Annotated in this window: 42 protein-coding genes (2 of these 42 only partly in view); 25 read left to right on the top strand and 17 right to left on the bottom strand. The window is 69.8% G+C overall.

What is annotated here, in order from left to right; genetic code table 11:
- On the top strand, positions 1–616 hold the final stretch of the coding sequence (locus RYH80_RS02155; protein WP_370902209.1) for an ABC transporter ATP-binding protein. 719 nt of this gene lie to the left of the window's left edge; 616 of the gene's 1,335 nt are visible here — the last part of the coding sequence; the start codon falls outside the window, past its left edge; the stop codon is at positions 614–616.
- Between the two features lie 126 nt (positions 617–742).
- Entirely contained in the window at positions 743–1,144 is a 402-nt protein-coding gene (locus RYH80_RS02150) for a hypothetical protein (RefSeq protein ID WP_370902208.1), read from the top strand.
- A gap of 71 nt (positions 1,145–1,215) precedes the next feature.
- On the opposite strand, the gene RYH80_RS02145 is transcribed toward RYH80_RS02150, so the two are convergent.
- The 3 genes from RYH80_RS02145 to RYH80_RS02135 all read right to left on the bottom strand — a co-directional run bounded on the left by RYH80_RS02145 (position 1,216) and on the right by RYH80_RS02135 (position 4,298).
- Entirely contained in the window at positions 1,216–2,181 is a 966-nt protein-coding gene (locus tag RYH80_RS02145; RefSeq protein WP_370904632.1) for a metal ABC transporter permease, read from the bottom strand.
- A gap of 107 nt (positions 2,182–2,288) precedes the next feature.
- Positions 2,289–3,059 (bottom strand): metal ABC transporter ATP-binding protein, encoded by a 771-nt coding sequence (locus tag RYH80_RS02140; protein WP_370904631.1) that lies wholly within the window; start codon positions 3,057–3,059, stop codon positions 2,289–2,291.
- Between the two features lie 168 nt (positions 3,060–3,227).
- On the bottom strand, positions 3,228–4,298 hold the full coding sequence (locus RYH80_RS02135; RefSeq protein WP_370902207.1) for a metal ABC transporter substrate-binding protein: 1,071 nt from the start codon (positions 4,296–4,298) through the stop codon (positions 3,228–3,230).
- Positions 4,299–5,347: 1,049 nt separating this feature from the next.
- Here RYH80_RS02135 and RYH80_RS02130 point away from each other — a divergent pair.
- From RYH80_RS02130 to RYH80_RS02115, 4 genes are all read left to right on the top strand, one after another.
- Positions 5,348–5,905 carry a DUF5805 domain-containing protein gene (locus RYH80_RS02130; RefSeq protein ID WP_370902206.1) on the top strand — a complete coding sequence of 186 codons (558 nt, stop codon included), beginning with the start codon at positions 5,348–5,350 and terminating at the stop codon, positions 5,903–5,905.
- On the top strand, positions 5,898–6,935 hold the full coding sequence (locus RYH80_RS02125) for a tyrosine-type recombinase/integrase (RefSeq protein WP_370902204.1): 1,038 nt from the start codon (positions 5,898–5,900) through the stop codon (positions 6,933–6,935). The genes RYH80_RS02130 and RYH80_RS02125 overlap by 8 nt, the downstream gene beginning before the upstream one ends.
- Positions 6,936–7,229: 294 nt before the next feature.
- Positions 7,230–7,709 carry a PH domain-containing protein gene (locus RYH80_RS02120; protein WP_370902203.1) on the top strand — a complete coding sequence of 160 codons (480 nt, stop codon included), beginning with the start codon at positions 7,230–7,232 and terminating at the stop codon, positions 7,707–7,709.
- A 2-nt stretch (positions 7,710–7,711) separates the two neighbouring features.
- Entirely contained in the window at positions 7,712–9,826 is a 2,115-nt protein-coding gene (locus tag RYH80_RS02115; RefSeq protein ID WP_370904630.1) for a PH domain-containing protein, read from the top strand.
- A 99-nt stretch (positions 9,827–9,925) separates the two neighbouring features.
- On the opposite strand, the gene RYH80_RS02110 is transcribed toward RYH80_RS02115, so the two are convergent.
- Positions 9,926–11,152, bottom strand: a complete 1,227-nt coding sequence (locus RYH80_RS02110; RefSeq protein WP_370904629.1) for a lactate racemase domain-containing protein — start codon at positions 11,150–11,152, stop codon at positions 9,926–9,928.
- A gap of 275 nt (positions 11,153–11,427) precedes the next feature.
- Here RYH80_RS02110 and RYH80_RS02105 point away from each other — a divergent pair, with 275 nt between their 5' ends.
- A complete protein-coding gene (locus RYH80_RS02105; RefSeq protein ID WP_370902202.1) occupies positions 11,428–12,861 on the top strand; it encodes a methyl-accepting chemotaxis protein in 1,434 nt (477 codons plus the stop codon).
- A gap of 147 nt (positions 12,862–13,008) precedes the next feature.
- Here the strand turns inward: RYH80_RS02105 and RYH80_RS02100 are convergent, their stop codons facing one another.
- Positions 13,009–14,001 (bottom strand): PhzF family phenazine biosynthesis protein, encoded by a 993-nt coding sequence (locus tag RYH80_RS02100; RefSeq protein WP_370902201.1) that lies wholly within the window; start codon positions 13,999–14,001, stop codon positions 13,009–13,011.
- 161 nt (positions 14,002–14,162) lie between these two features.
- Here RYH80_RS02100 and dph2 point away from each other — a divergent pair, with 161 nt between their 5' ends.
- Positions 14,163–15,218: a diphthamide biosynthesis enzyme Dph2 gene (gene dph2, locus RYH80_RS02095; RefSeq protein WP_370902200.1), complete on the top strand. Its 1,056-nt coding sequence runs from the start codon at positions 14,163–14,165 to the stop codon at positions 15,216–15,218.
- 39 nt (positions 15,219–15,257) lie between these two features.
- On the opposite strand, the gene RYH80_RS02090 is transcribed toward dph2, so the two are convergent.
- Complete coding sequence (locus RYH80_RS02090) at positions 15,258–15,926, bottom strand: DUF8114 family protein (protein ID WP_370902199.1); 669 nt, start codon at positions 15,924–15,926, stop codon at positions 15,258–15,260.
- Between the two features lie 232 nt (positions 15,927–16,158).
- Here RYH80_RS02090 and RYH80_RS02085 point away from each other — a divergent pair, with 232 nt between their 5' ends.
- On the top strand, positions 16,159–16,758 hold the full coding sequence (locus RYH80_RS02085; protein ID WP_370902197.1) for a class I SAM-dependent methyltransferase: 600 nt from the start codon (positions 16,159–16,161) through the stop codon (positions 16,756–16,758).
- A 52-nt stretch (positions 16,759–16,810) separates the two neighbouring features.
- Here the strand turns inward: RYH80_RS02085 and RYH80_RS02080 are convergent, their stop codons facing one another.
- A complete protein-coding gene (locus RYH80_RS02080; protein ID WP_370902196.1) occupies positions 16,811–18,808 on the bottom strand; it encodes a PAS domain-containing sensor histidine kinase in 1,998 nt (665 codons plus the stop codon).
- Between the two features lie 609 nt (positions 18,809–19,417).
- Between RYH80_RS02080 and hflX the strand changes: the two genes are divergently transcribed.
- The 4 genes from hflX to RYH80_RS02060 are packed head-to-tail and all read left to right on the top strand — an operon-like array spanning position 19,418 to position 22,252.
- Positions 19,418–20,710, top strand: coding sequence for a GTPase HflX (hflX, locus tag RYH80_RS02075; RefSeq protein ID WP_370902195.1), 1,293 nt, complete (start codon positions 19,418–19,420; stop codon positions 20,708–20,710).
- Positions 20,711–21,154, top strand: a complete 444-nt coding sequence (locus RYH80_RS02070; RefSeq protein WP_370902194.1) for a 2Fe-2S iron-sulfur cluster-binding protein — start codon at positions 20,711–20,713, stop codon at positions 21,152–21,154.
- Positions 21,144–21,767, top strand: a complete 624-nt coding sequence (locus RYH80_RS02065; RefSeq protein ID WP_370902193.1) for a DUF998 domain-containing protein — start codon at positions 21,144–21,146, stop codon at positions 21,765–21,767. The genes RYH80_RS02070 and RYH80_RS02065 overlap by 11 nt, the downstream gene beginning before the upstream one ends.
- Positions 21,764–22,252, top strand: coding sequence for a hypothetical protein (locus RYH80_RS02060; RefSeq protein WP_370902192.1), 489 nt, complete (start codon positions 21,764–21,766; stop codon positions 22,250–22,252). Before RYH80_RS02065 ends, RYH80_RS02060 begins: the two co-directional genes overlap by 4 nt.
- A 97-nt stretch (positions 22,253–22,349) precedes the next feature.
- Here the strand turns inward: RYH80_RS02060 and RYH80_RS02055 are convergent, their stop codons facing one another.
- On the bottom strand, positions 22,350–23,210 hold the full coding sequence (locus tag RYH80_RS02055; RefSeq protein ID WP_370902191.1) for a cytochrome c oxidase subunit 3: 861 nt from the start codon (positions 23,208–23,210) through the stop codon (positions 22,350–22,352).
- 183 nt (positions 23,211–23,393) lie between these two features.
- Here RYH80_RS02055 and RYH80_RS02050 point away from each other — a divergent pair, with 183 nt between their 5' ends.
- Both RYH80_RS02050 and RYH80_RS02045 read left to right on the top strand, forming a co-directional pair.
- Entirely contained in the window at positions 23,394–24,527 is a 1,134-nt protein-coding gene (locus tag RYH80_RS02050) for a glutamate--cysteine ligase (RefSeq protein ID WP_370902190.1), read from the top strand.
- 156 nt (positions 24,528–24,683) lie between these two features.
- Positions 24,684–26,150, top strand: a complete 1,467-nt coding sequence (locus tag RYH80_RS02045; protein ID WP_370902189.1) for a methyl-accepting chemotaxis protein — start codon at positions 24,684–24,686, stop codon at positions 26,148–26,150.
- A 249-nt stretch (positions 26,151–26,399) separates the two neighbouring features.
- On the opposite strand, the gene RYH80_RS02040 is transcribed toward RYH80_RS02045, so the two are convergent.
- Both RYH80_RS02040 and RYH80_RS02035 read right to left on the bottom strand, forming a co-directional pair.
- Positions 26,400–27,605 carry an outer membrane protein assembly factor BamB family protein gene (locus RYH80_RS02040; protein WP_370902188.1) on the bottom strand — a complete coding sequence of 402 codons (1,206 nt, stop codon included), beginning with the start codon at positions 27,603–27,605 and terminating at the stop codon, positions 26,400–26,402.
- 159 nt (positions 27,606–27,764) lie between these two features.
- Positions 27,765–30,002, bottom strand: a complete 2,238-nt coding sequence (locus RYH80_RS02035; protein WP_370902187.1) for a S9 family peptidase — start codon at positions 30,000–30,002, stop codon at positions 27,765–27,767.
- A 105-nt stretch (positions 30,003–30,107) separates the two neighbouring features.
- Here RYH80_RS02035 and RYH80_RS02030 point away from each other — a divergent pair, with 105 nt between their 5' ends.
- Positions 30,108–30,977, top strand: a complete 870-nt coding sequence (locus RYH80_RS02030; RefSeq protein ID WP_370902186.1) for an inositol monophosphatase family protein — start codon at positions 30,108–30,110, stop codon at positions 30,975–30,977.
- Positions 30,978–31,223: 246 nt separating this feature from the next.
- Here RYH80_RS02030 and RYH80_RS02025 read toward each other — a convergent pair whose 3' ends face one another.
- Complete coding sequence (locus RYH80_RS02025) at positions 31,224–32,318, bottom strand: DUF4349 domain-containing protein (RefSeq protein WP_370902185.1); 1,095 nt, start codon at positions 32,316–32,318, stop codon at positions 31,224–31,226.
- Positions 32,319–32,472: 154 nt separating this feature from the next.
- Between RYH80_RS02025 and radB the strand changes: the two genes are divergently transcribed.
- Positions 32,473–33,165 (top strand): DNA repair and recombination protein RadB, encoded by a 693-nt coding sequence (gene radB, locus RYH80_RS02020; RefSeq protein WP_370902184.1) that lies wholly within the window; start codon positions 32,473–32,475, stop codon positions 33,163–33,165.
- Between the two features lie 38 nt (positions 33,166–33,203).
- Here the strand turns inward: radB and RYH80_RS02015 are convergent, their stop codons facing one another.
- Positions 33,204–33,926 (bottom strand): alpha/beta hydrolase, encoded by a 723-nt coding sequence (locus RYH80_RS02015; protein WP_370902183.1) that lies wholly within the window; start codon positions 33,924–33,926, stop codon positions 33,204–33,206.
- Between the two features lie 174 nt (positions 33,927–34,100).
- Between RYH80_RS02015 and RYH80_RS02010 the strand changes: the two genes are divergently transcribed.
- Positions 34,101–35,837 (top strand): sensor histidine kinase, encoded by a 1,737-nt coding sequence (locus tag RYH80_RS02010; protein ID WP_370902182.1) that lies wholly within the window; start codon positions 34,101–34,103, stop codon positions 35,835–35,837.
- Positions 35,838–36,012: 175 nt separating this feature from the next.
- Here the strand turns inward: RYH80_RS02010 and RYH80_RS02005 are convergent, their stop codons facing one another.
- Positions 36,013–45,801, bottom strand: a complete 9,789-nt coding sequence (locus RYH80_RS02005) for a choice-of-anchor D domain-containing protein (protein WP_370902181.1) — start codon at positions 45,799–45,801, stop codon at positions 36,013–36,015.
- A 524-nt stretch (positions 45,802–46,325) separates the two neighbouring features.
- Between RYH80_RS02005 and RYH80_RS02000 the strand changes: the two genes are divergently transcribed.
- From RYH80_RS02000 to RYH80_RS01980, 5 genes are all read left to right on the top strand, one after another.
- Positions 46,326–46,892: a HalX domain-containing protein gene (locus RYH80_RS02000; protein ID WP_370902180.1), complete on the top strand. Its 567-nt coding sequence runs from the start codon at positions 46,326–46,328 to the stop codon at positions 46,890–46,892.
- Positions 46,893–47,044: 152 nt separating this feature from the next.
- Positions 47,045–47,392 carry a glutaredoxin family protein gene (locus tag RYH80_RS01995; RefSeq protein WP_370902179.1) on the top strand — a complete coding sequence of 116 codons (348 nt, stop codon included), beginning with the start codon at positions 47,045–47,047 and terminating at the stop codon, positions 47,390–47,392.
- 260 nt (positions 47,393–47,652) lie between these two features.
- Positions 47,653–48,222 carry a DUF7110 family protein gene (locus RYH80_RS01990; RefSeq protein ID WP_370902178.1) on the top strand — a complete coding sequence of 190 codons (570 nt, stop codon included), beginning with the start codon at positions 47,653–47,655 and terminating at the stop codon, positions 48,220–48,222.
- 126 nt (positions 48,223–48,348) lie between these two features.
- Positions 48,349–49,326, top strand: coding sequence for a phosphoadenosine phosphosulfate reductase family protein (locus RYH80_RS01985; RefSeq protein WP_370902177.1), 978 nt, complete (start codon positions 48,349–48,351; stop codon positions 49,324–49,326).
- A 122-nt stretch (positions 49,327–49,448) separates the two neighbouring features.
- Entirely contained in the window at positions 49,449–50,801 is a 1,353-nt protein-coding gene (locus tag RYH80_RS01980; RefSeq protein ID WP_370902176.1) for a sulfatase, read from the top strand.
- A gap of 82 nt (positions 50,802–50,883) precedes the next feature.
- Here the strand turns inward: RYH80_RS01980 and RYH80_RS01975 are convergent, their stop codons facing one another.
- From RYH80_RS01975 to RYH80_RS01965, 3 genes are all read right to left on the bottom strand, one after another.
- Entirely contained in the window at positions 50,884–51,378 is a 495-nt protein-coding gene (locus RYH80_RS01975; RefSeq protein ID WP_370902175.1) for a dihydrofolate reductase, read from the bottom strand.
- 96 nt (positions 51,379–51,474) lie between these two features.
- Positions 51,475–52,872, bottom strand: a complete 1,398-nt coding sequence (locus RYH80_RS01970) for a sulfatase-like hydrolase/transferase (RefSeq protein WP_370902174.1) — start codon at positions 52,870–52,872, stop codon at positions 51,475–51,477.
- Between the two features lie 91 nt (positions 52,873–52,963).
- Positions 52,964–55,846 (bottom strand): glycoside hydrolase family 31 protein, encoded by a 2,883-nt coding sequence (locus tag RYH80_RS01965; protein WP_370902173.1) that lies wholly within the window; start codon positions 55,844–55,846, stop codon positions 52,964–52,966.
- A 138-nt stretch (positions 55,847–55,984) separates the two neighbouring features.
- On the opposite strand from RYH80_RS01965, the gene RYH80_RS01960 reads away from it, so the two are divergent.
- On the top strand, positions 55,985–56,248 hold the full coding sequence (locus RYH80_RS01960) for a hypothetical protein (RefSeq protein ID WP_370902171.1): 264 nt from the start codon (positions 55,985–55,987) through the stop codon (positions 56,246–56,248).
- A gap of 86 nt (positions 56,249–56,334) precedes the next feature.
- Here RYH80_RS01960 and RYH80_RS01955 read toward each other — a convergent pair whose 3' ends face one another.
- The gene (locus RYH80_RS01955) at positions 56,335–56,760 is read right to left on the bottom strand and encodes a DUF1648 domain-containing protein (RefSeq protein WP_370902170.1); all 426 of its coding nucleotides are present in this window, start codon (positions 56,758–56,760) and stop codon (positions 56,335–56,337) included.
- 130 nt (positions 56,761–56,890) lie between these two features.
- Here RYH80_RS01955 and RYH80_RS01950 point away from each other — a divergent pair, with 130 nt between their 5' ends.
- On the top strand, positions 56,891–57,671 hold the 5' portion of the coding sequence (locus RYH80_RS01950) for an alpha/beta fold hydrolase (protein WP_370902169.1). It continues 158 nt past the right edge of the window; 781 of the gene's 939 nt are visible here — the first part of the coding sequence; it begins with the start codon at positions 56,891–56,893; the stop codon falls past the right edge of the window.

Below are 57,671 nucleotides of genomic sequence, written 5' to 3'. Positions count from 1 at the left end.
GATGTACCTCGGGAACGTGGTGGAACTCGGCCCGACGGAGTCCGTCTACACGGACCCCTCACACCCGTACACGATCTCGTTGCTGTCGGCGATCCCCGGGAGTGCGGGGCCGGACCGCCAGCGAGTCACCCTGCGCGGCACACCGCCGTCGCCGCGTGACCCGCCACAGGGGTGTCGGTTCGTCACGCGCTGTCCGGCGAAGGTCCGCCCCGACGAGTACGAGACCCTCTCGGAGGAGGCGTGGGCCGGGATCGAGTCGTTAGTGACGGTGTTCCGGGCGCGGGCGCAGGCCGACGAGGGACTGATCGAGCGTGTGAAGACGCTGCTCGGCCGGTCACCGCGCGACGACGTCGACGAGATCTACGAGGACCTCTTCGGCGACGTTGCGCTGCCGGACCAGGCACAGTCGGAGATCGACCGCGCGCTGGAGGCGTCACGCAGTGGCGACGACGAGGTGGCGACCGCGGTGATCCGCGAGGCGTTCGGCTCCGTCTGTAACGAGCAACGCCCGGAGGCACACGTCGTCGACGAGGACGGCCGCTTCAGCAAGTGCGTCCGCCACGAGGAGGGGTACGAGGACCCCGAGTCCGTGATCGAACGCCGCGTGAGTCGCTGACTCGACGACCACTTGCCGTCCCCCGCGACGACTCACTTCTCGCGAGATCTCAGTCGGTCGAAAACTGTCGACTCCGTGGTGACACGTCCGTTACTCTCTTGTCGGGGTGGTCGTACCGTGTTAACGATGTCCAAGCACGGTTCGACCGGGGGGAGCGGTCTCGAGACGGAGCCGAACGTGGACCGGAGAGAGGGAGTCGTCGTGTGCCGCCCCCGACGGCTCGACGGGTCGGTACGAGCGGCCGAGCGGTTGGCGAACACGGTGGCTTACGAGGCGCGTGCGCCGGGCGTGCGTGGCGTGCTGGTCGACCTCACGGCGAGTGGGGTCTGGGAGCGGGGCGTGGCTGACGTGTGGGCGGACCTGCTGACGGAGCTGTTCGACAGGGCGTGTTCGGCCGCCGTCGTCTGTCCGGAGCCCGGCGACGCGAGACGGGTCGCGCGGGCGGCACCGACTCCAGACGCGGAGGGGGTGACCCGGTCCGTCGGCACCGACTCACGGGTGGCGAGGGAGGCGCTCGGACTCTCGTGAGCCGGCGCAGTGGACCGACCTGGAGCCGGTGAGACCGAGAGCGGACGCACCGACCGGCGGCGACCGAACCCTCAGTCGGCGCGGTCGGACTGTCCGGCGTCGACGTCGATCCCACCGGTCTCTGCCGCCTGTTCGTCGGACAGCATCGTCTGGAGTTTCCCGGCGATCACGGCGAGGACGTACACGCCGACGGCGACGAGGACGATCACGCCGCCCGCCGTCGCCTCGCCGTAGTAGGCGACGGCGATCCCGAGCGTGACGGCGATCTCCGCGAGTGCGATGGAGACGAAGATCGACTCGCCGAAGCTCCGGGACACCTGTGTCGCACCCGCGACCGGGACCACCAGCATCGCGGCGACGAGGATCACGCCCATGATCTGCATCGCGCCGACGACCACCATCGCGGTCAACATCACCACGACGCGGTTGTACCACCGCACCGGGATGCCGGAGACGGCCGCCGCGCGCTCGTCGAAGGTGACGTACAGCAACTGGTTGCGAGTCAGGCCGACCGTCCCGACGATCACCGCGAACAACACGAGGAGGATCGCCGCGCTCTCCTTCGACACCGTCGAGAGGTTCCCGAAGAGGAACTGGTTGACGCCGACGGCCAACCCACCCGCGTTCAGCGAGATCAGTGTCGTCCCGAGGGCGAACCCCGTCGAGAGCACGATCGCCATCGACACGTCGTTGTAGGCGTCCGTCACCTCCGAGATCAACTCGATACACAGCGCGGCGATCATCGCGACGATCACCGCCGTCAGGTACGGCGACACCCCGAGGTCGATCACCGCGTTGAGGAACAACCCGACGGCGACGCCCGCGAACCCGGTGTGTGCGAGTGCGTCCCCGATCAGTGCGAGCTGTCGGTGGACGAGGAACGTCCCGATCAGCGGGGCCATCACCCCGATACACAGCCCGACGAGGATCGCACGGTGCATGAACCCGTACTGGATCAACTCCAGCCCGGTCAGCTTCGCGGCCTCCGAGAGCAGCGCCGACCACAGGTCCAACAGTCCGTACAGCGGCTCGAACAGGGTCGTGTCGGGCTCCGTCTGGAGCGGGCCGATCCCACTACGAGACGCCCCTCGCGGCGGCGCGACGAGCGACCCGAGCCACGCCACCACCCCGGCGACGAGCGGCGTCACGCCCCGTCACCTCCGAGTAGCCCGGCCGCACCGCCGAAGGCGCGCGCCAGTGCCTCGCTGTCGACGAACTCGTCGGCCGGGCCGTCGAAGTACACCGCACGGTTGAGACAGACGACGCGGTCGGCGTGGTCGACGACCGCCGCGAGGTCGTGTTCGATCAACAACACCGTGATCCCGCGGTCGTTGAGCGTCTGCAGCAGATCGTAGAACGCCTCGACGGACTCGGCGTCGACGCCCACCGTCGGCTCGTCCAACACGAGCAGGTCCGCCTCGCTGGCGAGCGCACGAGCGATGAACGCTCGCTGGCGCTGTCCCCCGGACAACTGCGTGACGCGCCGGTTCGCGAACGCGTCCATCCCGACCGTCTCGATGGCGGCGTCCACGATCGCCTCGTCGTCGGCGTCCAGTCGGCCGAACCCGACGTGTGGGAACCGGCCCATCCGGACCACCTCGCGGACGGTGATCGGCATCTCCTTGGACGCGCTGGCGTGTTGGGCGACGTAGCCGAGCCGTTCGCCGTCGTCGAACCGGTGTGCCGGCTCGCCGAACAGCCGTGCGCGTCCCTCGTCGGGCCGTCGGAGGCCGACCATCAGCTCCATCAGCGTGGACTTCCCGGAGCCGTTGGGGCCGACGACGGCGACGAACTCCCCGGGCTCGATCCCGAGTGTCACGTCCTCGATCACTGGTGTCGCGGTGTAGCCGAACGTGACGTTCGTCAACTCGATCACCCGCTCGGCGTCCACCTCCGTGGCTGGTCCGTCCGTCACGGGGGTACCGCCGTCCGCCGCGAGGTTCGTCCCGCCCGTCACGGGGGTACCGCCGTCCGTCGCGAGGTTCGTCCCGTCCGTCGCGAGGTAGGCGGCGTCTCCCCGAGCAGCCCGACTCCCACGGTCCCCATCCCGCTCCGTTCCGTCGGTATCAGTACGCACTGTAGATCACTCGAAGTTCCGCCACTTGTCGGTCCACCCGTCGATCTCGATCTCCTCGGGGGCGACGTTACCGAGGACGATCTCGAACGTGGGCATGTTGATGTTGTACGCGATCTCTTCGTACCCCCAGTTCTCCTCGACCCACTCCTCGCGGACGCCGGCGTACGGCGTGACGGGGAAGTACGCCTCCACCGCCGTCTCCGCGACGAGCTGTTTCGCGGGGCGGCGGGACTCGAAGACGCCGTTCGCGATGTACCGGATGTCGTTCTCCGAGATCACCCGCTTCGCGTCGACGATGTCCGAGGGCTTCACGTCGCCGCTGGCGGCCAAGTTGACGACGAGCGGCCGCATCTCGACGCCGTACCGCAGTCCGATGTACTGGAAGGCGTTGTGGGCGGCGAGTTGCACCACGTCGCGCTCGGCCGCGTCGAAGATGGCCCGGTAGTCCGCGTCGATCTGCTCGAGCGTCTCCGTCTTGTACCGCTCCGCGTTCTCTCGGAGCCGATCCTCGGCGTCTGGGGCCAACGCGACGAACCCCTCGGTGATGTTGTCGACACTCTGCTTCGCGCGCTGCGGGTCGAGCCAGAAGTGCGGGTCCTTCCCACGGTTCTCGCCGACACCCTCCTCGTCGCTGTCGAGCGTGGCGGCGAGACTCGCCAACTCGATCCCCTCGCGGGCGTCGATCAACATCGTGTCGACCCCGTCGTCTTCGATCGTCCGGATCGCTCTGTCGGCCCACGGCTGGAAGTCCGGGCCGACGTGGAGGAACGCGTCCGCCTCGACGATCCGCTTGGTGACGCTCGTGTTGGGTTCCCACCCGTGGCCGTGCAGGCCCGTCGGAACGAGGTTCTCGACGGTGATCGGCGTGTCGCGGGCGATCTCGCGGCCGAAGTCGTAGAAACTGAAGAAGGACGCCACGACCGTCGGCCCGTCGTCCGCCGCCGAGTCGCCCGTCGATCCACTCGTCTGTCCACCGCCCGAGAGACAGCCACTCAACCCGGCGACTGCCGCCCCTGCGCCGGCGGCCAGTGCCTCGCGACGACTCACGCGTCGCGGTTCGAACGTGTGCTCGGTCATACTCGTCCGGAGTGAAGACGACTGACACACGTAATGGCTTCGGTCTAACTAGATCGTTAGACGAGTCTAAACCGACGGGCGGTAGCGTCGTCTGGTCGTCTCGCCGTGTTTCGGGCTCGGCTCCCGGTAACTCGGAACCCGACGGTGTGGTCCTCGTCGAGCAGGAACGCCGCGCCCCCCGAGGGGCGAGTTCGCGAGGTCACTCCCGGGCGAGCCGTCTGTATAGCGACATACAATTTGTGTACCGTGGACCGAACGCCACGCGGCGAAACGACCGAGTCGCACCACTGCCGCGCGCTGTCGACTCGCCACAGGCAGTCCGTTCTGGCCACGTTCTCGATCTCCCACGTGGACCGACCGGCCACAGTCGATCGAGAAACACCACTCGGGTACCCTGGCGACGGACCTGGAGTCGCCGGTCCTCGCGGCTGGCATCCGCGGGGCCCGCGGACCTGTCGGACCACACCCCTCGTCGCTCGTCTCTCCCGCCTCGGGTGTCGGCGGTCTCTCTGCTCCGGCTTTCCGACTCGCGCCGTCGTCCACTGGGGCCCGGTCGCGCCGTCCGTGGTGGTCGTCGCTGCCCGGGTCACTCCCGTCGCCGATCCTCGTTCGGACCCGGCGGCGTGCCGGACGACCCGGCGACACCTCCCGCTCTCCGTCGACCGGGAACACGGCACTGGTAGTGGTCGCCTGCGGGTGGTGTCGAGGTAGTCCCGGGGGCGCAACGGCTCCGACTCGACGGACCCGCGAACGTCGTCGGGTCTGGACCGACCGGGTGGGCTGTCGTCTGGTCGGACCTCAACTCCCGTCGGCACGGACCGCAACCGGACCGTGGAGTGGTCGGTTCGTCCACTCGGTCGGGGGGACCGGGGTCGTGCAGTAAGACAGAGAAATGAGTACACGGTCCTCGCCGGACTCGACCGTCGAGACGCCCAGAACCCGCCGTACACGGCCGATTGGAGTGGCACCCGTGATTCGAAGGCCTGTCTTAGGGCTTTAGGGCACGCACGTGCATCAGACACTTGTGGGTGGGGGCCCAGCGGTGAGACGTGTCCACCGACGAGCAGACGCCCGTCACCACGCGGGTGCCGGCCTACCAGAAGGAGGCGTGGCGCGCAGACGCCGAAGAACTGGGGATGAGCCAGAGCGAGTTCGTCCGGACGATGGTCCAGGCGGGCCGTCGGGAACTCGGACTCGCCGACGACTCGCACGGCACGGACGACCCCGACACCGGCGACGATACCGACACTGGTGACGAGTTTAACGAGACCGACGAGCGAGACACTGCTGTGGCCGACGGAACGAGCGGTGAGGAGTCCCACACGGTCGACAGCGGCGCCGAGACGACCGATCCGGGCAGTTCGGCACCCGTCGACGACGTGAGTGCCGTCGAACCCGGGACTGGCGACGCTACCCCTGGGGTTGGCGGCCTGGAAGACCGGGTTCTCGGCGTGCTCTCGGAGCGGGGAGTGTGTTCGTGGGACGACCTGCTCGACGCGGTGATGGGTGACTTCGAGGAGCGACTCGACGAGACGATGTCCTCGCTGATCGAGTCCGGTCCGGTGACCTACAGCGGTCGCGAAGGGGGGTACGTGCTCGATGAGTAGCGCGCGGACGGAGGCGGTCGACGACCCGGTCGACTTCTTCCTCACGGACATGGAGCTCCACGGGAAGAGCGAGCGGACGCGGACGGAGTACGAGCGAGTGCTCTCGCGGTTCCGGGCGTTCCTCGCCGCCGAACGCGACGGTCTCGCTCCCGAGGAGGCGGTCCACCGGGACTGTACCGCGTTCGTCCACGACCTCCGGACGGACCCGGAGTTGGCCGACTCGACGGTCGCCACGTACGCGGCGTACCTCCACCGCTTCTACGCGTACATGACACAGGTCGGCGCGTTCGACGCCAACCCGATGGCGCTCGTCGTCGAGGAGTTGGACGAGCGGATCGACCCCGATCCGACGCGCCGCGAGATCTCCGTCCCCGAGATGCGGTCGTTCGTCGGCCAGATCCGTCACCCGCTGGAGCGGGCCCTGATCGTGACCCTGTTGAAGACCGGGATGCGTGTCGGCGAGCTGTGTAACCTCGATCTCCGGGACCTCACGCTGGACGGTGACGTGGGGGAGTACGAGTTGGGTGGGCGCGTCCAGTTGGAGGGCCGGCCGAACTCGCTGTTCGTCGCCAGCGAGCCCGCCGTCGGGGAGTCGTACAACGGCGCCGAGCGGACGGCCTCGAACAAGCGGAAACGCGACACCGTGATCCCGGTCGACGACGAGTTGGCGACGACGCTCCGCCGGTGGCTCGCGATCCGTCCGGACACCACCTCCCCCGCGGAGCCGCTGTTCGTCGGCACCGCGTCGGGCTGGGGTGAGCGACTGACGCCGGAACAAGTCCAGCGGATCGTCCGCGACCACGCCCGCCGGGAGGGGTGGTACCGCGACGGTGCCGGGGCCACCGAGAACGTGACGCCCCACTACTTCCGGCACTTCTTCACGACCCACCTCCGCGAGCGAACCGGCGACCGCGGCGTCGTGAAGTACCTCCGCGGTGACGTGGCCGACGACATCATCGACACCTACACGCACAACTGGGGTGAGGGGGTCCGCGAGACGTACGAGGAACACGTCTACTCGTTGTGGTGACGGCTCGGGGGCTCGTGGTTCGACGAACGCCCGTCCGAGCGGTCGCGGTGCCACCGAGGGTTCGCACGGGGCCTCGGTGTGAGTCGGCCGGGCCGGCCGGAGTGTGTCTCGTTCCGTGCTAGTAAATCCTATAGCGCTATATCCAACTGGCGGGGTGTCGCTCACCGAACGAGAGGGAGGCACACTCGACGGGACACCCCAGCAGTACGCGTCGGTGAGAGGACGACCCAGGCGGCTCGGTCGTCCGCCGTACCCATCGAACCGCCTAATGGCGAGGCGGCACAACGGTGGTACGTGCAGTTACAGACACTCCACCCGCGCGTGCGACTCGTGTGGGTGGCGAGTACGTTGGTCTCCGCGGGTGTCGTCGCCGCGTTCGGACTCCTCGGGACGTGGCTCGGCGTCGTGTTGCCGGTCGGACCCGAACCGGCGACACTGTTCGGCGCACTCGCGGCAGTGATCGCCGCTCTGGGCGTCGTCTTCGCGGTGTTCAGGTACCGAGTGTGGGGGTACGAGGTGCGCGAGGACTCGCTGTACCTCGTCCGTGGTGTGTTGACACGTCGCGTGTCGTCGGTGCCGTTCGTTCGCGTCCAGCACGTCGACACGCGTCGCGGGCCGCTAGAACGGGCCGTCGGACTCGCGAGCGTCGTCGTCTACACCGCGGGGTCTCGTGGGGCGGACATCACAGTCCCCGGGTTGACGCCAGACCGAGCGACGGAGCTGCGGGAACGGCTCCGCGAGTTGGCAACCGAGAGCGAGTACGACGCGGTGTGACGATGCGACGACTCCACCGCTACTCCGCCGTCCTCGACGCGCTCCAGGGTGGCGTCCAGGTCGGCTCGGCCGGGCTGTTCGGCGGGTTCTTCCTGGCGAACCGAGCCGACGTGCTGCCCGGTTCGACGGCGGCCGTGCTGTTGGGAATCGCCGGGTTCGTCGTCGGTGCCGCGTACCAGGTCGCCTACTACTACCGGTTCAGCTACGAGTTGACCGAGGAGGAGTTGATCGTCGCCAGCGGCGTCGTCGGGCGACAGGAACGCGAGATCCCGTTGGAACGGATCCAGAACGTCGACGTGCGACGGCCGGCGGTGAAACGTGCACTCGGGCTGGCGGTCGTCGCCTTCGAGACCGCGGGTGGCTCCGGGACGGAGGCGACACTCGACGCCGTCGACTCGGCGGAGGCGGACCGGCTCCAGCGCGAGGTCGGTCCGCGCGCCCGCCGACTCCGAGAGGCGAAGGGGACGGCGGCCGGCGAGCGGGAGCGAGCGGCTAGTGCCGAATGGAGGGTTGCGGGCTCGGGTGGAGTCGGTCCGGCCGGTGCCGGTGGATCCGGATCGAGTGCGACCGGATCGGGACCGGATAGCGCTCGGACGGCCGACGCCGAGACGGACGGCGTCGACGGGGTGGTCGGTGCGGCCGACTCGGCGTTCGCGGGCGACGACGGGGAGTTGTTGTACGAGATCTCGGATCGCGAACTCTGGGTGTTGAGCGCGGTGTCGTTCCGGCCGGGGGCGTTCGCGATCCCGTTCGTGGGTGTCCCGTTCGGTGGCCCAGACGTGACGAGTGAGTTCCTCGACGTGGTCGGGATCGACGTCGGCGAGGGTGTCCAGAGTCTCGCGGCGACCGATCTGGTGACACTCGCACTCGGGGGCGTGGGTGCCGTCCTCTCGTACCTGCTGGCGGTGTGGGTGGTGAGTGCCGGACTGACGTACCTCCAGTACTACGGGTTCCGGCTGGAGCGGGCGGGCGACGAACTCCGGTACGAGCGGGGGCTACTCGGGCGCTACTCCGGGACGATCCCACTCGGGAAGGTTCAGACCGTCACGGTGGGCGAGAACGTCGCGATGCGACGGCTCGGGTACGCGTCGCTCGCCGTCGAGACCGCGGGGTACGCACCCGGCGGTGACGGGGGCGGGTCGGAGACGACCGTCCCGCTGGGCGGTCGCGACAGGGTCCTCTCGCTGGCCCGCGAAGTGTTGGCGGCCGGCGACGACACCGGTCGGTTCGACGACGCCGCGTTCTCGCGAGACGGAGTCGACACCGAGTCCGAGTCTCCGCGAGACGGAGTCGACGACGAAGACGTGTCGAGTGAGGTGGCTACGTCCGCCGGACCGGTCGTCGATCCGACGTTCACGCGACCGGCAGAACGTGCCCGCTCGCGGTACACGCGCCGGTACCTGATCGCGGTGGGTCTCCTCGCGGCGGTGGCCGGTGGCGTCGGAGCGACTACGTCGCTCCCGACGTGGGTCGGACTCCTACCGCTCCCGTTGGGACTGTTCGCGCCGGCGGCGGCGCGTCGCAAGTGGGTCAATCGCGGTTACCACGAGACGGAGTGGGCGTTGACGACGCGGGACGGCTACTGGCGACGACACACGCGGATCGTCCCGTCGTTCAGGCTCCAGACGGTGGTCGTCACCCGGACGCTGTTCCAGCGCCGGTGGGACCTCGCGAGCGTCACCGCCGACACGGCGAGTTCGGCGAGCGTCCTCGGCGGCGACGCCGTCGTCCACGACGTACCCCCGGAGCGTGCCGAGGAGATACGGGTCGCACTGTTGGAGAGACTCGACGACTCACTCGCACAGCGGCGTCGGCGTGCCGGTCGTCGCGGTCGTCGTGGCGAGCGGACGAGGGCGGCCGAGACGAGTGAGACCGATCCCGAAGAGACCGAGCGGGAGACGAGTGAGACCGATCCCGAAGAGACCGAGCGGGAGACGAGTGAGACCGATCCCGAAGAGACCGAGCGGGAGACGAGTGAGACCGATCCCGAAGAGACCGAGCGGGAGACGAGTGAGACCGACCCCGAGGTGACGGGGGAGGACGGTCGGTCGAGTGGTGTCGAGAGAGTGCGAGCGAACGAGTCGAACGAGGCTGGGACGGGCGAGGACGGAGAGTGACGACTGGGCGCGGGCGAGGACGGAGAGTGACGACTGGGCGCAGGCGACTCGGCGACGACGGCCCGAGGACGGGGACGGTCGCCGCCCTCGACCAGTCGATCACCCGCCGTCGTCCGGTTCGACGAGGAGCGTGTTCAGTGCGTCTGGGACGACGAGCACGTCGCTCCCGGGGTCGACGGCGTCGGCCACTCCGTCCGCGGCGTGGAGCAGACACTCCTCGACGAGCGTCGGTGTCTCGCTGTCCGTGATCCACACGTCGTGGTCGCGGAGTGCACGTGCCAACACGAAGGCACGCTGCGCACCCGGCTCGTACCCCTCTCGCATCCGCTCGTACAGCGCCGCCGCGGAGTCCGCAGTCGAGAGTCGCTCGTAGAACCGCCGCTCGCCGGTCCCGCTGCCCGCACCCTCGTCGAGTCGTGCCGGGACGACGACACGTCCGCCAGACCGGACCGGGTTGCGTGCACCCAACAGGACGTACGTCGCGGCGCGGCTCGCCTGGTAGAGGGTCGCGTCTTTCGGCGCGCCGACACCCGCGACGACGGCGTCGTACGTCTCCGGCACCGCGACGGACAGCGCCTCGCGACCGCGCGCCGCGAGTGCGCGGACGACTGCACGCGGCTCTCCGGCGGCGGCACCCAGGATCCCGGCCGGGCCGTGTGTGACGTTGAGTGCGAAGTCGGGTCCAGCGAGGTCCCCCGCCCGGTCGAGCAGTTCTCGGAAGGGGTTGTCCGCGACGCGACCGAGTCGGACGCCCGGCTCGGCGAGCAGGTCTGGCCCGTGGGTGTACCGGATCAGTGGCTCCCCGCCCGCCCCGATCACGACCGTCTTCGCACCCCCGGAGAAGCCGGCGTACTGGTGTGGCTCGACCATCCCGGTCGCCAACACGGTGTCCGCCTCGGCGACCGCCTCGTGGACGCGCACCGGTACGTCGTGGACACGGCCCACCTCGACCGTCGCCTCGGGGTCGTGGTTGATCGCCAGATCGGCGGCGTCACCGAGCCCCGAGGCGATCTCGTCGTCCGTCATCGGACGGTGTAACCCGAGTCCGAGGACGACCGTCACCGCCGCCCGCTCGACCGGGATACGGTCGAGCAGCGCGTCGAGCAACACGTCGTCCGGGGTCGCCCGCGTCACGTCGGTGACGACCACCGCCACCTCGTCGTCGGGGTCGACCACCTCCGCGAGCCTCGACCCGTGTGGCTCCGCGAGTGCCTGCCGTGCCGCTCGTGCCGGGTCGACCGCCTCGCCGCCGGACGGGCGAGCGACGCGGACGGAACAGTCTGGCAGAGCCACGTCGATCTCTCCGTTCCCGAGAGGGAGTGTCACACTGCCGTCGGCGACCGCCGTCTCTCCGTGCACACCTGCCCACACACGCGCCGGTCGGTTCAGACTTCGGGCGGGCCCGGTCGTGAACTCGTCGTCGCCAGGACGGACGCTCGGGCGCCCACCGACGAGCGTTCGAGACGGCGACGGACCCCCACACCCACGTGAGGCTCGTCGCGGCTGTGGCACTCGTCATTCAAGTCGCGCGTCCACAGAGCTATCGAAAGTGAGAATCTAATCAACCATCTTTAGTACCACAGCCGAGAGTGACAGCACGTATGTCCGACAGCGAGGGTTCGCCAGCAGGTACAGGAGCGAGTCCAGTGACGTCGTCGTTCCCGCGTGCAGCCTACGCCGAGTCGTTGTCGAGCCTCGAGCGCGCCGCGAACCGAGCCGAAACCGAACGGCTCCAGTCCGTCCTCTCGCGGTTGTCGGGGGCACCCGAGGGACCGGAGACCGACGACAGAGCGGTCGCCAGTGCCGTCGTCTCGCCGTACACGACGGCCGAGCCGGACTACGACGCGGCGTGGGAGCGAGTGCGCGCGTCCGGTGGCGGGATCGACGACTACGTCGCGTTACAGACGGCGACACTCGAGGCGGTCGTCGCAGAGACACTGGCCGCGGCCGACGTCGACGAGGAGACCGCGAGTGCAGTCGAGGCCGACGTGCGAGCGGCAATCCGGACGGCACGCGACAGTCTCCACCACGCCGTGGTCGCACAGGGGCGGACGGACGGGGCGGCGGAAGATGCGCCGGGTGTCCGAGAGTCGGACGGCGACGAGCCGAGTGACACGGCCGCAGACGACGAGGCGGAGGGCGCGGAGGCCGACGCCGAGACCGACGACGAGGCCGGCGCGACAGACCAGTTCGACTTCGAGGCGTTGGGTGACTCCATCGAAGACCTGCAACTGTCGGCTTCGGACATGTCCGACCGGATCGGGACGGTCAACGACATCCTCGCGGACCAGTCGGACGCGGTCGGGACGGTGCGCAACGAGGTCGACAGTCTCTCGGCGACGACCGAAGAGATCGCCTCCTCGACGAGTCGTGTCAACGAGCAGGCCGACCGCGCGGAACGGCTCGCCGTCGAGGGCGTGGAGGTGGCCGAGGACACGGTCGACCGGATCGAGACCGTCGAGACGAAACACGAGACTGTCGTCGACGACGTGGACGAACTCGAGGCGCAGGTCGACGAGATCGACGACGTGGTCGACGTGATCAACGACATCGCGGACCAGACGAACATCATCGCGCTGAACGCCTCCATCGAGGCGGCCCGTGCGGGTGAGGCGGGCGACGGGTTCGCGGTCGTCGCCGACGAGGTCAAGGAGTTGGCCGAGAGCACGAAGGCACAGACGGACGACATCGAGGAGACCGTCGGCTCGATCAAGTCCGACACCCAGACCACCGTCGAGAACCTCCGGCAGGCGAGCGAAGAGATCCGTGACGCGACCGACCGCGTCGACGAGATGATCGGGACCTTAGAGGAGATCGCCGAGGCGACACAGGAGGCGTCCGACGGCGTCGAGGAGGTGTCGCGTGCCACGGACGAACAGGCGGCCTCCGCCGAGGAGGTCGCCTCGATGGTCGCGGAGTCTGCCGACAACATCGCGGAGATCTCCGACGAGATGGACACGATCAGCGCCTCCAACGAGATGTTCGAGATGGTGATCGACGACGCCCTGGAGACCGTCCGCGAGGCACAGAACTGAACGCGGCCGGCCCGTCTGCCTCACCCCTCGTCGCGTCGCCCTCGGCACGTCGCGTCGCCCTCGGCACGTCGCGTCGACCCTGGCGACGATCCGATCACTCCTCGCGTCCGGACACACGTTCGCTCACTCTCCGAGACACACGTTCGCTCACAGCAGTCGCCCCGCGGCGACGGGCACCACACGGCCACCGACCTCGACGGTGACGTTCGCCGCCTCGACGCCCGCGTCCGTGCCGCGCCGCTCGTCACCGGGCGTGCCGTGCGCCTCGTAGTAGCCGGTGTCGCTCGACGGATCGGGGTCCACGATCGTCTCTCCGCTCGCGTCGACACGCAGGTGGAGCCGCGACGGGCGATCGAGTTCGTACCCCTGCTCGACGACGGCTCGCGGGCACTCGTCGCCCAACACCTCGTGGACCGCGAGGTACGCCGCCAGACAGCCGTTCGAGGAGCCGGTGGCTGGGTCTTCGGGCACGCCGGCCCAGTCGGCGAACACGCGAGCGTGGAGGTCACCACCGTCGACGCCACCCGCGGCGACACAGAGCACGTTGTGGCCGCCGTACTCGTCGACGAACGACCCGTACGCCGGTTCCGTCGTCTCGGCCCGCCGGACGGCGTCGACGGAGGCCAGCGGGACGACGAGCGTCGGCAGCCCGGTCGTCACGCGCTCGACCGGGAGGTCGTCGTGGAGCGCCGCGGTGTCGAGACCCAACAGGTCGGCCGCGGTCGCGTCCGGAACCGTCCCGAGGAACGTCGGCGGCACCTGTCGCATCCAGTACCGCTCGCCGCCGTCGGCGGTCGACTCGACGTGGACCGGCACGTCACCGACGCCGAGGTGGAGGGTGACCTCGTCCGGCGTCTCCTCGCCCACGAGCTCGCGGAGGACCGCCGCGGTCCCCAGTGTCGGGTGGCCGGCGAACGGGAGCTCCTCCGCGGGGTCGAAGATGCGGACTTCGTACCCCGTCTCTGTCTCTGTCCCCGTCTCGCCGACGACGAAGGTACACTCCGAGAAGTTCGTCTCCCTGGTGATCGCCTGCATCTGTTCGGTGTCGAGAGCCGCGGCGTCGTGGACGACGGCCAACTGGTTGCCGGCGTACCGCTCGCGAGCGAACACGTCCACCACGTGGAAGGCGTTGTCGGGCACGGTCGCGTCTCTCCCGGCAGTCGCATAAGCGCTCGGTAGGCGTGCGACGACGACGCGAGGCGGTGCGATGTCCACCGACCCGGATCGTCGTCGGGGTCGCGAACCCCCGAACGGTTCCGTGGAACGGGTCGCTTAACCGGCTGCGGTAGCAACGACGCGCAATGAGCGAACGGACCGCTGCGGAGGGACGGACGGACGGCGACCTGCGGAACACGGGGCTGTCGCTGAAACACGATCGGGAGTGGGACTACGAACTCGAACGGATCGTCGAGGAACTCGAAGAGCGCGACGCGGACACCGTCGGGCTCCAGTTCCCCGAGGGACTGAAGCGACGCGGGCCGGCGGTCGCAGACGACCTGCGAGAGTTGACCGACGACGTGACGTTCCTGCTGTCGGGCCAGCCCTGTTACGGCGCCTGTGACCTCGACACGTACCTCATGCGGCGGACGGACCTGTTCGTCCACTTCGGCCACTCCCCGATGAAGGAGTCGGACAAGATTCTCTACGTCCCGCTGTTCTCGAACGTCGACCCGTTCGGCATCATGGAGGAGTCGCTGGCGGAGCTCGAAGACCCCGACGACGACCCGGACGTGGGGCTGGTGACGACGGCCCAGCACATGAACCTCTTCGACGACATGTACGACTGGCTCGCCGAGCGTGGATACGAGGTCCACACCCGGCGTGGCGACGAACGACTCACCCACGAGGGGCAGGTGTTGGGGTGTAACTACGCCTCCGCGGAGGTCGACGCCGACCAGATCCTCTACGTCGGCGGGGGGAAGTTCCACCCGCTCGGGCTGGCGATGGAACACCCCGAGAAGACGGTCGTCATCGCGGACCCGGTCAACAACGTCGTCGAGGTGGCGGACACGGAACAGTTCATGAAACAGCGCTACGCCGCCGTCCACAAGGCGATGGACGCCCAGAAGTGGGGGGTCATCTTCTGTACCAAGATCGGCCAGGGCCGGTGGGAGCAGGCCCAGGAGATCGTCGAGGCCAACGACGACGCCTACCTGATCACGATGGACGAGGTGACGCCGGACCGCCTGCGGAACTTCGACATGGACGCGTTCGTCAACACCGGCTGTCCGCGGATCACCACCGACGACGGCCCGCAGTTCCACAAGCCGATGCTCACGCCCGGCGAGTACGAGATCGCCGTCGGCAACGAGCCGCTGGAGAATCTCGAGTTCGACACCTTCCACGGCACCTGGTGAGCGGCGGCGTTCGTCCACACCGGGTGGGTCGACGCTCCCTCAGTTCGAGCCGGGGTACTCCCGGTTCAGGTCGAGGTCGTCCGTCGAGAGACCGTCGTCGTCTCCGGTCTCGTCGGACCCGCCGTCACCGGCGGCGTCGGACTCCACACTCGCTGCGCCACTCGCAGCCGCCTCCTCTCCGTCCGCCTCGTCGTCCTCGATCACTCTGACACCCTCCTGCTCGAAGTCGGGGCGTTCGTCCGCGAGCAGTTCCGCCTCGCGGTCGTACACCTCCTGAGGGTCCGGCAGGTCCGGCAGGTCGTCGGGGTTCGACTCGACGTGTTCGATGCCGCCGTACCCCTCGGGCGCGCGGCCGCCGTCGTCGAACCACTCGTGGAAGGCGTCGCGGAACGTCTCCTCGCCCGCGAGCGACTCCCCGCCGCGCTCGCGGAACCAGAACAGGAAGTCCGCCTCGTGGTCGCCACACAGCACCAACTCGTCCATCGGCTCGCCGTAGACGACCTCGGCGACGTTACACGACGACTTCTCCGCCTCGCCGTGGATCAGGTAACAGGCGTCACACGGCTTCCCGATGACGGTCTGGAGGCGCACCAGCCGCGTCCGGGTGTCTTCGGGCATCGCAGTCACGTCGCGCCACTCCCCGTCCTCGGTGAAGATCTCCTCCTCGTCGAACCGCCAGCCGTTGAGTCCGACGCTGACTTTCCCCATCGGCCGGCCGTTGGCGACTGAGCGGCAAGAGCCCACCGACCGCGGCGGGCGTCGCTGTGTGTGACCGTGAACCGAGACACCGCGTTGGGATCGGGCACAGCGTGGAAGTCGGGACACCGCGTTGGGATCGGGCACAGCGTGGAAGTCGGGACACCGCGTCGGGATCGAGACACCGCGTGTGACCGTGTGGATCGAGAGCAAGACTCAATCTGCTCGGCTCCCTCCTCCGTGTGTGGACCACTCGGACGTACGCGCGGCGTGGGACGAGGTGTCCGCCGAGTACGCACGTGCTCGGGACCCGGACGGCTCCGACGCCGCACTGATCGACGACTTACTTGCGCGACTCCCCGCCGACCCGGTCGTGTTGGACGCCGGCTGTGGGGACGGCGCGCGGACGCTCGCGAACCTCCCGCCCGGGAGCGTCGGGCTCGACTTCTCGCGAGCGGGACTGGACCTCGCCGCGGAGACCGTCCCAGCGGCGCGACTCGTCCAGGGTGACATGCTCGCACTCCCACTGCGTGCGGACACGGTCGACGCGGTGACGGCGTACCACTCCGTCTTCCACGTCGCGCGCGAGGACCACGCGACGGTGTACGCGGAGTTCGCCCGCGTGCTCCGGCCGGGCGGTGTCCTCCTGGCGACGTTGCCCGGCGGTCGCTACGAGACCGTCCGGCGTGGCTGGATGGGTGGACGGATGTTCTTCTCGACGCCGGGGCGCGAGCGGACGCTGGAACTGCTGCGCGAGGCCGGGTTCGACGAGATCGAGACCACCACCGCGACGGACCCGCTCGGCAGCAGTACGGAGTTCGTCTTCGCGACGCTGTCCGAGTAGTCGGGCGCTCCAGAATCGCGGTGTCTCGGGTGCCCCCCGAGCGACCCCCGTCTCAGGCGTCCTCGAAGACGGTGAACGTCGGCGCCTCCACTTCGAAGCGCGCACCGCCGTCGCGGCCCTCGGTGACCGCTACCGCCCACCCGTGTGCCTCGACGATCTCCGCGACGATCCCGAGGCCGAATCCGGTGCCGCTCTCCTCCGTCGAGAAGCCGTGGTCGAAGATCTCGTCGCGCCGGTCGGCTGGGACGCCCGGGCCGTCGTCCGCGACGTAGAACCCACACCACGCGTCGGGATCGGACTCGTCCGAGCTACTCTCGCCGTCGCCTGCGCTCTCGTCGACCAGCGGCCCGACCGTGACGGTCACGTCGGGACCGCCGTGGTCGACGGCGTTGCCGAACAGCTTCTCGAACAACTGGATCACGCGATCCCGGTCGCCACGCACCGTCGGCACCGACTCGGCCACCTCCAGCGTCGCCTCGCCGGTACTGGCGCGTTCGAGCCCGCCCCACGCCGCGGTCGCGGCGTCTTCCAACTCCACCGGCTCGGCGTCGACGACCTCCTCGCCGTGGCGAGCCAACGACAGCATGTCGTCGATCAGGGCCGCCATCCGGTCGAGTGCGTCGCTCGCGTCGCCCAGGTGACTCGTGTCACCGCTGTCGGCGGCCATGTCGACGCGGGCGCTGGCGACGTTCAACGGGTTCCGGAGGTCGTGGCTCACCACGCTGGCGAACTCGTCGAGCCGGTCGTTCTTCCGTTCGATCCGCTCGATCCGCTCGTGGCGCTCCAACTCGAAACTCACCCACTGGGTCAACAACTCGACGAACGTCTGCTCGGCGTCGGTGAACGCCGTCCCGCGCGGGTCGCCGTCGGCGAAACACAGCGTGCCGTACAGCTCGCCGTCGACGACGACCTTCCCGCCGACGTACGAGCCCAACTCGAACACCTCGTACGGCTCCGTCCCGGGCCACCCGGCTTCGATGGCGTCGTACACCGCGAGCAGCCCCTCGGAGTCGATCGTCCGCTTGCAGTACGCCTGCGACAGCGGACAGGAGTTGCCCGACCGAATCGCGTGGTGGTCGCCGACCGCCTCCACGATCGTCTGGGTGTCGTCGCCGATCTGCGTGAGAAAGCCCAGTTCCAAGTCCAGCCGCTCGCGGCCGACGGCGAGAATCTCCCGGAGTTTCTCCTCGAAGTCCAACTCGGCGTCGCCGGCCACCTCGTAGAGCCGGCGCAGCGAGTCGTGGCTCTCGCGGAGGCGCGACTGGAGCCGCCGTTGATCCGTGTGGTCGTCGATCACGGCGACGAGTCGCTCCACGTTCCCGTCGGCGTCGTGGAGCGGCGCCACGCTGACGGACAGCCACACGCGAGAGCCGTCCTCGCGCTCCAGCCCGTGTTCGACGTGGTGGACCGCCTCGTCCGTCTCCAACACCTCGTCGACCGGGTACCGCTCGACCGGCTCGCCGTCCTCGCCGAACGTCTCCCAGCCGGGGTCGTCGTAAGTGAGCCCAGTCAACGTCTCGTCACACACACCCAGCAGGTCGCGCGCGCGGTCGTTGCCCCGCTGGAACGTCCCCGTGGCGTCCATCACGAGGATGCCGGTCGGCGCGGTCTCGAACACGCGCTCGCGGAGTTCGTTCTCCCGGCGCAGCCGTTCTTCGAGTTCCCGGCGGTCGCTGACGTCTCGGAAGAAGATCGACAGGCCCTCCTCGTCGGGGTAGGCTCGCGCCTCGAACCAGCCGTCCAACGGCTCGTAGTACGCCTCCGCGGTCTCCGGATCGCCGGACTCCATCGCCTCGACGTAGGCGCGACCGAACGCCGAACTCCGCAGTTCCGGGAAGGCCGCCCAGAAGTCGTCCCCGACGCCGGGCGTGTTGTCGGCACCGAGGAAGTGACTCGCGCGGTCGTTGACGTACGTGACCCGCCACTCGCTGTCGACGGCGATGAACCCGTCCGTCATCCGCTCGACCGCGGCCCGTGCTGCGACGGCCGTCTCTACCTCCGCGCCGATCTCCGTCTCTGTGTCTGTCTCGGTCTCGAACTCCTCGCTCACGGCAGGTCACCCTCGGGAGAACGTGTCGGTGGTCGCTCGCCGGTCGTGGTCGTGTCCACAGTGAGCGTCGGTCGCCACTCCGTGCCGCGGTCGTCGTGGACCCGCCGCGACCGGGTCGCTCCGCTAGTGTCGAGTGAGTGTCGCACGTCCGTCGAAGTACCTCTCGACAGCAGTTCTCGACCACGACTTATGAACCTTGGGCACCGGAAGTCGCACGTTCGGAGTCGAGAGGCTCCGGAGTGATTATTTTATCCAGACGTGCGAAGAAAACGCACGACAACTCGACTTCGCCTCCGTGTCGCGGCACCGGGGGCGTCGCTCCCGCTCTCCGGTCCGTGTGAGACGGCACCACCGTTATATCCGACCGTCCGCTACGTTCTCCCGACAAGTGACCGGACAGAACCGACAGTGCCCGGGTCGGACGGGACCGCGCTCGGCTCGGGGCTCGACCGTGGCCGGACGACCGCGACCGCGCTCGTCCGCCGAGGAGTCGCCCGTGGAGAGACGACCGCGACCGCGCTCGTCCGCCGAGGAGTCGCCCGTGGAGTCGGCCGATCGTCGGGGTGAGACGCTCGGGATCGCCCCGCTGGACCGCCGAGGTGAGTCGAGGTGAAGGCCGTCGTCGCCAAGCGGTACGACTCCGACGCGGACCTCTCGGAGATCGTCGGCCTCGCCGACGCCGCGGGGTACGACGTGGCCGCCACGCGTACCCAGAAGCGGACCGAGGACGCCGCCTTCCACTTCGGCGAGGGGAAAGTCGCGGAACTCGCGCGGCTCTGCCGTCGCGAAGACGCCGACGCCCTGATCTGCGACAACGAGATCGGCCCCTACCAGAAGTTCAACGTCGGCCAGAAGCTCCCCGAGGGTGTGGAGGTGATCGACCGGTTCACCCTCATTCTGGAGATCTTCGGCCAGCGCGCCCAGACGCGGAAGGCACAGCTCCAGGTGGAACTCGCGGAACTGCGGTACGAACTCCCGCGGGCCGAGGCGAAGACGAGCCTCGCGAAACGCGACGAACGCCCCGGGTTCATGGGGCTCGGGGAGTACGACGAGTCCCGCGAGGAGGACATCAAGGCACAGATCTCCCGAATCCGCGACGAACTCGACCGGATCGCCGAGCAGGAGGAGACGCGCCGCGACCAGCGCCGCGAGTCCGGCTTCGATCTGGTCGCGCTCGCCGGCTACACCAACGCCGGGAAGTCCACCCTGCTGCGGCGGCTCGCGGCCGACCTCGACGTCGACGAGAACGCCGACCGGCACCCGGATCTCGACGACACCGCGGAGTCGGAGGACCGGCTGTTCACCACGCTCGGCACGACGACCCGTCGGGCGGACACCGGGAAACGCGAGATCCTCCTGACGGACACCGTCGGGTTCATCTCGGATCTCCCACACTGGCTCGTGGACTCGTTCCACTCCACGTTGGCGTCCGTCTACCACGCGGACCTGGTGTTGTTGGTCGTCGACGCCTCCGAGTCCGTGGAGGCGATGCGCGAGAAGCTCGTCACCTCCCACGACACGCTGTACGAGCGCAACGAGGCACCCATCGTCACGGTGTTCAACAAGACCGACCGCGTCGACGACGAGGAGCTGCGACGCAAGCGCGACGCGCTCTCCTCGTTGGCGCCGAACCCCGTCACAGTGTCCGGGCTAGCGGGCGACAACGTCGGGCGACTCCGCGCGCGGATCGAGGACGAACTCCCGGACTGGACGAGCGAGCGGCTGCTGTTGCCGCTGGCCGACGAGACGATGAGTCTGGTGTCGTGGATCCACGACAACGGCCACGTCACGCGCGAGGAGTACGACGGCGACCACGTCGAGGTCGGCTTCGAGGCGCGTCCGGCGATCGTCGAACAGGCGCGCTCGCGGGCCGAGAAGCTCCGCCGCCAGGAGGTGGCCTGAGTGCCGACCGTCACGTTCCGTGGGGAGTCGGTCACCTGCGACCGCGGTGACGTGTTGCGCGACGTGTTACTCGCCGCCGGACTGTCACCGCACAACGGGGCCGCGGACGGGGTGAACTGTCGCGGCCGCGGCTCCTGTGGCACCTGTGCGGTCGCCGTGACGGGAGCCGTCTCGGACCCGTCGCGGCGGGAGCGCCTCCGACTGCGGGTGCCACCTCACGACGCCGAGAACGGGCTCCGACTGGCGTGTCAGACCCGAGTGCTCGGGGACGTGGCGGTGACGAAGTACCCTGGGTTCTGGGGCCAACACGTCAACGATGCCCCCGTCGGTGCGGGCGACGGGGAGCCTGTGGGGACGAGCGACCGAGACTCGGTGGGTGTGGGAGACGCGGAACCGGTCGGTGGAGACGACGAGACGACGGCTTCGGACGACGATGTCGCGTGACACCGCTCGCGGCGCGACGCCGCGTCGGCTCGCCGCGATCTCTGGGGTCACTTCGGCGGTGGGGACGCCGACGCTGATCGTCGTCGCCACGCTGGTGGCGCCGTGGTTCTCCTGGCGGACGAACGCCTTCTCGGATCTGGGTGTCACCCCGCCGACGGAGTTGCTGTTCAACGGGACCCTGATCGCCGGTGGGCTGCTGGCACTTCCCTTCGCGTGGCTGCTCTGGACGACGAGTGACGGGATCGGCGGGCGACTCCGCGGTGGACTGTTCGCGATCACCGCCGTCGCGCTCGGCGCGGTGGGTGTGTTCCCCTCGGGTGACCCGCTCCACTTCCCGGTCGCCGCGACGCACTTCCTCGGTGTGACCGCCACGCTCGCCGTCGACGGGATCTGTCGGCGCGACCGGACGACCGGTCGACTCGCCGGACTCGCGGCCGTCGGCCACGCCGTCGCGTGGATCGCGTGGGCGCAGGAGGTTCTCTTCCCGCCGGGACTGGCGCTGCCGGAGTTCGTCGGCGCACTCGTGTTGGCGACGTGGGTGACGGCGCTGTCGCCGGTGACACCGTTGCGGAGTGGGTCCGACCGGTCGCGCGCCGACGCGGTCGAGTCGTGAGTGGGTCCGGGTCCGGCCCCGATCCCGGGTCCGAGTCCGCGTCTTCCGGGGTCGCGGAGTCGAGAGAGACGACGCCGGACCTCTCTCGGCGGCGCGACGCGGGACTCGCGGCCGTCGCCGCGACCGGTCTCCTCGGGACGGCGTGGTGGCTCCGGGGGTCACTCACGGGGGCGCTCGCCGCAGTCTCGTACCCACCGGCCGTCGTGCTCGGCGTCTGTGGTGCGCTCCTGCTGGAACTCGGGTTCGCTCGCTTCCCCGATCTCGCGACACGACTGTGGGCGGATCGGCGAGTACGAGTCGTCGGGACCGGCGCGGTCGCCGTCGGGGTGCCCGCCCTCGCGGTCGAGGTGGCGGGAGAAGACGCCCGCCTCGCGACGTGGCTGCTGTCGTCGGCCGCCGGTGGCCTGCTCGGCTACGTCGCCTTGCTCGCCGCGTTCGTCGGCGGTCTCCTCCCGTCGCCGGAGACGTGGTTCGCGGACGGGTGACCCGTCCCGACGAGGGACCGACCACTCGCTGGAGGACTGGTGACTCGGGGCGAACGAACGCAGGAAGACGGGTCGAAGCGCGAGTCGTCGGGTGTCCTCAGGCGCCGACGACGCTGCCGACGTACAGGACGACGACCAACAGCACCCAGACGGCGTCGACGAAGTGCCAGTACATCGAGGCGGTGGTGACGGAGACGTGCCGGTCCGCGGAGTACTGCCCCCGCAGCGCACGGACGAACACGATCCCGATCAGGACCGCACCCAGCGAGACGTGGAGCCCGTGCAGACCCGTCAGCCCGTAGAACGCCGAGGCGAACACGCCGTCGGTGAAGGTGAATCCCTTGTGGACGATGAACTCGTAGTACTCCAACACCTGGCCGCCGATGAAGACGACGCCCAGCAGGAGCGTGACGGCGAGCCAGGCCTTGAACCGGCCCATCTTCCCCTTCCGGATCGCGCCGTGCGCGAGGTGGAGCGTCCCCGAGGAGACCAACAGCAGCGCCGTGTTGATCAACACCAGCGAGGAGAGCAGCGGCGGCAGCTCGCCAGGTGGCCACGCGCCGGGGTTCGACCGGATGAAGAAGAAGTAGGTGAACCCGGCCGAGAACGTCGCCACCTCGGAGCCGAGGAACGCGAGCATCCCCCACCGCAGTTTGTTCGCGCTGTGCTCGCTGGCGCCCCGCTCCCAGAAGTTCGCGACGAAGGCGTGGTAGAGCCAGCCGTACAGTCCGACGAGGAACGCTCCCACGGAGCCGACGACGACCGCCGGGCCGGCGACTGGCGGGACGACGTTCGTGTCGCCGCGACTCAGCAGGAACAGCGCCGCGCCGACGTACAGTCCGGCGGCGCCCAGTGCCGTGACGAACGGCCACCACGACGCCTCACCGAAGCCGCGGGGCCAGTCCTCGACGGCCGGGAGGTGGTGATCCTCCCCGTGCTCGTCCGTTTCGGTAGCCATAGGCGCCGGTTGCTGCCGGGTGGGTAAAAATCCATCCACCTGCGTCGGTTCGGCGGTGAGGCCGTCGCCGGCCGGCTGTCGGTCTCGCTCTCGTCGGCCGCAACGGCTCCCCACTCGGCGGTCGTCCGCGACGGACACCCGCCATCGGGGGGTATTTCCGACGGCGTGCCGAACGGCGTGTCGATGGACCCGCGGGAGGCGTTCGACCGACAGGGGAGTCTCGGAGTCGAAGAGGAGTTCTACGTCGTCGACGAGACCGGTCGGCCAGTCGCGGGTGTCGACGACCTGGTGTACGGCGACCGGACGCCTCCGGACAGGGTCGCCGACCGCCTCTCGCACGAACTGTTCCAGTGTACGATCGAGACGCAGACGCCGACCATCTCGTCGCCGACGAGCGAGCGCATCGAGAGCGAGGTCCGCGAGACGCGGGCGGCGCTGGTCGAGCACGCCGCGGCGGACGGCTACCGGATCGCCGGTGCCGGCCTCCACCCGGCGGCGCGGTGGCGGGAGTTGGACCACGCCGAGAAGCCGCGGTACCGGTCGCAACTCGACCGCATCCACTACCCCCAACACCGCAACACGACCGCCGGGGTCCACGTCCACGTCGGGGTCGCCGACGCCGACGCGGCGGTGTGGATCGCCAACGAGGCACGGTGGTTCCTCTCGCCACTGTTGGCACTGTGTGCCAACTCGCCGTTCTGGAACGGCTACGACACCGGGCTCGCCTCCGCGCGGGCGAAGATCTTCGAGAACCTCCCGAACACGGGCGTTCCGACGCGGTTCGACGACTTCGAGTCGTTCCGCCGGTACGAGCGCCGGATGCTGGAGTTGGACCGCGTCCGCGACCGCGGGGAGTTGTGGTTCGACGTGCGCCCACACACCGAGTTGGGCACCGTCGAGGTGCGCGTCCCGGACGGCCAGTCCGACCCGGACGTGGTGACGGCGGTCGCGGAGTACGTCCACGCACTCGTCGTCGACCTCGCGGAGCGGTACGCTGACGAGGCCGACCCGAGCGCTCCCGACCCCGCCGCCGCGCCGCCACGGGAGACGGCCGTCGACCGCGGCGGCCGTGGGCTGCGCCGCGAGTTGCTGGACGAGAACAAGTGGCGCGCGACGCGGTGGGGCCACGAGGCGAACTTCGTCGACCGCGACGGCGACAGTGTCGTCTCGTTGCCGGACCACGTCGAACGCGAACGGGACCGCCTCGGCGCGACCGGGTTGGTCGACCTGCTCGACCGCGAGTCCGGCAGTGCGCGTCAGCGTCGGCTCGTCGCGGAGGACGGGCTCGACGCGCTGTGTCGGGATCTGATTCTGTAGTACAGACGAGACGGAGCCCGTTCTCGATACTGATCGCCGACCCCGACGTGCACACGTGGGCTGTCGTGAGTCGAGCCGGTGGCGTTGGTGTGGCGACTCCACACGTCGGGGAACCGTGCGGTGGCTATTTCAGCGGTCGACAGACACCCGGTGGGTATGTCGACAGGACGAGCCGTCGACGGAACGTCGCTCACCGATCACCAGTTCGAACTCCAGTTGGTTCTCGACACCTTCGACCTCCCGTCGTTCGCCCTCGACGCCGACGGTCGAGTCGTCGCGTACGACGAGCAGATCGCGGCCCTGCTCGACGTGCCGCGTGATCGCGTGATCGGAGACGAGGCACCCGGATCGACCGTCTACGACGAGGACGACCGACTCACGCTCGCCGAGAAGGTCGTCAGAGAACCCCGCGACGCCGACCGCGTGTACGACGGCGTCGGCGTCCCGGACGACGAGTACTCCTTGTTGGCCGGCGAGTACGTCTACGAGGACACGAGCGCACTGGCCGGCTCGGAGATCTGGTTCCTCGCGACGCCGGTGTTCCGTGGCGAGGAACTCGTCGGCGTCGTCGAGATCGTCCAAGATCTCCACGACTCCGCACGCTTCCGGACGGAGTTACAGGAGTTGTTCGACGCGGTCGTCGAGACGATCGTCGCGTACGAACACGGCCGGTTCGACGCTCGCGTCGCGTTCGACGGCGACGACTCGCTGCTGGACGAGGACCTCCTCGCAATCGTCGACACCGTCGACAGTCTCGGTGCGGCGATGGTCGATCACCTCGAGGCGGTTCGGACGGACGTGGAAGCACTCTCGAGTGCAGTCGAGCAGATCTCCGACAACGCCCAGGAGATCGACGGACTGACCCGCGAGCAGGCCGAGACCACGGAGACGGTCGTGAGCGAGGTCTCGACGCTGTCGGCGACCGTCGAGGAGATCGCGTCGACGGCCGACGAGGTGGCGACGACCAGTTCGCGAGCGGAGTCACTCGCGATCGACGGGACCGAAGCCGCCGACGACGCCGCGGAGGTGATGACCGCGGTGGCCGACTCGGCGGACACCGTCGCCGACGACGTGGAGACGCTCCAGTCACACGTCGACGACATCGACGAGGTGGTGGAGGTGATCGACGACATCGCGGAGCAGACGAACATGCTCGCGTTGAACGCCTCGATCGAGGCCGCCCGGGCGGGTGAGGCGGGTGACGGGTTCGCGGTCGTCGCCGACGAGGTGAAACAACTCGCCGAGGAGTCACAGCGGCAGGCCGGACACATAGAGGAGACCGTCGGCGAGATCCAGACGGAGACGGAGACGACCGTCGAGAACCTCGTCGAGACGACCGACAGGATCGAAGCCGGGATCGAGCGAGTCGAACGCGTCACGGAGAGCTTCGAGGAGATCGTCGCGACCGTCAGCGAAGCCAACGACGGGATCGCGGAGGTCTCGCGTGCGACGGACGACCAAGCCGCGAGCACGGAGGAGATCGCGTCGATGGTCGAAGAGGCGGCGGACAAAGCAGAGACGATCTCCGAGGCCGTCACCGAGATCGCGGCCGCGACGGAACGACAGACGGAGATGGCTGCCGACCTCGATCAGTCGGTCCGCGAGTTAACCAGCGACGAGTGATCGTCCGCCGCGCCGCCACGTGACCGGCAGTCGAGTCTGACGCGGGACCGCAGCCAGCCGACCGTCGGCAGGGTGGCGAGGGTCGACCGAACTCACTGGCCTCGGTCGTCACCCGAAGACGAGGTGGTTTTCGACGTCTTCCGACGGAAGTGGCTCTTCGAGGCGCGAGTCCGGTCGGACGAGCCGAATCGGACGGAACGGGTCGGACCGGAACGTCTCGAAGCGGGGACAGCGCGTCGTAGCCGGCGCTCACCCTGCGAAGCCGACCGCGGTGATCCGTTCGCCCTCGACGAACAGGAGTGCGCGACGGCCCGCGCACAGTGCTCGCGCTTCCGTGTCCGTTCCCGCGACACGCCAGACGGGGTCACCGTCGTGGTCGAGCGCCCAGAGACGGTTCCGGGTGGAGCCGTCGTCCTGTTCGGCACCGCCGGCCACGACCACGTGGTCGTCGGTCACGACGACGGGACCGCCGGCGACGAACGACGCGGTCCGACGGCAGGCGGTCGGGTCGGGGCCTCCGAGATCGTAGGTGTACAGACGCCGCCCGTACCACTGGAACTGCGCGGTCGGGACGTAGACCTGCTGGGCCCCCACGGCCGGTCGGTCCGTCCGTCCGCCGGCCGGGTCGTGTGTCCACAGTTCGGCTCCAGTCTGCCGGTCGAGTGCCAGCACGCCGTTGTCGGTGCCGAACACGCGACCGTCGCGGACGGCGAGTCGGTGTGCGTCTGGTCCGTCGACGCGCTGCCGCCACGTCCGTCGCCCGGTGTCTCGACGGAGTGCCCGGAGTTCGCCGTCCGACCTGACGACGACCGTCCCCTCGCCGACGGCCGGACACACCGTTGTCGACGCCCGCCACACTCGCTGGCCGGTCTGGTCGAGTGCGAACAGTTCGTCCGTCGAGTCGTCGTGGAGGAATACCAACTCGCCGTCTGGTACCGGCAGCGAGAGCGACGCACCGTCGCCGGGTGGCTCGAACGTCCAGACGACGCGCCGGTCGTCCGGGTCGAACGCGACGAGGCTCCCGTCGCGTCGCAGGTACAACAGTTCCCGCCCGGCGGCGACGGGCCCGTCGACGGCGACAGTCTCGTCACGCCACAGCAGTCGCCCGTCTCGCAGCGACAGCGCGACGAGTCGTTTCGCCGCGTCGACGAGGTAGACCGTCTCGTCGACGAGGACCGGTGTCGGGCCACCGGGACGGGCGTCGACCTCGCGGCGCCACACGAAGCCGACGGGATCGCCGTAGTCCGCCTCGGGGAGAGCGCGGGTGCCGTCGGCCGGGCCGACCGGCGTCGGCCAGTGGCCGGACGTGTCCCCGATGGAAGCGTCGGCGGTGGCTCTCACACGCGGTGTCACCGCCGCGTCGTGTGACGGACAGGCGACCTCGGACGACTCTCGGAGCGAACAGCCGGCCGTCACCGTCACACCGGCGGCGGCGAGGAACGCTCGTCGATCCACGATTCGACCGCTCGTCTCCGGGTACAAGTGTCTTCTACTCGGGGTTCGATCCGCGACTACCGCTCTGCTCGGTAGTGAGCAGAGCCGGAGTACCTCGTGGAGTCGGGTTCCAGGGAGTCGGGTTCCACGGAGTCGGGTTCCAGGGAGTCGAGTCCCGCGTCAGTCTCCGTGGACGACCTCGTGTCTGTCACCCGGGTCGCCCGCCTCGTCCGTCTCCACCGCCGGGTCGAACCGCTCGTACCACGCCAGCACCTCCTCCAGGCGGTGGATCGCGCGGTCGGGGTCGCCGACGTCGTGGTGTTCCTCCTCGTAGATCACCAGTCGCGCCGGCACGTCCTGTTTCCGGGCGGCGACGTACAGCTGCTCGGACTGACTCGGCGGACACCGCCAGTCGCGGCCACCGGCGGTGACGAGCAGCGGCGTGTCGATCTCGCCCGCGTCCGTGATGGCCGAGGAGGCGTCGATCTCCTCGGGCACCTCCCACGGGAGCCCGTACTCCATCGTCGTCCAGGTGTGACTGTCGTCGGTCCCGAACGCAGAGCGGAGGTCGTAGATCCCGTGCTCCGGAGCGGCGGCGGTCAACACGTCCGTCTGCGTGACGAGGAACCCCTGTGCGATCCCGCCGTACGAGAAGCCGTAGCCGAACACCCGGTCGCCGTCGGCCCACCCGCGGGCCGTCAGGTCCCGCACACCGGCCACGATGTCGTCGACCTCGACGGTGCCCCACCGGCCGTGCAGCGCCTCACAGAAGTCGCGACCGTACGAGGAGCCGCCGCGGTAGTTCGGCCGGAAGACGACGTAGCCGCGCGAGGTGAGTGCGGCGTGCGCGAACGAGAACACCGGCTCGTCGTAGCTCACCGGGCCGCCGTGGATCGCGACCACGAGCGGGTGGTCGCCGTCGTCGAGCGCCACGTCCGGATCGCTGTAGACGATCCCCTCGATCTCGTGGCCGTCACTCTCGTAGGTGACCCGCCGCGCCTCGGGCATCCGGTGGTCACCCGTCAGGTGTTCGTTCACCGTCGACAGGCGCGTGAGCGAGTCCGGCTCTGCGGGTGAAGCCGCGGTGGCGTCCGCGGTGTCACCACCGGCGTCGAGATCCGCGGTGTCGACCGCGAACACGTCCTGGCCGTCGCTCGGGTGTGACAGGAGGAGCGTGCTCCGCTCGTCGCCGTGGTCGAACCCCTGGAGCGCGCGTCCGTCGCCCTGCGCCGCGAAGGCGCGCTCCGTCGTCCCGTCCGTCTCGACGCGGAGCAGTCGCGTCTGCCCCTCGTCGCCGATGCGGGTGAACAACGTTCGCTCATCCGCCCAGTGGAGGTCCGCACCGCGGGCGAGTGTGCGATCCAGGTCGGCGGTCAGCGACTCGGCACCCTGTGACCCGTCGTGGCGGTACACCTGTGTCGGCACACACCAGTTCTCGGGGTCGCTCGCGGCGAACGCCAACTCCTCGCCGCTCGGGGACCAGGTCGGGTTCGCGGCCGACAGCGTCGAGTCCGTCAGCTTCCGGAGGTCGCTCCCGTCCGGCGCGACGCTGTACACGTCGACGACCTGCGTGTCGTCTGGGCGCTCGGTGCGACACGAACAGAACGCGATTCGCCCGTGCGAGCCCCAGTCGGGCTGGAGTCCGGCGAGATCCTCGAACGCGCCGCCGCCGTACGCCTCGTCGAGGCGGTCCGTCTCCCCCGTCGCCACGTCGACCACGTGGAGGTACGTGTCGACGGTGTCGAGGTAGCCGACGCCGTCGAGTTTGTGCTGGAGTCGCTCGGTCTCGACGGGGCCGCCAGCCTCGCGGGCGTCGAGGTACGACCGTTCGGCCTCGGTCGGGTCCCGCGCCGCGACGACGAGTCGCTCCCCGTCGGGCCCCCAGTCGAACTCGCCGGCTCCCTCGTCGAAGTCGGTCACCTGTCGCGCGTCGCCCCCGAGCGCGAGGTCGAACAGCCACACCTGTCGCGTCGGCTCGTCGTCGGTCTCGGCCGCGTCCGGGCCGCCGTCGGGGTCGTCACTGTCGTCGGCGTCGTGGCCGTCCGACCCCGTCTCGTCGTCGGCGTCCGAGTCCGCCTCGCCGTCGTCGGTGTCGCCCGAGTCTGCGTCCGCGTCGTAGCGCTCGCGCCCGACGCGGTCGGCCGTGTCGCGGTCGCGTGCGGCGAGGAAGGCGAGTCGGTCGCCACTCGGGCTCCACTGCGGTGACCCCGCGCCCGTGACTCGTGTCAGGCGGTGTGGGTCACGACTCCCGTCCGTCGGCGCGACGAACAACGAGGTGACGGGCTCGTCGGCGTCGGGGTCGAACTCCGTGGTGACGAACGCCACCCGGTCGCCGTCCGGTGACTGCGCGACCGCCGAGATCTGTGTCAGGTCGTAGTACGCGTCCAGCGGCACCGCGTCGAGGTCCGTGTCTGGCATTCGCTCGCGAGTGGGTGGCGACCGACATGAATGGTCGCCTCGCGGTGGGACCGGCCGGCTCCCGCCGACCGAGGGTTGAAACCGGATCGCGACCCACTCTCGCGGGTGACCGACTCCGACGAAGTGCCGGCGCCGTCGGTGCTGGCCGAGACGGCCGAGACGGCGGCGCGGGCCGCGGGCGACACGCTACGGGACGGGTTCAGAGACGGCGTCGACGCGACGTACGGGGAAGACGACGTGAAGGCGGCCGCGGACCGTCGTGCCGAACGACGAGCGGTCGAGACGATCCGCGAGCGGTACCCCGGGCACGCGGTCGACAGCGAGGAGCGCGAACCGATCACGGGTGGCCCCGTCGAGTGGCTGGTCGACCCGCTCGACGGGACGAACAACTACGCCGTCGGGCACCCGGCGTTCGCCGTCGCGGTCACCGCGCGCCGTCTCGCGTCCGACGCGGACGAACCTCGTCGCCGCGCCTCAGACGCGGACGGACGGACCGGCACGGGTGCCGACGGGAGAGCCGCCGACGGCGACCTGCTCGCGGCCGCCGTGTACGAGCCACTCCCCGAGGAGTGTGCCGTCGCGGTTCGCGGGGAGGGCGCCCACGTCGGGCGGCGACGACTCGCGGCGGACCACGATCGCCCGCTGGCTCGCTCGACCGTCTCGCTGGTGTTGGGAATCGACGCAGTACGCGACGAGCGCCTGCGTCGGGCCGCCGAGACGGTCCGGGAACGACTCGCCGACCGGTCGAAGCGCGTCCTCGAGAGTTGGGCGCCGTGTCTCGACTGGACGCTGTTCGCCCGTGGGTCGCTCGCGGGAGTCGTCTGTGTTCACCCGGACGAGCGCGAGCAGGCACCCGGCGCACTGCTGGCGTCGGAGGCCGGCGCGGCGACGGCGTGGGACGGCGACTGTTTCCTCGCGGCGCCGACCGAGGAACGGCTGGCGACACTCCAGGAGACACTCCCCGAGACGCTGTAGTCGAGGGTCGTGGCCGGTTCGCGGAGACCCTCTCGGCTCGTGTGGACGGCGCCGTGTACGAACTCACGGGTCCCACGGGAACGTGCAACGTCGCGACTCGGCGGACTCGGTACGAAGCGGCCGGGGACGGTGAGCGTGTGTGTGGGTGTGGAGAGAGGCCGTCCCCGAGAGAGGCTCGGCATACCACGTTCAAATACGTTTCGCTCGGTAGAACGCTCGGAGACGGAGCGACGACGAGGGCGTCGCTCAGGACGTGTCGTCGTTCGTGGCGTCGTCCTCCCCAGTCTCGCCACCGTCGTCGGACGGCTGCTCGTCGCTATCGGGCGGGGTGTCACCGTCGATGCCATCGTCGTCACTGCCACCGTCACCGTGACCCGGTTCGTCGACGGGTTCGGCCGTCTCGACTGCTCTCTCGGTGCGCCGCCGCCGGTAACGACGGGCGGCGACGAGTCCGCCACCGAGCGGGACCGCGGCGACGAGGAGGTACGGGAGGGCGTAGGCGGCCAGCACCACCCCGGCGCGGAGCGTGACGACCACGCCGTCGACGGACTGGAGGAACGCCGCGACGACGCCCGTCTCGTACCACGCCTGCCGGTCCGGACTCGGATCGTCGGGCCGCGGCTCCTCCAGGTTCACGGTGATGGTCGTGAACGCGACTCTCCGTTCGAGTTGGCGGAGTTGTGCCTCCGTGCGCTCGATGTCCTGCTGGACGCGAGAGAGTTCTCGCTGGACCGCCAGCACCGACTCTGTGTCGTTCGCCTGCCGGTACAGTTCTCGCAGCCGGTCACGTTCGGCACGGAGGTTCTCCAGTCGCGCCTCCAAGTCGACGACCTGGTCGGTCACGTCGCGTGTCTGTTGGCTCGACGCGCGCACCTCGCCAGTCTCGTCGACGACCGCCAACGCACCGGAGTAGTTCGACGCCGGGATACGCAAGACGACGGTGCCGACGACCCACGTCTCGTTGCCGCTCCCGCGGACCTCGCGCCGCGAGTCACCGACGAACCCGCCGGTCGAGCGGGCGTACGCCGCCAGCCGCGACCGGGCGCGGTCGAAGCTCTCGACGCGGACGGTGAGTTCGGCGGTACGGATCAACTCGCGGTTCTGTATCGCCGGGGCGGTCGCACCGCCGTCTTCGGCGCCCACCTCGCCGCCGGTCGCCTCTGCGTTCGTACCGTCGTCGCCGGACGCACCCGCGCTCGCTCCGTCGCCTGCAGCACCGCTGCTCCGTTCCTTCGACGCCTCGTACGACTGGGGACCACCGGCGTCGCCGCCGCCGGCACCCGCACAGCCGGCGACGACCAACAGGAGGGCCACGACCACGGTGGACAGTGTTCGGGTCACACGCGGCCGTACACCCCCTCCCGACGAGAAGGTTCGCGAGACTCAAACGACCACTTGACACTCCGGTGTGCTCCGTGGTGCCTCCGGGCGACTCCGAGCGAGAAGCGGACTCGGGTCGCGAAGGTTCTTGTGGGGAGCCGCCTCACTCTGTGGCGTGTCCGAACCCCTCACGACGGGATGTGACGCGCTGGACGCCGTCCTCGGTGGCGGCGTGGGGCGCGGCGTGGTGACGCAGTTGTACGGCCCGCCGGCCTCGGGGAAGACGAACGTCGCGTTGACGACGGCCGTCGAGGTCGCCGCCGACGGCGGGCGCGTACTGTACGTCGACACCGAGGACCTCTCGGTCGAGCGGTTCCGCGACATCGCGGCGGCACGCACCGACGAGGCCGTCGAGTCGGTGACGGAACGGCTGATCGTCTCGGAGGCCGTCGGCTTCGAGCAACAAGAGGAGGCCGTCCGCGACGCCGAGGAGTTCGCCGAGCGCGTCGAGTTGATCGTCCTCGACTCCGCGACGGGGTTCTACCGCCTGGAACGCACCGGCGAGGGTCGGGAAGGCGAGACCCTGCGGAAGGTCGCCCGCCAGGTGACACACCTACTCTCGCTGGCGAAACGTCACGACCTCGCGGTGCTCGTCACCAACCAGGTGTACTCCGACCCGGACGCCGACCGGACGCGCCCGCTCGGCGGGAACACCCTCGAACACTGGACCGGCGTCGTCGTCGGGCTCGAACGGTTCCGCGGCGGCAAGCGCCGCGCGACCGTCGAGAAACACCGCTCGGAACCGGCCGGCGAGCGCGCGCAGTTCCAGATCACCGACAGCGGGGTCGAAGACGTGCGCGAGGTCTGAGCCGTCCGAGATGGCGGCCCGTGGGGTCGGGATCCGCTTCACTCTCCGGCCGCCCGCGCGACGATCTCGGCGGCGGCGGCCAGCTCCTCCTCGTTCACGCCGTGGCCCATCCCCGGGTAGAGGCGTTCGTCCACGTCGGCGTCCATCGCGGCGAGTGCGTCTCGGGTCTCGTGGACCCGCGAAGCGGGGATGTGCGGGTCCTCGTCCGAACAGCCGAGGAACACCGGTGTGGTGTCGGGTGACCCGTCTGTGGATCCCTCGCCCGTGCGCGCGAACGACCCCTCGTATGCGAACTCCGTCCCCGGCGGGCCGATCAAGCCACCGGAGAAGCCGACGACGCCGCCGTACCGCGTCGGGTTCCGTGCGGCCCACTCCGTCGCCAGACAGGCGCCCTGCGAGAAGCCGAGCAACACGACCCGCTCGGCCCCGACGGCGTCGACGGCCGTCGAGACGACGGTCCCGACCAGCGACAGCGCCGAGTCGAGGTGGGGCTGGTTCTCCGCCGTCGGCGCGGTGAACGGCCGCGGGTACCACGTCCGTCCGGCCGCCGCCGGTGCGAGCGCCGTCACGCCGGGCGTCTCGAACTCGGCGGTCACGCCGAGGATTCCCTGCGCCGTCGCTCCACGGCCGTGGAGACAGACCACGACCGCCCGTGCCTCCGCGAGCGGCGGCCCGCGTCGCACGACCGGCTGTCCGCCGTGTGGCCCCGCGACACCGCTCGTGTCCACCGTGTCGTCGACCGTCTCGTCGGGTCCGTTCACACCCGACCTCGGCGTCGCGAGCGGATAAGCCGTCCTCTCGCGGCATCCTGCGTGGTCGGGACCGCGTTTCGAGCGAGCTGCGGGTCGGTCCGGACGGACGCGTCCGCGAGCTCGCCGCTGGGGTACCCGCGACAGTAGAACTAACTCGGTGGACCACCGTGACCGAACAGAACGATGCGTCTTCGGACGAAACTCGCGATCGTCCTGCTGGTGGTCACGGTCGTCCTCAGCGGGGCGACGTACGGGGGGTTGGAGTACTTCAAGGGGCAACAGCGCGAGGACGTTCGCGACGACCTCACTCGGGCGACCAACCTCGCTGCCGGCGGCATCGAGGAGAACGTCCGCGAGAAGAAGAACCTCGTCGGCTACGTGACGAGTCGGGCGGACCGGGAGGACCTGGAGAACCCGGAACCGTTCGCCAACCAGTTCCTCCGTCGCAGTGCGCAGTCGAACGTGTTCGCCGTGCAGGTGGTGGACGTGGACGGGACGATCACGGCCTTCGAGAGCGACGGCGCCATCGCCGAGTCCGTGTTGCGCGAGAACGAGGGGACCAGCGCCGCCGACACGGACTACTACCGCTGTGTCGTCGAGACCGGCGCCACCTGCGTGACGGACGTCGAGGAACGCGAGGGCGCGGCCGAGAACCAGCGGTACTTCGTCGAGGTGGCATCGCCGATCATCCTCGACGGCCGGATGGAGGGGATGTTCGTCGCCGCGGTGACGCTCAACCGCCAGTCCTTCTTCAACCCGCTGACGCCGCTGGCCGGCTCGGAACGGGAAGTGCGAGTCGTCGCCGACGGGACACAGGTGTACGGTGCCGGCACCGCCACCGGGTCACAGATCACGGAACGGGCGACCGTCGAGTCGACCGGGTGGCAGGTGTACGTCGCGCGCGACGCCTCCGACCTGAACAGTCAACTCCAGTTCCTCGGGATCGCACAGGGGGTCGGGCTGTTCGTCGTCCTCTCGTCGATCGTCGGCTTCGGCTACTGGCAGTACAACACCTCGATGCGTCAGGCCGAACGACTCGTCGACGCGTTCGAGCGGCTCCAGTCGGGCGCGTACGACCACCAGATCGACCTCACCGCCGGGGAGGAGTGGGAGGAGATCTCGGAGGGGTACAACCGCATGTCCGAGGGGATCCGCGACCGCGAGGCGAAGCTCCGCGACAGACAACAGCGCCTGGAGGTGTTGTACCGCGTGATCCGACACAACCTCCGCAACGAGATGTCCGTGATCCTCAACTACGCCGACATCGCCGGGAGCATGACGGAGAACGAGCAAGTGGAGATGGCCGCCGACACCATCGCGGACACCGGCCGGAAACTCACTTCCCTCTCCGAGAAGGCCAGACAGATCCAGAACGCACTCGACTCCGCCGACGAGACGGAGCCGATCGACGTGGCGGAGGTCGCCCGTCGGACCGCCGACGAACAGTCCGCGGAGTTCCCGGACGTGACCGTCCGGACCGACGTGCCGGAGACGGCGACCGCGGAGGCCAGCCCCGCACTGGAGTTGGCCGTCGAGAACGTCGTCGAGAACGCGGCCAAACACGACGACTCCGAGGACCCGATCGTCGACGTGTCGGTCGGCGTCGGCGAGGACACGGTGTACCTCTCCGTCGCCGACGGGGGTCCGGGAATCCCGGAACAGGAACGGAACGTGCTGACGAAGGGCCGCGAGACCTCGCTGGAACACGGGAGCGGACTCGGGCTGTGGCTCGTCTACTGGGTCGTCGACCGGTCCGGTGGCGACCTGCGATTCGACGACAACGAACCCCGTGGGTCGGTCGTGACGGTGACGCTCGACCCCCCGAGCGAGCCGGTGACGGGTGCCGTGACGGACGGCGAGGCGACGGCGGCCGAGGCGACGGGCGCCGACGGAGAGACGCCGACACCCGCCGACGACTGACGCCGACGGAGAGACGCCGACACCCGCCGACGACTGACGCCGACGGAGAGACGCCGACACCCGCCGACGACTGACGCCGACGGAGAGACGCCGACACCCGCCGACGACTGACGCCGACGGAGAGACGCCGGCACCCGCAGACGACCGACGCCGGTGGCTGCGGTCGTCTGCCGTCTCAGTTCGCCCCGCGACGGCGCGCGAGCAGCGCGGCGGCGAGCAGGCCGCCGAGTGCCACGAGCGGGCCGAACCCGGGTGCGGCCGTCTCGGTGCCGGTGGTCGTGCCGGTGGGAGTGCGGTCGGCCGTCGTCGCCGTCCCCGACTCGACCGGGGTCGCCTCGGTGACGACCAGCTCTCCGACGACGGTGTTCGCGACCTGTAACTCGAAGGTGCCCGTCGTCTGGAAGCGCCGCTCGAACTCCACGCGGACACTCTCGCCGGCCGGCACCTCGACGCTCCGTGTCGCGACGGTGACGCCGTTGATCACCAGCGGCACGGTGAGTTCCCCGTCGCCGTCGCCGGTGTTCTCGACGATGGCCGTCACGTCGACCGTCTCTCCGACGGTCGCCTCCTCCGTCTCGACGAACGCCTCGACGACGGTCGGCCGCGGACCGCCCGGTGTGGCCGTCGCGTCGCCCTCGGCCGGCGTCCCCTCGCCGTCCGGCCTCGGAGTGGTCGCCGTCCCGCTCGGTGTCTCACCGCTCGGGGTCGTCGTCTCGTTCCTGCCGGGTGTCGGCGTCGGTGTCGAGTCGAGCGTCGCCGGGTCGACGACACTGACCGTCCCCACGTTCGCCTCGCCGATGGAGACGGAGTAGTTCCCCGGACGGGCGAACGACCGCGTGTACTCGACGGTGACGCGTTCGCCCGCCGGAATCGAGACCAGTCTGTCGTCGACGACGACACCCTCGATCGTCAGCGGCGCGTCGAACGTGGCCGGCGTACTGCCCGGGTTCTCTACGTCGACGGACAACGACACCGCCTCGCCGGGTGTCACCGGGACCGTCGGCAGGTCGGTCGACGGGAACGTCAGTTCGGCGTCGCCGCCACCGCCGCCGCCGACACCGCCCCCACCGCCACCGCCGGAGCCGACGCGGACGCCACCCGCCTGCACGCCGTTGACCTCGACGGAGAACAGTCCCGACTCGTCGAAGGTCCGCACGAAGCGGATCTGTCTGGTCCCACCGGCGGCGACCGTCACGTCTCGCGTCTGGACGACCTCGCCGTCCAACAGGAGCTTCGTCGTGAACGTCCCGTCGGCGGCACCCTTCTCGTTGGTGATCCGGACGAGGATGTCCACTTGGTCGCCGACTCTGATCGCCGTCACCTGCACGTCGCCCGGCGGCACGTCGGCCCGCGACACCTCGAAGTCCGGCTTCTTCGCGCCGGCCGCGAAGTCGGAGAACCCGGGCGTGACGACACTGTACACGTAGTGGGTCGTCGTCTCCTCGACCAGCGTGCCGTTCAACTCCACCCACTCGTCGTCGACGAACCGGTAGAGGCTGATCTCCTCGGGGTCCGTCCCGCTCTCGGCGACCTGCACCTTGCTCACGCGGAGTCGGAACGTGGCGTTGTCGATCTGATCGTCGGTGAGCGTCTTGTTCACCCGGACGTACTTCACCGGGTCCACGTTCGTCCCGTTCGGGCCGGAGAAGTTCGGCGCGTTCCGCGCGGGCGGGTCGTCCGCCTGCGAGAAGTTCACCGAGAAGTTCCCGCCGGTGTCGACGGAGACGTTGAGATTCTCGATCCCCACGTCGGCCCGCAGCGCCGCCGGCGAGGAGACGTTCGCGGGCACCGTCGTGTCCGCGGAGGCGTTGCGGACGGTGATCTCTGCGCCCGGTTCCCCGGCGCTCTCGCCGGTCCCCGTCGTAGTGTCGACGTCGATGATCGTCTCCGTGTTCGAGAGGAACACGTCCAGTTGTTGGGTCTTCGGGTCGTCGGTGAACACCCGCAGCCGGCCGAACTTCCGTCCACCCGACGACGGTGCCAGTGTCACGTTCAGCGTCGTCGACTCGCCGGGTGCGAGGACGATGTCTCCCCCGGTCGTCAGCGTCGTGGCGTTCGCCCCAGTCGACGAGTACGCGCCGGCGTTGGGTCCGACGACACTCGCGCCAGTCAGCGTCAGCGGCGCCGAGGCGTCGCGGTCGTTGGAGATCGTCACGTTCGCGCGCGTCGACTCGCCGACGGCGACGCTCCCGTAGGTGAGGTTCCCCGGCGTGACATCGGCGACGACCGTCTCCGCAGTCCCGCCGAGCGAGACGGTGGGTGTCCCGGTCGGATCGTCACTCGACAGCGACAGTGTCGCCGCCCGACTCGCCGCGCCGCCCTCGCTCCCCGCCGTCAGCGGGGTGAACGCGACGACGATCCGGTCGGTCGCACCCGCCGGCACACGGTCGGGCGCGGCGACGACCCGGAACGCGCTCGCGTCGCCGTCGATCGTCGTGTCGGTGAGGTTCAGCGGTGCGTTCCCGTCGTTCGAGACGAGCACCGTCCCGCGCGACTCGCCGAGCACTCGCGTGTCGGCGAACTGGACGGTGGTGGTGTTCAGCGTCGCGTTCGGCACCGCGCCGACACCGCCCAGCGACACCGTCGTCAGCGTCTCCGTCCCGTTGGCGATCTCGACGACGCCGGTCCGTTCGCCGCGGGCCGTCGGCCGGAACGCCACCTCGACGGTCGCCGACTCGCCGGCAGCCAGCGTCTCGCCGGTCGGGGCCGAGACCACCGAGAAGGCGTCCGCCGACGCCGCCGTCGTCCGCACGTCCGCGATCGAGGCCGCCACGCCGCCGTCGTTGCGGACGGTGACGTTACGGGTGACGCGCGTGTCGGTCGGCGTCGGCCCGAACGCGACCGACGCCGGGTCCGACACCACGTCGGCCGCCGCACCGATCCCGCCGAGGTCCACGCGGGTCGCTCCGTCGGGATCGTTCGTCCCGATCAGGAGCGTGGTGTTGCGTTCACCGGTCGTCGTCGGCGCGAACGCGACACTCACCGTCCGCCGCTCGTCGGGCGGGACGCGGACCCCGTCGGCAGTCACGACGGCGAACGCACCGTCGTCACCACCCGCTGCCGTCGCGTTCCGGATCACGAGTGTCTCGTCACCGTCGTTCGCGATCGGGACCGACAGGAGCGTCGAGGAGCCGACGCCGACGGTCCCGGTCGTCACCGTCGACGACACGGCCCGCGCGTCCGCGACCTGCCCGGTCCCCGAGACGGGGACGGTGAACGCCCCCTGCGGCCCGTCGGTCTCGATCCGCAGCGTCGCGGACCGAGCACCCTCGGCTTCCGGCGAGAACCGCACCGTCACCGGTCGCCGCTCGCCGGGGACCAACTCGCCCGTCAGGTTCGTCGACACCAGCGAGACGTTCGCTTCGCCGGTCAGGGTGACGTTCTCGACGGTCGCCGGCGCGCCGCCGTCGTTCGCCACGACGACGGTCTCCGTGGGTGCACTCTCGGACCCGACCGCACCGAAGGCGACCGTGGACCGCGACAGCGTCACCTCGGCCTGTCGCCCACGACCGGCCAGCGACACCTCGATCGTCTCCGCGGTCGGGTCGTCCGTCTCCACGACGAGTGTCCCCGACACGTCGCCGCTCGCGGCGGGAGTGAAGGCGACGGTCACCTCGCCGGCGTCGTCGGTCGGGATCGAGTCGGGCGACGAGCGGACGGAGAAGGCCGCTCCCCCGTCCGTGATCCGCACGTCGCTCACGTCGAGCGACTCCGTTCCGGGGTTCTCGAGCAACACCGTCTGCGTGGTCGTGGAGCCGACAGCCCGGGAGAAGAACCGGACCCGCTGGCGGTTCGCGACCGCCGCGGGACCGGTCACGCGTCCCGTCACGTTCACCGTCGCCGTCGGATCGTCCGGGTCGGTACTCTCGACACGGAGCCGCGCCTGGACCGGCCCGGCCTCCGCGCCACCGGCGGCGACGGTCACCGAGACCGTCGTCGACTCGCCCGCCGGGACGGTCACCGTCTCGCCCGCCTCGGCGTCCGCCAGCGTCGCCGAGACCACGGTTCCGGTGTCGGGGCCGCGCCCCCGACTCGCTGCCGGGGTCCCGCTCGCCCCGCTCGTGGCACCGCCGTTCACTCCGTCTGCACCGACCACCGCGACGCCGGTCACGTTCAACGGCGCCTCGCCGTCGTTCTCGACCGTCACGGTCTCCGTCGTGGTCGTCCCACGGTCGACCGTTCCGACCGCGACCGCAGACGGGAGCGCCAGGGCCGGGGTTCCGGACGCGACCGTCGTCTCGCGTGTCAGGGAACTCTGGCCGTTGGTGACGGCGAGAGTGTAGTCACCGGCCGCTCTGTCACCCGTCGCGAACCGGAGCGACACGGTCCGGTTCTGTCTCGGTGGGACGGTCACGTCCGCCGTCGCGACCGGGTCGCGGCCGTCGACCGGCTCGCCGCTCGGCGCGACCCGGAGTGCGACGCTCCCGGTCGCCGCACTGTCACCGGGGTTCCGGACCCGCACCGGCACGACAACGTCGCCATCGGCGGGGCTCGTCGGCGGCACCGTCGCGGACGCGACGACGAGTCGGCCGGGTTGGCTGATCCGGAGCCGCCTCGTCCGTCGATCCGTCGGCGTCTCGATTCGCACCAGTGGCCGCTCGGCGTCGTCGATCGACTCCGGCAGTGGGAACGTCACCGTCTGGTTCGCCTGCGGGTCGAGTACGGCCTGCTCGGCCGCGACGACCGACTCGTCGCGCAGCGAGCCGTCACCGTCCGTGTCGACGAGCAACTCGACCGTACCGGACGCGGCGGCACTGCCGGGGTTGACGACTTTCGTCGAGAGGGTCGCGTTCGCCCTCGCCGTCACGCGCCGCTGGAGACCACGTACCGCGAGTCGACCGGGCGGGACGGCGACGCGTTCCCGACGCACGCCTAGTGTCCGTCGTCCCGTCTCGGTCTCCGTCGACAGTCCGAACCGGATCGAGTACGGCCGTTCGCGAGCCTCGAGGCCCTCGGTCGAGAGGGTCAGGGCCACCGTCGTCGACTCGCCGGCCGGCACGGTCACCGTCTCGCTCGCGACGCCGCCGCTCGTCAGGTTCGCGTCGACGCGGAGCGTCCGCGAGCGCAGTTCGCCGTTCTGGATCTCCACGGTCGTGGTGAGCGTCTCGCCGGGGGTCGTCCGCTCTGGCACGTCCACCGAACCGAAGCCGGCCGCGTCCGTCGGCTCCGCCGTCGGGGCGCCGCAGGCGACGAGCCCGACACAGTCGGTCGGCCTCGCGCCGCTCGGTCGACCCCACCAGTTACGCGTCGCCGACGCGAGTCGTTCTCCCCCGACGGCGACGATCCGTGGTACGGCGCCGCCCGTCTGCGGGAGATCCGTCCGCGTCACTCGCCACTCGCCGGTCGTGTTCGGGGCGTACACCGCGACGCCACGCGGAGAGGAGACACTGTCTGCCGATCCGTCGTCGACTCCGCCACCACGGACCGGGCCGTCGACGACCGCGACGAGACGACTCCGGCGGACGGTCCAGTTGCCGCCGGACTCGTTCGCGAGCAACGGCGTGGTGGCACGGACGGTCGCGTCGGCGATCCGCCAGTCGCCGGCCGACCCGGTGGCGTAGACGCCGGCAGCCCCCGGTGTGTCGAGTCGTGCCGTCTCGATCAGCCAGTCGCCGCTCGTGTTCGCGACGAAGACGCTCGGGAGAGTGGTGGCACTCACCGACAGGTCTCTCGCGGTCCAGTCACCGGTCGCGTTCTCGGCGTACAGGCCGTTCCCCCCCAACTGTGTGGCGTCCAGACCGGACAGAGTCCAGTCGCCACGAGCGTCGACCGCCGTGACGCCGGAGCCGTCGGGGAGTTCTGTCGCGGTGACGTTCTGGAGCCGCCAGTCGCCGGTACTCCCGTCTGCGTCGACCCCGTGGATCCCGGCCGAGCGGACGGAGACGTTCGCCATCGACCAGTCACCCGTCGTCCCCTCGACGGAGACGCCGTCGAATGCAGCGCCGACGACGGTCACGTCCCGTGCGGACCAGTCGCCACCGGAGTCGTCGACCTCGAGCCCGTCGTCGTCAGCGTCGCGAACGGTGACGTTCCGAAGCCGCCAGTCACCGGACGCGTTCTCGGCGAACACACCCGGAAGTGCCGTCTCTCGGATCGACAGGTCGCTCGCGGTCCACGCCCCACTCGTGTCCTCGACGTACAATCCGTTTCCACCCAGACGTGCCGCGTCGAGCCCACTCACCGTCCAGTTGCCCGTCGTCTGGAACGCGACGACCGCAGACGCGTCGTCTACGTCACTGACGACTGCGTCCTGGAGTGTCCACGCACCGGTCGATCCGGTCGCGTCGACACCGCCCGTCTCTGCACCGTCGACGGTGAGGTTCCGGACCGTCCAGTCGCCCGTGGTTCGGTCGACCTCGACGCCGTCGTCGCCGACGCCGACCACCGTGAGGTCCGTCGCCGTCCAGTCGCCGGAGGTGTTCTCGGCGTCCACGCCGTCGTCGCTCGCGTTCCGGACGGTGAGGTCGTCGGTGGTCCACTCACCGGTGCTCCGTGCCGCGAGGAGCCCGTCGACGGCGGGTTCCAGGACGGTGGCGTTCCGGACCGTCCAGTTCCCCGTCGTCTCCGCCGCGTACACACCGAACTCACCGCCACGGACCGTGAGGTTCCGCAGCGTCCAGTCGCCAGCCGTCCCGGCGGCGGCGACACCGGTGTCGAAGTTCCGGACCGTCGCACCCGCGACGGTCGGCGCGGCGGCCGGGCCGATCAGGATTCCCGACCGGCGGTCGACCCCCGTCCCGTCCAGCACCGCGCCGTCGTCGAAGGCGAGTGTGACGTTCTCGTCGACCCCGATCGACTCCGTGTAGACACCCGGTCGGACCTCGACGCGATCACCACTCTCGGCCTCGAGCAGCGCCAGACTCACCGAGTCGTACGTCGACGTTCCGTCCGCGTCGACCACGAGCGTCGTCGGACCGTCGCCGTCGTCGCCGTCGCCGTCTCCCTCGTCGCCGTCTTCGCCTCCGTCGATCTGGTTCACCGTGACCGTCTCGGACGGACGGACCGGCGCCCAGTTGCCGATGTCGTCGCGTAGGATCAGCGTCACCACGTCCAGCGTGTCGGTCGTCTCGTTCAGCCCGCCCAGGTCGACAGTCGTCGTGTACGTCGCCCGGACGCCGTCGTCGGTCTGCGTCACGGACTCCTCGAAGTCGCCGCGACGGAGCGTCGCGAACGGCGACGAGTCGTTCTCGGAGACGTTCCGCTCGGCGACGACGACCCGCAGCGACGAGGCGCCGTTCTGGACTGGGTCCGGGAGCACCTCGTCGGTGGTCAACTCGACGGAGAGGGTCTGGTTCGCCGTCGCGTCGAACGCCGTCACTCGTGGCCGCCGCGTGTCGCGTGTGCCGGTCGCTCCCGCCAGAGGAGCGACGACGGCCGGAACCCCGACGGCGTCCGTCGTGCGCACCGTGTCGAACCGCGTGGATCGCTCCGTCCGTAGGGCGTCGGCACCGACGCGCCAACTGCCGGCTGCCGTGTCGTACGCACCGACTGCCGTCGTCGTCTCGGCGACGCCGACGAGTGCCGTCGGCGCGTACCCGAAGGCGGGCGCGAACACCGAGTCGGCGTCGGTGGGCCGCACGCGCAGGCCACCGTCCGCGGCGACGACCGTGTCCGTCGGCGGCCGCGGGAGACGCCGCTCGGCCTGCAGCGAGACGTTCCGGACGGCCGGCGACACCGTCCCGACGCCGTCGACGGTCACGTCCACGACGTGTGTCGTCTGGTCGCCGGTCGAGTTCCACACTGCGACCCCGTCACCGGTGACGCGACGGCCGTCCGCCAGTGTGCTCGCTCGACTCGCCAGTCCGACGGACGGGTTCGGGTTCACACCCAACTCCACCGCGACCGTGTCGCCGTTCCGGTCGAGCACGGAGACACCGCCCGCCGACGTGGGGTAGACGAACTCGGGCGTCGCGTCGCCCGACAGGTTCACCCCAGCGGGTGCCGTCTTCGGGAGCGAGAGACCGACTCCCGACAACTGCTCGACGGTCCCGTTCCCGTCGAACACCTGCAGTTCCGGCGAATTCCCGCCGCTCACGCGCGGCGCGACCCACTCGCCGTCGACCCGTGCGAGGCCACCGATCCCGTATTGGTTGTCGACGCCCAGACTCCCGACGTCCGCGAGCTCCGTGTCGCCGCCGGTCGCGTTCACCGCACGGAGTTCGTTGCTGTCGCTGGGTGAGAGGTAGACGATTTCGGGGACGCCATCCCCAGTCACGTCCGCCACGCCGAGCACGGACTCGACCGACGTGGTCGTCGAGATCACCTCCGCCGTCCCACGCTCGTTCCAGTCGGTGCGGTAGAGGGCGCCGTCGTCGCCCGCGAAGAACACGTCCGTCGCACCGTCGTGGTCCCAGTCGCCGACCGCGAGCTTGCTCTTGGAGGTCTCCGGCTCGGCCGGTCCCTCGCCGCTCCCCAACAGTTCCACGACGCCGCCGGTCGCGTCGACCAACTCCACGTTCCCACTCGTGTCGACGTACGGGACCTCGCGCCGCTCGTCGTCGTCGAGGAAGGCGCGTGGGCCGATCACGCCCGCGTCGCCGACGCCGTAGTCCGTCACGTCGCCGCCGCGGTCGTACGACTTCAAGTTGCCGTCGCTGTCGTCGACGTAGACGAATCCGGGCGACGGAGCGGGTGCCTCGGGCCACGAGACGGTGGTGTCGTTCACCGTGACGTTCGCGGACCGGCGGACACGGACCGCCGACTCGTTCGTGTCGCGGATCTGTCCGTCCGTGAACAGGAGTCTCTCCACACCGGTCACGTCGAGTGCGGAACCCGCGGTGCCGGTCACCGTCACGTCCGTCAGCCGTGTCTCGACGAACTGCGAGTCGCCGCTCCCGTTCACGAGGACGGCGTCGCCGTCGGCGGTCGGTGGTTGCGGGTTGCGACCGACGGTGGTCTCGCTGGTCTCGGTGACGGTGACGTTCCGGACCAGTGTCCCGTCGGCCGACAGGACGATTCCGGTTCCCGGCACACCTCGAATCGTCGTGTCGGTGACACGGGTCCCCGTGGCGTCACCGCGCACGCGGATCCCGACGCCGGCGACGGACTCGGCCGTTCGGACGTCCTCTATCTGCACGGCTCTCACCGTGGCGCGAGTGGTCGACTCCAGGTCGACTGCGGGGCCGTACGAGCGCTCTACGGCAGTCCGGAGGACGATCAGGTCCGTCACGCCCGTCGCTTCGACGCCGCCATCGGTCACACGACTGTCGACGACGAGTGCACCGTCGAGCCCGGTCGCGAAGTCGACCGCGGACGCGGAACTGTTCCGGAGACTCACCCCTGCCACAGACCCACTCGTCCGGAGTTCCCCTACGTCGCTCGCGCGAATCGACAGGTTGACGATTCCGTCACCGCTGGCGGCGACGGTCTCGGCAGTCACCCCACGCAGCGAGACGTTCACCGACCCCGACCCGACCGACACGTCGCCGACGGTCGCGTTCACGAGCGAGACGGTCTCCGCGCCGTCTACACCGACAGCGCCCGCTTGCGCGGACGCAGTCGTGGCGACGCTCGCGAGCGAGACGTTCAGTCCGTTCTGGACGTACACTGCCGTGTCGTACCCGCTCGTCGAGATGTTCCGCACGGTCACGTCGCGCGCGCCGTCGACGTAGACACCCACCCGTTCGCCGTCGACGGGCGACTGGGTCGGTGTGGCCGTCGGCGTCGCGGTCGGCGTCGACACCGCTGCCGCCGACAGGACGTTCCCACCGCCGTCGATCACCACGTCGTCTGCCGTCACCGTCACCGTCGGTGCCTCGGTGTCGTCCGTGACGTCCTGACCCAACACGTAACAGCCGGACTCGGAGACCGTGATCCCGTCGTCGTTACCGGCCGTCGTCAGTGCCGTACAGCCGTCGTTGGCCGCGGTCACTGTCCCGACCGGGACGGCGACGAACGGGACGACCGTCGCCGTCACCGTCAGCCACGCGACCACGACGACCGCGAGCCGGCGCGTGGATGTCACGAGTCGCCTCCACGCTCGCGACGTGTGATCACGGACGGGCACACCGCCGGTACCGACCTACCGCCGGGGACGTGCCCGACTCGAACACGTCCGTTCGTCACCCCCCACTCGCGAGCCCCCCGCCGTGTGGCCGCGCCCCCTGAGCGCGACCGGTGTGTGTGCGTCGGCTCTGACACCCTGACCACCACAAAGCTGTTATCAGAGACGATAGGATCACGGGGTGATAAAACCTGTCACGGTGCCCGGTGTGAGACGGCCGTATCCGTCCGTTCGGTCCCACGCTGCGTCCGGCCGCCCGAGATCCGGCGGGAGGTGTGAGCGTGTGTGGTCGACGGGGTGTGAGCGGGTGTGGTCGACGGTGTGTGAGCGTGTGTGGTCGACGAGATGTGAGCGGATGTGGTCGACGGTGTCGGTCGAGAGAGCGACCGCGCGGCGAGCCCGTCGTCTCCGTCGGCGGTCCCGAGCGGTGGAGAGAAGCACACGGAAAAATATATCTCTCCCCTGACCCGGTGTATAGACACGCAATGTCCGACCAGGGTCCCACCGTGTTGGTCGTCGACGACGAGCAACAGGTCGCGGACGCCTACGCACTCCGGCTCCAGATGGAGTACGACGACGTGCGGAAGGCGTACGGCGGCGAAGAGGCGTTGGCGACCGTCGACGAGTCGGTCGACGTGGTGTTACTCGACCGGCGGATGCCGGACTACTCCGGCGGCGAGGTGTTGGAGCAGATGCGCGAACGGGGCTTGGACTGTTCCGTCATCATGGTGACCGCGGTGGACCCGGACTTCGACATCGTCGACATGCCGTTCGACGACTACCTCTGCAAGCCGGTCGAGAAGGAGGCGCTGTTCGACGCCATCGAGCAACAGCTCGTCGGGCAGACGTACGACGACGAGATGGACGAGTACTTCGCCATCGTCTCGAAGATCGGCGTCCTGGAGGCACAGAAGCCCTCCTACGAGTTGGAGGACAACGAGCAGTACCAGGAGCTGAAGGAACGCGCCGAAGAACTCCGCGGGAACCTGGATCAGACGGTTCAGGACTTCGACGACGTGGAGTCCGCCTTCTCCGCCATCGACCGCAACTGACGACCGACGGGACCCTGTCTCACTCCGCCGTTCTCGCCGCCGCGGTTCGTTCGTTCCCCCGGGTGGGCGCCCGAGCACACGGCACCTCCCGAGCGAGCCGACACCGTCCGGACGACACAACACCTAACCCCGTCTGGAGCGAACGTACGGGTATGAGTTTCCAGCCAGACGGCGAGGCGGAGGCCGACACCGACGTGGCCCAGCGCGTCGACGAGGTCATCGCCGAGAACGACGTGGTCCTGTTCATGAAGGGGAACCGACTGATGCCGCAGTGTGGCTACTCGAAGCGCGCGCTCCAGTTGATCGCCCAGTACGTCGACGAGTTCGAGACCGTCGACGTGCTCCCCGCCCTGGACGAGTACCGCGACGCGCTGTCGGACCACTCCGACTGGGAGACGATCCCGCAGACCTTCGTCGACGGGGAGTTCGTCGGCGGCAGCGACGTACTCGCGGAACTCGACGAACGCGGCGAACTCGAGGCGACACTCACCGGCGAGTGACCGCCGAATCGGCGGCGAACGGACGACTCCGGCCGCCGAGAGCACGGTCGTTCGCCGGCCGACACCGACGGTTCGCCACCGAGACGACCGCGCGGTAGCGACACCGGTACCGTCACGAACCGCTCCCCCATACCGTGGTAGAGATTAACACGCGATAAAGTAGCTCATAAAGGTCTGGGGCACGTACCGTACCGCGAGTGCAGACGACCGAGCGGTGGTCGCACCGGGACGGCCCCGCTAGCAGTCCACCCAACCAACACATGTCAGGCCGCGTATACCGACTCCACTCGACACTCGAACTGCCCCTCGAAGACGTACACGATTATTTCGACGACGACCCGGATCTCCCGGACGGCGTCGAGGACGTGGACGTGTCGCGTCGCAACAACACGTTGATCCTGCGTGCGGTCGCGGAGAACGAGGACGACATCAGCAAGTACACGCCGACCGCCCAGCTGAAGGCCAGCGTGAGCGAGACGCGTGTCTACGAGGAGGAACCGCCGAAGCCCGGCGGCGGGTGGATGCAGGAGGAGGAAGAGGAGATCCCCTCCGAACTCGTCGAGTTCGCCTGCTTCAAGGGCGACCGCGAGACGGTGTTGCAGAACACCGCGCTCCAGTACCCGATGTTCGTCGTGTTGAAGCAGATCGCGCTGCTCTCCGAGAAGGGGACGCTGACGGCGATCACCGAGGAGGACGGCGAGTTGACCGCCACCCGGATCGTGGAGGGTGAGCCGCGTCCCGCCTCCGTCGAGGTCGTCGAGTCACCCGCCAACGGCGACGGGGACGGCAACGGCGTCGACTGGCGCGACAACGACTTCATCAGCGGCTGACTCCTCTCGGCGCGGTCTCGCGGTGTCGACGGTTCGACGGGTCTACAGCGACGCGGACGCTCCGGTGCCGAGGGGCGAACGGACTCCAAAAGACACTTTACCCTGCTAATTAGATGTCATTACCACATGACGCGAGACGACTTCCCAGACTACCTCGACGTCGACTACACGGACGGCGAGGGCGAGTCGCCCGACGAGTACCCGAGCATCGAGCACAAGATCGAGAAGGCCCTCGAAGTGGTCGAGGAGGGGCTCGAACAGTACGACAACCCCGCGGTGATGTGGACCGGCGGGAAGGACTCGACGCTGACACTGTACTTCGTCAAGGAGATCGTCGAGAACCGCGACGACCTGGAGCTGCCGACGACGGTGTTCATCGACCACTTCCAGCACTTCGACGAGCTGATGGACTTCGTCGAGCGGTGGGCCGACGAGTGGGACCTCGAGGTCAAGTACGCCCGCAACACGGACGTGGGCGACTACGTCGACGAGAACGGGCTCGACCCGGGTGACGACATCCCGGTCGACGACCTGTCGGAACACAACCAGCACCACATCCGGAACATCTTGGAGTACGAGGAGGACACGTTCCCGTTCCTGCTGGACACGTACGTCGGCAACCACCTGCTGAAGACGGTGGCGCTGAACCAGACGCTGGAAGACGAGGAGATCGACGGGATCATCTCGGGGATCCGCTGGGACGAACAGGAGGCCCGCGCGGACGAGACGTTCTTCTCACCGCGTCACGACCCGGACATCTACCCGCCGCACGACCGCATCCAGCCGATCCTCCAGTTCGAGGAGGCCGACGTGTGGGACGCCTTCTGGTACTTCGTCGTCCCGGACACGGTCGCGGAGTTCCCGGAGGACGGCTACGTCCCGCAGGACTACGACGACCTGCCGAACGGCCTCGACCACGAGGACATCCCGGTCTCGCCGAAGTACTTCGCCGGGTTCCGCTCGCTGGGCTCGGAGATCTCGACGGACAAGTCCGCCGAGGAGCCCGCCTGGCTGCAGGACATGGAGAACACGACCGAGCGCGCCGGCCGCGCCCAGGACAAGGAGGACCTGATGGAACGGCTGCGCGACCTCGGCTACATGTGATCGCGGGGCGACACTGACCACGCCACCGACACACGACTGTCGGGGGCACACTCCGTCCCCCGTCACCCCCGGTCGCGCCGCGGTGCGAGGAGCATAAGCCGCCGTCGCCCCTGTCTGGGGGTGTGACGGACACCAACGTACTGTTAGTCGTCGCGGACAGTCTCCGGGCGGCCAACACCTCGCTGTTGGGGTACCGCCGGGAGACCACCCCGTTCCTCGAAGAGTTCGCCGCCGAGGCGACGGTCTACACACAGGCGCGCTCGCCGAGCAACTGGACCGTCCCGAGTCACGTCACCATGTTCACCGGCCACGAGGCGGCGGCCCACGAGTTCGAGATCACGGACCGCCTCCAGCTCGGGCACACGATCTGGGAGACGTTGGCCGACCGGGGGTACGACACGGGGTTGTTCTCCGACAACCCGTTCCTCACGGCCCACGAGAGCGGGCTCGACCGGCCGTTCGAGCACGCCGAGGGGACGCCAGACGAGTGGGACGCGGCGTACGACACTGGAGGGAACCTCGGCGAGTGGCCCAACGGGTTCCACTACGCCGAACGACTGCTGGAGTGGACCGGCGAGCGCGACGGCCCGTGGGCCGCCTGCGTCAACCTGATGGACACCCACCGGCCGTACGAGCCGGTCGCAGAGTACGACGAGTGGAGCGACGACTCCGTGCGAGCGCTCCAGGAGGAGATGGGGTACAAGTGGCACTGGGAGTTCTTCGCGGGGAACCTCTCGTTGGGGTTCGCGCAACTGTTGGAGACGATCTACGATGGCGCGATCCGCCAGGCGGACGCGATCTTCGAGCGGATCGTCGCCGGGCTCGCCGAGCGCGACGAGCTAGACGACACGCTCGTGGTGTTCACCTCCGACCACGGGGAAGGACTCGGCGAGCCGACCGCACTCGCGGCGGAGCCGCCGGCCGTCAGCCACCGGCTCGGGACTCACGACGAACTGTTCCACATCCCGTTGGTCGTCCGCGCGCCGGGCCAGCGCGCCGGGCGACGCGTCCACGACCTCGCCACGCTGTCGCGGTTCCCCGACGTGGTGCGTGCGCTAGCACTGGACGAGCGGCCGGTCGACGGCGGCGCGTTCGTCGCCGACGAGGGCCGTGCGATCGCGAGCCAGCGGCCGATCACCGCCGCGATGCGCGAGGAGGCGGAACGGATCTGTGGCTCCGCGGCGCCGTACGCGAAGCGGACGGACGTGGTGTACGACGACCGGCCGGGCGACAGAGTGGTGAAACGGGCACGCTGGGGGGCGGACGCCTACGAGACGCTGCGCCGCGGCCGCCGCGAGGCGGAGGATCGCGGCGAGATCGACGCCGACGCGGTGCTCGCGGCACGCGACGAGGTGGTCGGCGAGGCGGTGACGCTGGGTGACCCACTCGACGAGATCACGGAGTTCGCCGACGCCTCGGACAACGAGTTCGCGGACGACCTGGAGGACAGACTCGACGCGCTCGGCTACCGGTGATCGCTGCGTGACCCTCGTGGCGCTGCGGGAGTCGCCTGGCGTCGCGAGGACACGGTGCGATCCCAGCCGGTGACGGGGGCGGCTACAACTCCGAGTGAGGTTTCGGTTCCTCGTTGACCCACTCGACGAGGGTGAAGCGGTCGTACGAGTGTCGTTCGGCGACGCGCCAGCCGGCACCGAGGTACGGGAAGTCGGCGTCACCCTCCAGGTGTTCGGGGAGTTCGGAGACGAACGCGCGGTCCGTGAACGGGAGGAACGTCCGGTATACACCGCCACCACCGATCACGGACAGCGTGTCCGCGCCGGTCGCCGCCGCGCGTTCGACCGCCTCCCGACGGGAGTTCACGAACGTCACGCGCTCGTGGTCCGCGGTGCGGGTGGTGTCGGAGGTGAGTACGAAGTTCTCGCTGTCGTCGATGGGGTCCATCATCTCGAAGGTTGATCGCCCGACGACGACCGGCGTGCCACGGACCCGTTCCTTGTACTGCCGGAAGTCCTCGGGGTACTCCCACGGGACCTGCCCGTCGCGCCCGACGGCGCCGGTCCGCGCGACCGCGACGACTGCCTGGATCTCCATACCGTTCGGAGGTGCCCGCCGACGAAAAGCCGTCCGTTCTCGCGGTGACGAGCGGGCGCGGGTCCCGCTCCCGTGACCCCGTCACGAGGCGACGACCTACTTGTAGCCGATGTTCTCGAGGTGGCGCAGCACCTCCTCGGGGAGTTCCGCCTCGTCCTGCTCGCGTGGCACCGCCAGCGACTCACCGTCACGTTCGGCGGCGATCCGGTCGGTGACGACCGCCGGGTCGGCCGCACCCGTCCGGATGCGCCCCTGGGCGTCGTGGGCGTGGACGCGGACCGCCTCGCCGCGCCAGATCGCGACCTTCTCGACGCCACTCCCGGGAAGGTCGCGGTACAGCGCCGCGGAGTCGCCGACGTACCGTTCGTGGTCGTCGCCACAGAACTCCCGCGCTGTCTCCAGTTTCGGCCCGTCGATCGGGCGTCGGTAGGTGAGGGACTCCCCGTCGGGCGCGGTGAACACCGGTTCGCCGGCCGAACCTCCCCCTCTCTGTCCCTCCTCCGCACCCTCGACACCGCCGTCCGTGTCGTCGAACCCCGCGACGGCGGGGACGTGCCGCTGGACGGCTGCCGGGAAGCGGGCCAGCGTGGCGAGGTCGTCCACCACGCGACCCCCGCCGCCACCGGGCGGACGGACGAGCAGCGGGACGTGCGTCAGGTGTTCGTGGGTGCCGAGCGTGTGTGCGATGGAGTCCGGCCCGCCGGGTACGGGTGAGGGTTCGCCCAACCCGTCGCCGTGGTCACTCGTGACGACGACGAGGGTGTCGTCCAGGGCGTCGCGCTCGGACAGTCCGGCGAGGACTCGTCGGGCGACCGCGTCGGCCTGGCGGATCGCGCCGTCGTAGAGCCGTTCGAGTGCGGCGAGGTACCAGGTCGGGTAGCGCCCGCCGTAGAACTGCCAGACGAACTGTCCGCGACCGATCTCGCGTTGGACCTGCCACGCCTCCTCGTCGCCCCACTCGTCGAACCGCTCGTGTGGGAGGTACGGGCGGTGGCCGTCCATGACGTTGACACAGGCCGCCCACGGGCCGTCGCGGTCATCGACCCACTCGTGGAACTGCTCGGCGTACCAGAACCCGTCCGGTGCCTCGTCGTCCAACTCACCCGGGAGCGCGTGCGCCTCGGGCACGTCGCCGGGTACCCCGCAGACCGTGTCGAACGGCTCCCCCAACCCGACCGGGTGGTCTGTCACGTAGACGTTCGAGGAGAACACGCCGGTGTCGTACCCGGCACCGGACAGTGCGTCCCAGACGCTGTGGCCCTGGACGGCCTCGGTGGTGATCTCGATGCCGTGGTCCGGTGCCGACCGCCCGGTCCAGACACTGGCGTGCGAGGGGAGACTCCACGTGCTCGGGGCTCGCGCCTGGCCGTAGACGGTGGCCTCGTCGGCCAGGTCTTCGAGGAACGGCGTCGTCGTCCGCCGGTGGTCGTGCAACGACGTGTTGGCCGCACGCACCGAGTCGAGGACGACCAGTAGGACGTTGGGTCGACTCACTACCGTCGCGTGGGCGGCGGTGCGCTTTGGGGTTTCGGTGTCGCGTCGAGGCGGTTCAGTTCGCGGTGTGGTGTCGGGTCGGCCGACGGAGTCACTCTACGTCGTCGGGTGGCACCGCGAACACGACGCGTGTCCCGACACTGGGGCCGAGGTCTGGATCGGCCGCATCCGTCTGTGGATCGCGGGACGACTCGACGGTCGCGTCCAGCTCCGCGGAGTCGTACGTTCGGGTCTCGCGTGGGTCCCGCGACGACAGTGGTTCCTCCGTCTCGCGCCCGCCACCGGTCGCCCCCGTGGGTGCGGACGCGACGGTCGCCGCCTCGTCGCCGTACCGCTCGACGACGACCCGATCGGGCACCGACGCGACGCCCTCCAGTGCGACGCGGTACGTCCGTGTCGCCTCGGCCGGGAGTCGGACCGTCACCGTCTCCGCGCCGTCGTCGACCGCGACCGCGAGCCACCGGAACGCGTCCCGCTCGGTGTCGAACCACCGTGTCGCCGCCGTCGTGGCGCGTGGGTCGCCGGGCGGGTGGCCGTGCGTCTCGCCCGACTCCGCGTCCGGCGCGGTATCGTCTCCGCGCGTATCCGAGGCGGTGTCGTCCCCGCTCGTCTCCGGCGCGGTGTCGTCTCCGCTCGTCTCCGAGGCGGTGTCGTCTCCGCCCGTCCCCGATTCAGAGTCGGGCCGGGTCGTCGCGACGTACGTCCGCAGCGTGAGCGGGTCCGTCTCGCAGTCTGCGACGTGACTCCCCGGCTCGCCCTCGGGGACGAGACTGCCGGCCCGCCAGAACGCCGGCAGTTCCGCGCGTGGTGCCGCGAGGTCGAGCGTCGTCGGACCCTCGACGCGCCGCCCACTCCAGTGGCCCACCCACTCGCCTGCGGGGAGGTAGACGGACAGCGGACGCTCCGGGTCCACGTCCGGCGCGACGACGAGGGCGTCGCCGACGGCGTGTTGGCCACCCAGACTCGGCGGGAGATCCGCATCCGGGAACGCCAACGGCATCGGCCGGAGGACCGGCACCCCGGTGTCGGCGGCCGCCACCCCGCGACTGTAGAGGTACGGCAACAGTCGGTAGCGGAGTCGCGCGTACCGCCGGACCGTCTCGACGGTTCCGGGCCCGTAGTGCCACGGCTCGCGCGGGGTCTTGCCGTGGAACCGCGGGTGTGACAGCGCGAGCAGCCCCCACTGTGCCCACCGCCGGTACAGGTCCGTCGACGGCGTCGGTTTGTAGCCGCCCAAGTCACAGCTCCAGTAGCCGAACCCCGAGAGCGCGAGACTCACGCCACCGCGGACGCTGGCTGCGAAGGAGTCGTCCGTCGCGTGGGCGTCTCCGCCCCAGTGGACCGGGAACCGCTGGGCGCCGGCCCACCCCGACCGCGACCAGAGGATCGGTGTCTCCCCGCCGACGACTCTGTCGGGGGACTCGTCGTCGACTCCGTCAGGTTCGTCGTCGACTCTCTCGGGTCCGTCGTCGACGTTCTCGGGGCCGTCGTCTCTCGCGAACGCCCCGGCGACGGCCCGCTGGTAGTCCAGCGGGTAGCGGTTGTGGACCGCGCGGCCGGTGGTGCCGTCGGCCAACACCGCCTCGTCCGGGAGGTACTCGCCGAAGTCCGTCTTGAACACGTCGACACCCTGGTCGAGTAGTCGCCGGTGGTGGTCGCGCCACCACGCGACGGCGTCCGGATCGGTGAAGTCGACGATCCCTGCACGGGTGTCGCTCACGCTCGGACGGCGCAACACGAGCGGGCGCCCGTGGCCGTCCTCGACGAGGTAGCCCGCCGCCCGTGCCGTCGCGAACGGCTCCGACCCCACCTTCACGTACGGGTACTCCCAGACGGAGACGTGGAACCCGTCGTCGTGCAGGTCCGACAGCAGTCGCTCCGGTTCCGGGAACGCCTCGCGATCCCACCGCAGATCCAACTCGGCGAGGTCCGTCCACTCCGGGTCGACGTGGAGGAGGTCACCGGGGAGCCCGGCGGCACGCAGCCGGCGGGCGACGGTCCGGACCTCCTCGGCGGACTCGTAGGAGTTGCGCGACCACCAGACGCCGAAGCTCCACGCCGGGAGTCGCGGCGGACGTCCCGTCACTGCGGTGTAGCGTTCGAGCACGTCGGCGGGGTCGGGCCCCCGGAACACGACCACCGAGAGCGCGCTGTCCGCGACGCGGAGACTCGTCGTCCCCGGTGCCGTGTCGCCGAAGTCGAAGGTCACGTCCGTCGTCGTGTCCACGAAGACGCCGTACCCCTCGTCAGAGAGGCAGAACGGCACCGGCAGGTACGTGTCGTCGCCGACGACGCCGTTCGGCTGTCGCACCCGCGCCTCGATCCGGTCGCCGCGGTGGTCCACCGCGCCGAACTGCTCGCCACAGCCGTAGAGGTGTTCGTCCGGTGGGAGTCGCAGCGCCAGTCCGGTGTCCGTCACCGACAGCGGCCACTCGTCGCGTCGCGTCTCGCGGAACCCGGTCGGCGGCACGACGGGCTGGTCGCGGCTGTCCGTCAGCTCACGCTGTGTCTCGAACAGCGTCCGGTCGCGTGTCGTGTCGCGGACGCGCAGGTGTGCGGTCTCGGGGTCGACCGAGACGGCCAGCCCCTCGGTCTCGACGGCGATCCGCGACGAGTTACCGTCTCCGTCTCCCGTTCCGCCCCCCGAGTCGTCTCCGTCTCCGCGTCCCGTTCCGCCCCCCGAGTCGTCTCCGTCCTCGTCGACACCGGTGACGACCGGGTCCGTCGCCTCGCGGATCGCGTCGTAGTCCAGTCCGAGCGCCGACTCGTCGGGTGGGACGACCTCTGGGTCGGGGCGGAGTCGCAGGCGGACGGCGTCGGGCGAGAGCACCTCCGCCGACAGCACAGGGGATCGACCGTCGTCGACCTCCGTCGCCGCGCCGGGTCCGTCCTCGCGTGCAGTCTCACAGCGACAGGTCAGTCGCTGCCCGTCCCACGCGGCCGTCGACACCCCGGCGAGTCCGATCTGGTACACGCCACCGCCTTCGGCCGAGTCGCCGATAAGTGCGCCGCCCGCGGCCTGTCCGTCTCTCCGTCACCCCACGCGACCGGACGGGCTTGCCTCGTCGAGTGGGGCGACAGACGCTTGTGGGTGCCCGTCGCACCCGAGAACGTGCTCGCACTCGACATCGAGAACTTCCTCGTCGAGATCGACGAGGGGACGCTCAAACACGTGGGACCGAAGACGAAGGCGGCCACCGCGAAGCTGTTCGACCCCGAGGAGGCCGGCGCCCGCGCGTTCGGCGACAGTCAGGTGAAGGTGACCGCGGCCGACGACGACGGCAACGAGGTCCAGATCGCCCTGTCGCCGGCCCAGGCCGTCGCCGTCGCCGAGGACCTCGAACGACTCCGCGAGGAGGGGACCGTGTTCGAGTGATCCCGGGACCCGACTCGGCCGAGCCGAGCGACCTCCCAGAGACGAGCGGCGGCCCGAGTTCTGTCGGGCACGAGACCGACCGACTCTCAGTCGGCCGTCGGCAACGCCCGACCGCGGTACTTGAACCACACGAGCACACCGGCGGCGACGAGCACCGGGAGCACCGCAGTCGTCGGGTCGAGACGGACACCGAGGTTCCACAGGAGGACCAGCGCCTGAACGTAGGCGATCACGACCCCGGTGAACAACATCGCGACGGCCGTCACGGCGGGGTCGCCACTTGAGTCACCCACCGCCCGCGTGAACAGGACGGCCGCGAGGCCGAGTGCCGGCGCCGCGAACACGCCCTGCCACCGCGGGACGAAGTTGTCCGGAGTCCCCCCGTTGAAGTGAATCGCCATCTCGGCCGGGAGTGCCGGCCACGCGAGGAGCCCGGCCAGTGCTGCGGCGGCCACCAGCGCCACCGACGGGAGCGTAGCCGCACGGACGGTGAGGAGACTGCGGAGGTTCACGTCTCGGCTACGTCGAACCACGTATTCACCGTTTCGGCCGGTGTGAGGTGCTCGAACCGGTCCGTCCGGAGTGGGCCGCGAACGACTCGGACCGCCACACTCTTCGCTCGCCCGCCGCTGTCGTCGCTCGATGGAGACACAGGCAGACCACCGCGAGACGGCGCCCGGACGGCCGGCGACCGACGCGACGCTGGCGAGCGTCGCCAGCGCCGAGTCGGTGTGGATCGAGACGAGCGACCCCGACGGGGTACGGCTCCACGCCGTCGCCGCCGGCGACCCCGGCGATCCGCTCGTCGTGTTGCTCCACGGGTTCCCCGACTTCTGGTACGGGTGGCGCGAACAACTGGAACCGTTGGTCGACGCCGGGTACCGAGTCGTCGTCCCGGACCAGCGCGGCTACAACCTGAGTGACGCCCCCGACTCGGTGCGTGCGTACCGTGTCGAGCGACTGTCGGCGGACGTGTGTGACGTGATCGAGTGGGCCGGTCGCGAGTCGGCACACGTCGTCGGCCACGACTGGGGTGCGGCGGTGGCGTGGGACCTCGCCTTACGACACCCGGACCGCGTCGACCGCCTCGCGGTCTGTAACGTCCCACACCCGACCGTGTTCGGGCGAACACTGCGGTCGAACCCGCGCCAGATGCTCCGCTCGTGGTACGTCGCCGCCTTCCAAGTGCCGAAGCTCCCCGAGTTCGGGTTGGGTGCGAACGACGCCGCGGGGCTGGCGCGCGTGCTCGACGGCTCCGCCCACGAGGGGACCTTCTCCGACGGCGACCTGGATCGCTACCGTGCCGCCTGGACCGGCGGGCCTGGGGGCGTCTCTGGAATGGTGAACTGGTACCGTGCCGCGGCACGCTACGGGATGGACCCGCCAAGCGAGCGCGTCGCGCAGCCGACACTGATCTGCTGGG

The sequence above is a fragment of the Halobaculum sp. MBLA0147 genome, from assembly GCF_041361345.1.
In the GTDB taxonomy this organism is placed as follows: Archaea; Halobacteriota; Halobacteria; order Halobacteriales; family Haloferacaceae; genus JAHENP01.
This window is presented reverse-complemented; position numbering and strand designations above follow the sequence as displayed.

What these genes read in the sequence shown, in the direction of transcription:
- RYH80_RS02090 (WP_370902199.1), bottom strand. Translation starts at nt 15,926, where the DNA reads ATGGGGAAAGTCAGCGTCGGACTCAACGGCTGGCGGTTCGACGAGGAG.
- RYH80_RS02000 (WP_370902180.1), top strand. Translation starts at nt 46,326, where the DNA reads ATGTCCGACCAGGGTCCCACCGTGTTGGTCGTCGACGACGAGCAACAG.
- RYH80_RS01995 (WP_370902179.1), top strand. Translation starts at nt 47,045, where the DNA reads ATGAGTTTCCAGCCAGACGGCGAGGCGGAGGCCGACACCGACGTGGCC.
- RYH80_RS02035 (WP_370902187.1), bottom strand. Translation starts at nt 30,002, where the DNA reads ATGCCAGACACGGACCTCGACGCGGTGCCGCTGGACGCGTACTACGAC.
- RYH80_RS02105 (WP_370902202.1), top strand. Translation starts at nt 11,428, where the DNA reads ATGTCCGACAGCGAGGGTTCGCCAGCAGGTACAGGAGCGAGTCCAGTG.
- RYH80_RS02050 (WP_370902190.1), top strand. Translation starts at nt 23,394, where the DNA reads ATGGACCCGCGGGAGGCGTTCGACCGACAGGGGAGTCTCGGAGTCGAA.
- RYH80_RS01985 (WP_370902177.1), top strand. Translation starts at nt 48,349, where the DNA reads ATGACGCGAGACGACTTCCCAGACTACCTCGACGTCGACTACACGGAC.
- RYH80_RS02055 (WP_370902191.1), bottom strand. Translation starts at nt 23,210, where the DNA reads ATGGCTACCGAAACGGACGAGCACGGGGAGGATCACCACCTCCCGGCC.
- RYH80_RS02045 (WP_370902189.1), top strand. Translation starts at nt 24,684, where the DNA reads ATGTCGACAGGACGAGCCGTCGACGGAACGTCGCTCACCGATCACCAG.
- RYH80_RS01975 (WP_370902175.1), bottom strand. Translation starts at nt 51,378, where the DNA reads ATGGAGATCCAGGCAGTCGTCGCGGTCGCGCGGACCGGCGCCGTCGGG.
- RYH80_RS02150 (WP_370902208.1), top strand. Translation starts at nt 743, where the DNA reads ATGTCCAAGCACGGTTCGACCGGGGGGAGCGGTCTCGAGACGGAGCCG.
- RYH80_RS02125 (WP_370902204.1), top strand. Translation starts at nt 5,898, where the DNA reads ATGAGTAGCGCGCGGACGGAGGCGGTCGACGACCCGGTCGACTTCTTC.
- RYH80_RS01990 (WP_370902178.1), top strand. Translation starts at nt 47,653, where the DNA reads ATGTCAGGCCGCGTATACCGACTCCACTCGACACTCGAACTGCCCCTC.
- RYH80_RS02065 (WP_370902193.1), top strand. Translation starts at nt 21,144, where the DNA reads ATGTCGCGTGACACCGCTCGCGGCGCGACGCCGCGTCGGCTCGCCGCG.
- RYH80_RS02135 (WP_370902207.1), bottom strand. Translation starts at nt 4,298, where the DNA reads ATGACCGAGCACACGTTCGAACCGCGACGCGTGAGTCGTCGCGAGGCA.
- RYH80_RS02115 (WP_370904630.1), top strand. Translation starts at nt 7,712, where the DNA reads ATGCGACGACTCCACCGCTACTCCGCCGTCCTCGACGCGCTCCAGGGT.
- RYH80_RS02010 (WP_370902182.1), top strand. Translation starts at nt 34,101, where the DNA reads ATGCGTCTTCGGACGAAACTCGCGATCGTCCTGCTGGTGGTCACGGTC.
- dph2 (WP_370902200.1), top strand. Translation starts at nt 14,163, where the DNA reads ATGAGCGAACGGACCGCTGCGGAGGGACGGACGGACGGCGACCTGCGG.